Annotated in this window: 46 protein-coding genes (1 of these 46 running past the window's edge); 17 read left to right on the top strand and 29 right to left on the bottom strand. The window is 53.3% G+C overall.

The window, feature by feature from the left end:
• The 7 genes from AC52PS_RS02755 to AC52PS_RS02725 form a co-directional block, all read right to left on the bottom strand.
• Window positions 1-1569: the 5' portion of a S1C family serine protease gene (locus AC52PS_RS02755; protein WP_495561503.1), read on the bottom strand. The gene continues 174 nt to the left of window position 1, outside the view; the window shows 1569 of its 1743 coding nt (coding positions 1-1569); it begins with the start codon at window positions 1567-1569; the stop codon falls past the left edge of the window.
• A 256-nt stretch (window positions 1570-1825) separates the two neighbouring features.
• A complete protein-coding gene (locus AC52PS_RS02750) occupies window positions 1826-2533 on the bottom strand; it encodes a SagB/ThcOx family dehydrogenase (protein WP_495561502.1) in 708 nt (235 codons plus the stop codon).
• A gap of 6 nt (window positions 2534-2539) precedes the next feature.
• On the bottom strand, window positions 2540-3946 hold the full coding sequence (locus AC52PS_RS02745) for an MFS transporter (protein ID WP_495561501.1): 1407 nt from the start codon (window positions 3944-3946) through the stop codon (window positions 2540-2542).
• A gap of 116 nt (window positions 3947-4062) precedes the next feature.
• On the bottom strand, window positions 4063-4437 hold the full coding sequence (locus AC52PS_RS02740) for a metal-dependent transcriptional regulator (protein ID WP_495561500.1): 375 nt from the start codon (window positions 4435-4437) through the stop codon (window positions 4063-4065).
• 91 nt (window positions 4438-4528) lie between these two features.
• The gene (locus AC52PS_RS02735; protein ID WP_495561499.1) at window positions 4529-4837 is read right to left on the bottom strand and encodes a hypothetical protein; all 309 of its coding nucleotides are present in this window, start codon (window positions 4835-4837) and stop codon (window positions 4529-4531) included.
• Complete coding sequence (feoB, locus tag AC52PS_RS02730) at window positions 4834-6858, bottom strand: ferrous iron transporter B (RefSeq protein ID WP_495561498.1); 2025 nt, start codon at window positions 6856-6858, stop codon at window positions 4834-4836. Before feoB ends, AC52PS_RS02735 begins: the two co-directional genes overlap by 4 nt.
• A gap of 179 nt (window positions 6859-7037) precedes the next feature.
• Entirely contained in the window at window positions 7038-7295 is a 258-nt protein-coding gene (locus AC52PS_RS02725) for a FeoA family protein (protein WP_495561497.1), read from the bottom strand.
• A 265-nt stretch (window positions 7296-7560) separates the two neighbouring features.
• On the opposite strand from AC52PS_RS02725, the gene AC52PS_RS02720 reads away from it, so the two are divergent.
• Entirely contained in the window at window positions 7561-8496 is a 936-nt protein-coding gene (locus AC52PS_RS02720; RefSeq protein ID WP_495561496.1) for a J domain-containing protein, read from the top strand.
• 4 nt (window positions 8497-8500) lie between these two features.
• On the opposite strand, the gene AC52PS_RS02715 is transcribed toward AC52PS_RS02720, so the two are convergent.
• Window positions 8501-9664, bottom strand: a complete 1164-nt coding sequence (locus AC52PS_RS02715) for an MFS transporter (protein ID WP_495561495.1) — start codon at window positions 9662-9664, stop codon at window positions 8501-8503.
• 99 nt (window positions 9665-9763) lie between these two features.
• Between AC52PS_RS02715 and AC52PS_RS02710 the strand changes: the two genes are divergently transcribed.
• Window positions 9764-11089 (top strand): MFS transporter, encoded by a 1326-nt coding sequence (locus tag AC52PS_RS02710; RefSeq protein ID WP_495561494.1) that lies wholly within the window; start codon window positions 9764-9766, stop codon window positions 11087-11089.
• A 159-nt stretch (window positions 11090-11248) separates the two neighbouring features.
• Here AC52PS_RS02710 and AC52PS_RS02705 read toward each other — a convergent pair whose 3' ends face one another.
• Both AC52PS_RS02705 and AC52PS_RS02700 read right to left on the bottom strand, forming a co-directional pair.
• Window positions 11249-12307 (bottom strand): NAD-dependent epimerase/dehydratase family protein, encoded by a 1059-nt coding sequence (locus AC52PS_RS02705; RefSeq protein ID WP_495561493.1) that lies wholly within the window; start codon window positions 12305-12307, stop codon window positions 11249-11251.
• Window positions 12308-12413: 106 nt separating this feature from the next.
• Entirely contained in the window at window positions 12414-13832 is a 1419-nt protein-coding gene (locus tag AC52PS_RS02700) for a sodium/glutamate symporter family protein (protein WP_495561492.1), read from the bottom strand.
• A 349-nt stretch (window positions 13833-14181) separates the two neighbouring features.
• On the opposite strand from AC52PS_RS02700, the gene AC52PS_RS02695 reads away from it, so the two are divergent.
• Entirely contained in the window at window positions 14182-15066 is an 885-nt protein-coding gene (locus AC52PS_RS02695) for a glycine betaine ABC transporter substrate-binding protein (RefSeq protein ID WP_495561491.1), read from the top strand.
• Between the two features lie 42 nt (window positions 15067-15108).
• Here AC52PS_RS02695 and AC52PS_RS02690 read toward each other — a convergent pair whose 3' ends face one another.
• Entirely contained in the window at window positions 15109-15306 is a 198-nt protein-coding gene (locus tag AC52PS_RS02690) for a hypothetical protein (protein WP_495561490.1), read from the bottom strand.
• Between AC52PS_RS02690 and AC52PS_RS02685 the strand changes: the two genes are divergently transcribed.
• The 3 genes from AC52PS_RS02685 (at window position 15305) to AC52PS_RS02675 (ending at window position 24174) form a co-directional block, all read left to right on the top strand.
• The gene (locus AC52PS_RS02685; RefSeq protein ID WP_495561489.1) at window positions 15305-15544 is read left to right on the top strand and encodes a hypothetical protein; all 240 of its coding nucleotides are present in this window, start codon (window positions 15305-15307) and stop codon (window positions 15542-15544) included. The genes AC52PS_RS02690 and AC52PS_RS02685 overlap by 2 nt on opposite strands.
• A gap of 129 nt (window positions 15545-15673) precedes the next feature.
• Window positions 15674-21754 (top strand): alpha-2-macroglobulin family protein, encoded by a 6081-nt coding sequence (locus AC52PS_RS02680; protein ID WP_495561488.1) that lies wholly within the window; start codon window positions 15674-15676, stop codon window positions 21752-21754.
• A gap of 5 nt (window positions 21755-21759) precedes the next feature.
• On the top strand, window positions 21760-24174 hold the full coding sequence (locus AC52PS_RS02675) for a transglycosylase domain-containing protein (protein ID WP_495561487.1): 2415 nt from the start codon (window positions 21760-21762) through the stop codon (window positions 24172-24174).
• A gap of 95 nt (window positions 24175-24269) precedes the next feature.
• On the opposite strand, the gene AC52PS_RS02670 is transcribed toward AC52PS_RS02675, so the two are convergent.
• From AC52PS_RS02670 to ortA, 5 genes are all read right to left on the bottom strand, one after another.
• On the bottom strand, window positions 24270-25301 hold the full coding sequence (locus tag AC52PS_RS02670; RefSeq protein WP_495561486.1) for a Gfo/Idh/MocA family protein: 1032 nt from the start codon (window positions 25299-25301) through the stop codon (window positions 24270-24272).
• Window positions 25302-25446: 145 nt separating this feature from the next.
• Window positions 25447-25890 carry an Lrp/AsnC family transcriptional regulator gene (locus AC52PS_RS02665; RefSeq protein WP_495561485.1) on the bottom strand — a complete coding sequence of 148 codons (444 nt, stop codon included), beginning with the start codon at window positions 25888-25890 and terminating at the stop codon, window positions 25447-25449.
• Window positions 25887-26999, bottom strand: a complete 1113-nt coding sequence (gene ald / locus AC52PS_RS02660; RefSeq protein WP_495561484.1) for an alanine dehydrogenase — start codon at window positions 26997-26999, stop codon at window positions 25887-25889. The genes AC52PS_RS02665 and ald overlap by 4 nt, the downstream gene beginning before the upstream one ends.
• 74 nt (window positions 27000-27073) lie before the next feature.
• A complete protein-coding gene (gene ortB / locus AC52PS_RS02655) occupies window positions 27074-28492 on the bottom strand; it encodes a 2-amino-4-oxopentanoate thiolase subunit OrtB (RefSeq protein WP_495561483.1) in 1419 nt (472 codons plus the stop codon).
• The gene (gene ortA / locus AC52PS_RS02650) at window positions 28489-28800 is read right to left on the bottom strand and encodes a 2-amino-4-oxopentanoate thiolase subunit OrtA (RefSeq protein WP_495561482.1); all 312 of its coding nucleotides are present in this window, start codon (window positions 28798-28800) and stop codon (window positions 28489-28491) included. The genes ortB and ortA overlap by 4 nt, the downstream gene beginning before the upstream one ends.
• 135 nt (window positions 28801-28935) lie before the next feature.
• Here ortA and AC52PS_RS02645 point away from each other — a divergent pair, with 135 nt between their 5' ends.
• The 3 genes from AC52PS_RS02645 to AC52PS_RS02635 all read left to right on the top strand — a co-directional run bounded on the left by AC52PS_RS02645 (window position 28936) and on the right by AC52PS_RS02635 (window position 32381).
• A complete protein-coding gene (locus AC52PS_RS02645; protein WP_495561481.1) occupies window positions 28936-30171 on the top strand; it encodes an arginine deiminase in 1236 nt (411 codons plus the stop codon).
• A 194-nt stretch (window positions 30172-30365) separates the two neighbouring features.
• Entirely contained in the window at window positions 30366-31361 is a 996-nt protein-coding gene (gene argF, locus AC52PS_RS02640) for an ornithine carbamoyltransferase (protein ID WP_495561480.1), read from the top strand.
• Window positions 31362-31817: 456 nt separating this feature from the next.
• On the top strand, window positions 31818-32381 hold the full coding sequence (locus AC52PS_RS02635; RefSeq protein ID WP_495561479.1) for a hypothetical protein: 564 nt from the start codon (window positions 31818-31820) through the stop codon (window positions 32379-32381).
• Window positions 32382-32529: 148 nt separating this feature from the next.
• Here the strand turns inward: AC52PS_RS02635 and AC52PS_RS02630 are convergent, their stop codons facing one another.
• From AC52PS_RS02630 to ord, 5 genes are all read right to left on the bottom strand, one after another.
• Window positions 32530-34356, bottom strand: coding sequence for an alanine racemase (locus AC52PS_RS02630; RefSeq protein WP_495561478.1), 1827 nt, complete (start codon window positions 34354-34356; stop codon window positions 32530-32532).
• The gene (locus AC52PS_RS02625; protein ID WP_495561477.1) at window positions 34353-35948 is read right to left on the bottom strand and encodes a glutamate mutase L; all 1596 of its coding nucleotides are present in this window, start codon (window positions 35946-35948) and stop codon (window positions 34353-34355) included. Before AC52PS_RS02625 ends, AC52PS_RS02630 begins: the two co-directional genes overlap by 4 nt.
• Window positions 35948-38197, bottom strand: coding sequence for a D-ornithine 4,5-aminomutase subunit OraE (gene oraE / locus AC52PS_RS02620; protein ID WP_495561476.1), 2250 nt, complete (start codon window positions 38195-38197; stop codon window positions 35948-35950). The genes AC52PS_RS02625 and oraE overlap by 1 nt, the downstream gene beginning before the upstream one ends.
• Window positions 38188-38544, bottom strand: a complete 357-nt coding sequence (locus AC52PS_RS02615; RefSeq protein ID WP_495561475.1) for an ornithine aminomutase subunit alpha — start codon at window positions 38542-38544, stop codon at window positions 38188-38190. The genes oraE and AC52PS_RS02615 overlap by 10 nt, the downstream gene beginning before the upstream one ends.
• A 185-nt stretch (window positions 38545-38729) precedes the next feature.
• A complete protein-coding gene (gene ord / locus AC52PS_RS02610) occupies window positions 38730-39812 on the bottom strand; it encodes a 2,4-diaminopentanoate dehydrogenase (RefSeq protein WP_495561474.1) in 1083 nt (360 codons plus the stop codon).
• Between the two features lie 192 nt (window positions 39813-40004).
• On the opposite strand from ord, the gene arcC reads away from it, so the two are divergent.
• Window positions 40005-41006, top strand: a complete 1002-nt coding sequence (arcC, locus tag AC52PS_RS02605) for a carbamate kinase (RefSeq protein WP_495561473.1) — start codon at window positions 40005-40007, stop codon at window positions 41004-41006.
• Window positions 41007-41097: 91 nt separating this feature from the next.
• Here the strand turns inward: arcC and AC52PS_RS02600 are convergent, their stop codons facing one another.
• Window positions 41098-41910, bottom strand: coding sequence for a TrmB family transcriptional regulator (locus AC52PS_RS02600; protein ID WP_495561472.1), 813 nt, complete (start codon window positions 41908-41910; stop codon window positions 41098-41100).
• A 115-nt stretch (window positions 41911-42025) separates the two neighbouring features.
• Here AC52PS_RS02600 and AC52PS_RS02595 point away from each other — a divergent pair, with 115 nt between their 5' ends.
• Window positions 42026-42754: a hypothetical protein gene (locus AC52PS_RS02595; RefSeq protein WP_495561471.1), complete on the top strand. Its 729-nt coding sequence runs from the start codon at window positions 42026-42028 to the stop codon at window positions 42752-42754.
• Window positions 42755-42849: 95 nt separating this feature from the next.
• Window positions 42850-43860: an arsenic resistance protein gene (locus AC52PS_RS02590; protein WP_495561470.1), complete on the top strand. Its 1011-nt coding sequence runs from the start codon at window positions 42850-42852 to the stop codon at window positions 43858-43860.
• Window positions 43861-43958: 98 nt separating this feature from the next.
• Here the strand turns inward: AC52PS_RS02590 and AC52PS_RS02585 are convergent, their stop codons facing one another.
• Window positions 43959-44606, bottom strand: a complete 648-nt coding sequence (locus AC52PS_RS02585) for a peroxiredoxin (RefSeq protein WP_495561469.1) — start codon at window positions 44604-44606, stop codon at window positions 43959-43961.
• A gap of 210 nt (window positions 44607-44816) precedes the next feature.
• Between AC52PS_RS02585 and AC52PS_RS02580 the strand changes: the two genes are divergently transcribed.
• Both AC52PS_RS02580 and AC52PS_RS02575 read left to right on the top strand, forming a co-directional pair.
• Window positions 44817-46310, top strand: coding sequence for a sigma-54-dependent Fis family transcriptional regulator (locus AC52PS_RS02580; RefSeq protein WP_495561468.1), 1494 nt, complete (start codon window positions 44817-44819; stop codon window positions 46308-46310).
• 297 nt (window positions 46311-46607) lie between these two features.
• Window positions 46608-46775: a hypothetical protein gene (locus AC52PS_RS02575; RefSeq protein WP_495561467.1), complete on the top strand. Its 168-nt coding sequence runs from the start codon at window positions 46608-46610 to the stop codon at window positions 46773-46775.
• 328 nt (window positions 46776-47103) lie between these two features.
• On the opposite strand, the gene AC52PS_RS02570 is transcribed toward AC52PS_RS02575, so the two are convergent.
• From AC52PS_RS02570 to AC52PS_RS02550, 5 genes are read right to left on the bottom strand one after another with little or no spacing between them, the layout of a single operon-like run.
• On the bottom strand, window positions 47104-48714 hold the full coding sequence (locus AC52PS_RS02570) for a DUF3604 domain-containing protein (RefSeq protein ID WP_495561466.1): 1611 nt from the start codon (window positions 48712-48714) through the stop codon (window positions 47104-47106).
• 32 nt (window positions 48715-48746) lie between these two features.
• Complete coding sequence (locus AC52PS_RS02565) at window positions 48747-49565, bottom strand: carbohydrate ABC transporter permease (protein ID WP_495561507.1); 819 nt, start codon at window positions 49563-49565, stop codon at window positions 48747-48749.
• Window positions 49566-49570: 5 nt separating this feature from the next.
• Window positions 49571-50443 carry a carbohydrate ABC transporter permease gene (locus tag AC52PS_RS02560; RefSeq protein ID WP_495561465.1) on the bottom strand — a complete coding sequence of 291 codons (873 nt, stop codon included), beginning with the start codon at window positions 50441-50443 and terminating at the stop codon, window positions 49571-49573.
• 53 nt (window positions 50444-50496) lie between these two features.
• On the bottom strand, window positions 50497-51759 hold the full coding sequence (locus tag AC52PS_RS02555; RefSeq protein ID WP_495561464.1) for an ABC transporter substrate-binding protein: 1263 nt from the start codon (window positions 51757-51759) through the stop codon (window positions 50497-50499).
• Between the two features lie 25 nt (window positions 51760-51784).
• Window positions 51785-53005: a Gfo/Idh/MocA family protein gene (locus AC52PS_RS02550; protein ID WP_495561463.1), complete on the bottom strand. Its 1221-nt coding sequence runs from the start codon at window positions 53003-53005 to the stop codon at window positions 51785-51787.
• 89 nt (window positions 53006-53094) lie between these two features.
• On the opposite strand from AC52PS_RS02550, the gene AC52PS_RS02545 reads away from it, so the two are divergent.
• Both AC52PS_RS02545 and AC52PS_RS02540 read left to right on the top strand, forming a co-directional pair.
• Window positions 53095-54021, top strand: a complete 927-nt coding sequence (locus AC52PS_RS02545; RefSeq protein ID WP_495561462.1) for a LysR family transcriptional regulator — start codon at window positions 53095-53097, stop codon at window positions 54019-54021.
• Window positions 54022-54129: 108 nt separating this feature from the next.
• On the top strand, window positions 54130-55932 hold the full coding sequence (locus AC52PS_RS02540) for an SLC13 family permease (RefSeq protein ID WP_495561461.1): 1803 nt from the start codon (window positions 54130-54132) through the stop codon (window positions 55930-55932).
• 697 nt (window positions 55933-56629) lie between these two features.
• Here the strand turns inward: AC52PS_RS02540 and AC52PS_RS02535 are convergent.
• Window positions 56630-57226 carry a TetR/AcrR family transcriptional regulator gene (locus AC52PS_RS02535; protein ID WP_495561460.1) on the bottom strand — a complete coding sequence of 199 codons (597 nt, stop codon included), beginning with the start codon at window positions 57224-57226 and terminating at the stop codon, window positions 56630-56632.
• Window positions 57227-57306: 80 nt separating this feature from the next.
• On the opposite strand from AC52PS_RS02535, the gene AC52PS_RS02530 reads away from it, so the two are divergent.
• Window positions 57307-57671 (top strand): hypothetical protein (locus AC52PS_RS02530; RefSeq protein ID WP_495561459.1); only part of this gene is annotated, 365 nt, incomplete at its 3' end.

Below are 57671 nucleotides of genomic sequence, written 5' to 3'. Positions count from 1 at the left end.
GTACGCCTGAGTTTCGCTGAGCACTTCCTTTACCTGGTACAACTTCATGCTGATGCTTTCGTTTCCCGCATCAAAATCCACGCTCCGTAATGAATCGCCGTGGACGGAGAATCCGAAGTTGGCCAGAAGGGTATCCACCTTATACTGGATAAAATTCGCCGTGTTCAGGGGAAAGTCCGGTCTGCGGTGAAGGCGTGTAAGCAGACGGCTGCTGCTGCCGTCGCTGTGGCGGATCTGAAGTTCCACCATCGAACCGATGCTCCGGGAGGCGATATAGTCCTGCATCTCTTCCGTCTCTCCGGCACTGATGTTATTCACCGCCATAATAATATCTTCCGATTTCACTCCGAACTCTTTCAAAGGAGATGAGGGGAATAGATAGTCGATCCGCAGCCCTTCTTCCACTTCACTTGATGTTAATCCCAACCATGAATTGCCGGTGTGTTCCCCATCCATGAGCTGCTGAATTCTACTGAGAATCGTACGGGTGGGTATGGCGAAGTTGATTTCCTCGCCGCTCAGCCCGCTGGTGACCAATCCATAGATGCGGAAATCATCTCCCAGCATCATGCCGCCGCTGTTTCCCGGAGCCGAATTGGCATCGAATTGAATGACATTTCCCACCTCCGCTGCAGGCCGCTGGACGGTGGATATAATGCCGCGGCTAAGACTGTCGGTGTATCCATAGGGATGCCCGTAGCTGTACATTGTTTGGCCCTGTTGCAGCCGGCTGCTGTCACCGAAAATGCTGCGCATATGGAGACTGAAGGGGAGGCTCGTATCAAGCTGAAGCACGGCCAGATCGTTGAGAGTATCCACACCCCTGACTTGGGCGGGAAAGCTGCCGCCGTCCCGGTCTCGCACCTGGATATCCACAGAGGTATTGTTCGGATTATCGAAGCCCTGGACCACATGATATGCGGTGAGTACATGCCGGGGACCGATGGCGATGCCGCTGCCGCTGTACTCCGCCCGCCGTTCAACAATATCCTGAACATTGTAACGGAATTCCACCGTTATTTCCGTGAGAAGCCGGGAAACCGTTTCAAGATCCAACGCTTCACTCTGGAAGAACTCTTCAATTAAAGGATGATCCAGTGCGAAGAGGATATCGAACGCGCCGGTATTGAATGATTCCTCCGCCAGCAGGTCCCTGCGTTCGGCGAGATCTTTTTCAGCATCCTCAATGGTGGGGATATTTAGGTTCATGAGCGTATCGAGATTATGATAATGAACGAGAGCCGCAGAGAAGCGCTTCTCATCCAGGGCCCGGGTGAACCCTTCCTGTTCCAGCCGGTACAATTCATTCAGCAGGGTTCCTGCTGCTTCAGGGTAGCTGTCATAATGCTCATTCAGAAGCTGGAGGGACTGAAAAGGATCCGGTCCCTGGAAGAAATATCTCACTTCCTGAATGAAGGCATCGGCATTGTAGCTTTCCTGCACGTCGGTGCTCTGGCAGGAAACGGCAAGCAGGAGTATTGCCAATACTGCCGCAAAGGAGCGGCTGCGTTTCCAGATTCGGTTCGGAACCTGTTGAAGTTGTGGTGTTTCCAATGATGTTGAATCCATCGGTCCTCCGGATGGTGATATTTTTACTGTCTGTAGAATCTGAAGCTACAGAATGAATCTGAAGCTACATAATATAGAAGGGGTAATAATCAGTCCAGCACATGCGCAAGCCCAGCACAGCGGTCGACACAAGGACCGGCACAGCACAGCAGCCGGTAGAGGGGCCAGCCCAGCACATGCGCAAGCCCAGCACATGCACCAGCCCAGCATGGAGGCCGGTACAGGGACCGGCACAGAGAATCTAAAGGCCCTGCAGTTAAATTTTTCCCACAGGAGCAGCATAGACCATCAGCTCATTTTCCCCGTCAATCTTCAAAAGAGCGTCGCACTTGTCCTGATCGTAGGCGCCTATGGCACAGGTCCCCCCGTCAATGGCCGCGCAGGCCAGGTAGAGATTCTGGCACAGGTGCCCGGCGTCCAGAGCCACAAGTTTGGGCATTCTACCGGGATAGCGCCAGTGGGTCCGGTAGGGAACTGCGGTCCAGAGAAATATTACCGGTGCACCCCAGCCCTGTCCGTTCAGCGCTTCCCGGCAGAGTTCCCGGAGATTCCCGGGCTGGGAATAGAGCAGAAGATCGTGATCATAGGGCCGGTATAAATAGATGCCCTCCTGGAGACCTTCTACGTTGAACACTGCAATATAGGTTTCAAAGGGGTGACGGGCTCCGGCGGAGGGGGAGGGCCGTCTGCTTCCTCTGGCGGTTGCTTCGTGAACACCCTGGGTTGCAAACAGCAGCCACCCCAGTTCTTCAACAGACAGGCCCGTATCCAGAAATTTGCGTTCGCTGCGCCGGGTGAGAATGGCGTTTACCAGATCGATGCCGGTAAAACTGTCAAACTCAGGTTCAGGAAGGGGAACTGTTTTTCCGTCATATTCCTTCTGGAATGCCGGTGTTTCCCTGCCCTTTTGCTGATCCGACTCTATTTTCAGATTCCAGTTCGATTTCAAATTTGATACATCCATGGATAGTCATCTTCTCCTTTGTACAGGTTCCTCCTTGAGAATGATTCCGCACAGAAGCAACAGTACGGCCGCACCGGCCAGAACCGCGGCCGCCGGGCCGTAACTTCCGGCGATGCTCAAACTGGCAGACAGCATAATCGGCCCTAATGCGGAGCCTGCAACAAGGATTCCCATAATAAAACCGGAAATGGCCCCCAGATGGGTTGTACCGAAAAATCTCGGCCAGGTAAGGGCTGTGAGACTGCTGAAACTCCCCCCGGCAAGACCGTTTCCCAAAATGATTATAGCAGTAAAAATGAATCCGGGCTGTAAAAAATTAATACCGATCATGGAAATCAGAAGACCGGAGAGCAGGGTGCTAAGAACCCATTTCAGTCGGATGTAATCCGAGGCGAAGCTCACCAGGAAGTTCACGATAACCGAGATAATTCTTACCGGAATAAACACCGAAACGGCAATGCTCCTGCCAATCCCCGCTTCGGCAAATATGCTTACCACATGGAAGGTGAAGCCGGTAATAAAGAGTGAGCTGAGCCCCACCGAGAGCCCGTACACCCAGAAGCGGGCGGTTTTGACCGCTTCGGGAAGGGACATGTCGGGTTGCTCTGGAGCGTCCACCGATTCATCCTGTCTGCCCCCGTGCTCCCGTTCGCCGTTCTCCCCGAGCTCCTCTGGGGTATTCTGATGGATTTCCTCTGAGTTCCGTTTTGTTAGCTCCAAATCCTCAACGGCTCCATCGGGTTTCAGTCCCACAGATTCAGGATTGTCCCGGACCAGGATTGCGTACAAGCTGACCCCGAGGGTCAATACAATGACCCCGCTGATCCGCCATGCCCCCTGCCATCCTGCGGCTTGGATGAGAAGATCGAAGAATGCCGGTGCGGAATTAAAGCCGAAGCTCACAAATGTACCCACAATGGCACTGACCATTCCCCGCCGCTTCACGAACCAGCGCATGGGCAGATTGCGGCTCACCAGGGTGAGAGAGCCCTGGCCGAGAAAACGGAGAAGGAAGAAACCCGCACTCATAATTATCATTGCGGTCAGGACCGGTGGGAGCAGGCTAAGGCTCCGGGTTGCGGCGTCTACCATTCCCTCAATATAGCTGAGCAGAATGAGAGCAAGGCCCAACAATGCGGCTACAATGCTTCCGAAACGCCTGCTGCCCCAACGGTCCAGAAGTACTCCGCTGGCAGAGAGAATGGCTGCAGAGGAGAGGGTTCCGATCATATATGCCAGGCTGAGCTGATCCCGGCTCAGCCCTAAAGCTTCAATGAGGTAATCGGTGAACACCGACACCCCGATGGTCTGGCCGGGAATGCTTAATAGCATTCCGATGGTGCCCGCCCCCACCATTACCCAGCCATAGTAAAACGGCATTCGCCGATATATATTTATCTGTTTTGCTTCCATGCTGCGAATCCTTATTGGTTGTAGTATTTTTTACATTCGAAGAGAGGAAGTCTTAGCATATTTCACCGATCTTGGGAATGAACAAATCAGAGGGGTGGGAGGAATGGATGGGGGAATCAGGCCGTTTGCCGGCCCACAAGATTCCGGATAGCTGAGAGAGTCTCTGGAGATATAATGTGCTCCATTCGGCATGCGTCTTTTTCAGCAATCGGGAGGGGGACTCCCAGGGTCTGGACCAGGTATTTGGTAATGCACACATGGCGCATCTTTACATCTTCCGCCAGCGCAAGGCCTTTGGATGTGAAGCGGATGCTTCCGTATGGCTCGTGTTCTATGAGTCCGTCCTCTTTGAGAATTTTCAATGCCCGGTTCACACTGGGCTTGGATACATCCAGGGCCTTGGCAACATCAACCGAATGAACGGGGTGCTCCTTTCCTTCCAACTCAAGAATGGTTTCCAGATACATTTCCAGGGATTCGCTGTATGACATAAGAGTTCACCTCTTGCTATAAGTATAGTACGCAGAGAGCCCCGGCGCATCAGGCCGGGGCCTTCCAGGGAAAAATTCCCCGGTTCTATCATTATCCGCAGCTGCATCCAGGGTCCGAACGGTCGCCGCCGGAGGAATTATTCCTCAGGTCATTGCGGAGGGTATTGCCTCGGGCATTGCGGTGACCATTGTCGGGGGCATTATGAGAGCCATTAGGATAACCGGAGGAGCAGCTTTCCGCCGGAGCCGTGCACTGATCCAGCAGGGGGCAGGATGCACAGCCGGGGAAAACGTTGGCCGGAAGCTCTTTGCGCTTCTTTCGGTCGGCGTGGATTTTTAGAATGCCGGGGGTCAAAGCCAGAACGATGACCCCAAGAACCAGCAGGTTTGCAGCAATCATTTGGCCTTTCCTGTTTCAACCGGTGACAGGGAAATGGATGCGCCGGAGCTGCTTCGGCTTCCTTTCCACATGAAATACCCGATCACGGAGATGATCGCCGCCACAGCCAGCAGGCCGGGGAGAAAGCCGGCTCCAACTGTTCCGGCGGTAATCAGAGTACCGACTTGGTATACCAGAAAGGAAAGGACATAGCCCATACTAAGCTGAAAGCCTATGGCCCCCCACAGCCATTTAGGCGATTCCATTTCCGAGTTCATGGCACCGATGGCCGCGAAACAGGGCGGGGTAAAGAGGTTGAATACCAGGTAGGAGAGGGCCGCCACTGCGCCGATTCCGAAGACTGAGAGTACTTCTCCTGATCCGGATATCAGCGCCAGCTCTTCAATATCAATAAAATTGGTAATGGAAAAGGTAACCGCCAAGGTTCCCACCACGTTTTCCTTGGCTATGAAGCCGGTGATTGCCGCAGCGGCGAACTGCCAAATGCCGAAACCCAGAGGAATAAAGATAAATGCGAGAGGAGATGCAATGCTTGCCAGAATGCTGCTTCGGGGCATGCTTTCTCCCACCACCTGGAACTGCCAGTTAAACGTTTGGAGCACGTGGACTACCGCATTACACACCAGAATGATGGTTCCCGCTTTAATAATAAACGCCTTTGCCCGGCGGAACATGGACAGAGATGCCCGGCGGATATTGGGAAAGCGGTACTCCGGAAGCTCCATAATAAAGTAGGACCGGGATCTGTCACCGGTAATCCGGCGTACGATTAAGCCGCTGAGAATAATTACAAAGATGGCGAGAAAATACATGGATGTACCCACCCATGCCTGGTCTCCGAAAAACACCCCGGCGAACAATGCAATAATGGGCAGCTTGGCTCCGCAGGGCATAAATGGCGAAAGCATGGCGGTGGTTCGCCGCTGCCGATCATTTTTAATGGTGCGGGTGGCCATGATTCCGGGAATTGCGCATCCGGTACTGACGATCATAGGAATAATGGACTTCCCCGACAGACCGATTTTCTTGAAAAACCTGTCCATAATAACCGCAACCCGGGACATGTAGCCCGAATCCTCAAGAAGGGCAAGCATGAAAAACAGCACCATAATAAGCGGCAGGAATCCCACAACCGCACCCACACCGCCGATGATTCCGTCTAAAAGCAATGCGCTGAGTACGGGACTCACCTGATTTCCCAACAGGCCCTCAACCCAGCCGTACACTCCGTCGATTCCTGCAACCAGCAGATCCGCCAGCCAGGGCCCAACCCAGGTCTGGGACACGGAAAACACCAGCCAGATTACTCCCCCAAAGATGGGCAGTCCCAGCCACTTGTGGGCCACAATTCGGTCCACCGAATCCTGGAGGGTTTTCCGGGAAGAATCCACTTTTCTCCGCTCTGCCTGGTCTACCAGGCGGTTCACCCAGTCAAAGCGTTTAGGATCTTCCTTTGAGCTCCCATCGGCCGTAGCCGTGCTTCCGGGGGAAGAGTAGGCCGCCGCCTGGGGTTTCGTATCCCGGAAACGTGTACGCGCCGATTCCACCAGTTCGCCCAGTCCGTTGCGGCTCTGGGCGCTGGCCACGGTCTGAATTACCGGGCAGTTGAGTGCATCGCTGAGAATTTGGGTGTCCAGAATTATCCCTTTCTTAGACTGAAGATCGCTCTTATTCAGAGCCACAACCACAGGAATTCCGAGTTCTAAAAGCTGGGTGGTGAAATAGAGGCTCCGGTTCAGGTTGGTTGCATCCACAATATTCACAATTACATCCGGCCGTTCATGCTGAATGAAGTCCCGGGTAATGGACTCTTCTCCGGTGAATGGAGAAATGGAATACGCACCGGGCAGATCCACGATCCGGATATCTTCGGCACCCGGATTCAGGGAGTCCTTCACCGGACCTTCCTTTTTCGAGACGGTTACTCCGGGCCAGTTGCCCACATGTTCGGTACTGCCGGTAATGGCATTGTAGAGGGTGGTCTTCCCACAATTGGGGTTACCGGTAAGTGCAATCTTCATTGCTCACTCCTATTGGTATCACAGAGCCGGGGGCTCCGAGGGTTGGCTGCAGGTATGGATTCTTTCTGCCGGTGGATCAGGTTCTCTCTAACGGATTGCAGCTGACATGCATTCTCATGGCTAAAAGTTAGACTGGACTAACTTGTTGTCCAAAAAAACACGCGCCCGGAGCGCCTTCTTCAGGCGATCCGTTCCTGCCGGGAGGCTGCCTTTACCGCCGCCGGAGCGATGCCGATGGCCGAGGCCAGATCCGAGTCTATACTGTAGCGGGCGTTTTTCACATTAATAATCATGTTGTCAGCAAGGCGTGAAATAACGGTAACCTTTTCTCCAGGATAACAGCCCAGGGTGAACAGAAATTCTTTCATTCCCTCTTCGGCTGCTGATATATGTGAAATGGTATATTCGCTATCGGTATGTGTATTTAGTAGTGTCATGTCTGACCTCCCCAAATATGTTAGCTTGACTTAACTTTATGACAAGTTTATCCGTGCTAACAGAATCTGTCAACCAGAAATATGAAGGAAGCGCTGAAATCAATAAAAAAATATCTAAATCAATTGTGGAGCAACTTACGCCGGTACCGGGCCTGCCCGCCGCCCCGTTTTCCAAAAACGCGGAGCAATTTTAGAAAACGATGGTATATCAGAAGTCCGTGAGAGGCTTTAAATATCATGCCAGTATGGATATCTTGTACGGTAGATGGAAACCGCAGGAAACAGAAACACAGATTCAGCATCTACCGGACTATCCTCAGGGTCTCTACATCCCTTGGCATCCTTCATTCAACAGTCAATTGATGTCAGGGGGAGGTGGATCATCCACCGGGACCAAATAATGGAAATCCTGGGAATGGAGCTTGAGGATTTTTACACTCGCATTGAACAAAGCCGTTCACCCCTGGTGAATTTCGCCACCCACGAATACGGCCATACAAACATCGGCAGCCTGATTACATTGCTGGAAGATATCGGCTATGACGATGCGCCCCGGATATTTTGGGAGGCAGGTCTTTTTATTCCCTATGATATTCAGATAGAGCTACAGGAAACGGTAATTGAGCTGGTTTCCCGGGAAAAGAGCCTGCACAGCATCGATTTTATGAGCTTCGAATCCATGTTCAACACATTCGGCAACTTTCCCTCCGCCCTGGACGTGTATCTGGATGAGTTCTTCCCCTGGGAACATCTGCGGGATGAAGCCGCAGAACTGGTGATCGAATCCCACCCGGAAACCACCGGTGAACTTCTGCGTCCCTATATGGTGGGACTGGCGGAACAGTTGTTTCGCAAAGGCTATGTGCCCTACCGGGACCTGTTCTCTGACATCTTTCTGGAACTGCGGCAGTATCTTATCATTCACGGTCTCATTTCCGATCCCGATTTCGATGAAACCCGATCCCGGGGGGGCAGCGAAAGCGGCCGGAGCAGGACATCCGAAGACGCTTTTTCAGACCGCCGGATTGAGAAACGCCGGGCTCTGGCATTGTTCGGGCTCAGCGAAGTGCAGGCAGCAAATCCCGCCCAGGTGAAACGCCGCTACAAGCAGCTGATGAAAACCTACCACCCGGATATCAACCCCATGGGCCTGGAAAAGGCCAAAGAAATAAACACCGCATATCTGCTACTCATCGGCTGAGTATTCACCGGCTGGGGGACTGCTTACGGCTGCGGTATACGCTGTAGAGCATCCAGGAAGGAATGAGCAGTACCACCTGAAGCAGCAGATATGCGTTGATAATCCCGAGCATATCTCCCATCCAGCCCAGAAGCAGACTTGCAAGAGCGAACACGGCGCTTCCCGCCAGGGATACAATGGAACCCATGGTTGCCCGCTGCCGGTGGCTGAACTCATCCTGCTGCAGGCTGTTTTCCCCCACAGACTGAACTCCGAACATCAGGCTGGTGGAGGCGATAAGCAGGGGCGAAACCGGACCGGCCAGCAGTAAAGCCGCGGCATGCAGTCCCCGGCCCGCAAGACGGGTGAAAATTACCGATGTAAGTCTGCCGAATCGTCGGGTGATCCTGCCGCTGTAGTGGAAACTCAGGGCAGCCATGAGATTTCCCAGTGTTTTGGCTATACCGATGGCCCAGACAGGCCACAGCATCGCAAAAAATGCCGCTTGAAACTGATATCCCGCTTCGCCGAATGAGTGTCCAAGCACCGAAGCGCTGCTGATTTTTCTGAGAACGGGATTACGACGGAATTCCCGGAAGGCGGCACGAAGTTGGTGCAGCGGATTCTTTCTCCGGGTATCAACCGGGGTATCTTTAAAAAAGAATGCAATAATGAAGCATCCCAGCTGGGGAATGACCGACAGCCACATCACCAGAGAGTAGGAAATAGAGGCCAGTATTCCCCCCGCCACTGCGGATACGGCAAGTGCCAGCTGGAACATGCTGGAGGTCCTTCCCAGATAATGGGCATAGTCCTTTTCTTCACCCCGTGACTTGAGAAAATCATAGAGAAATGCATCGTTGTTGCCGCTGTAGAGGGCGGCCGAAAGGCCGAAAAACGCTGCTCCGATGAGTAAACTCAGATATCCGTTATCCAAAGCAAAGAACAGGCTCCCGATAAGTGCAGCGGCAGCTCCGAAAATAATGCCCGCTTTTCTCCCCAGATGATCGGATATGAGCCCGGTGGGAATCTCGAAGAGGGCTGAGCTGAGAGTCATGACGGAAAAAACCGCCATTCCGCCCACGTACGACCCGCTTTCATGGGAAAACACCAGTATTGCCACTGCGGCCCACAGTTTGAAGTCAGTGAGAAAATTAAAAACATACAGCAGCCTGATATTTCTGTGCACACTTAAGTGTAGAAAGTATTCCGGTTCCGGTCCAGGCAAATAGAATGAATTTTTCAGCGGGCTATTGATTCGGGAGCAAAAAAGAAGTACAGCTGATGTATGGAACAACAGCCCCTGATTATCCAACAGGAAGAAGAGAATAGACCCATAACCACCATCAGTGCAATTCTGGCTTCCGTGCTGCTCATGGGAGTAGGGTCGGCACTTCAGGGAACCGCCCTTTCTATTCGAGCCGGCCTGGAGGGATTTTCCGCTTCATCAATTGGTATAATCATGTCCATGTATTACGTGGGGCTGGCTTTGGGGATATTTGTTGCCGGGCCGGTGATTCGCCAGGTGGGATACGTGCGCTCATTCGCAGCCTTCGCCTCCTTTGCCTCGGCCACATCCATAATCCATATACTTGCGGTGGAACCGATTACCTGGATCTTCCTGAGATTGATTCACGGTATCTGTCTGTCGGTGATGACGGTTGTAGTGGAGAGTTGGCTGAATATCTCTTCCACCGAAGTGAACCGGGGAAAGATCCTCAGTCTCTATTCGGTGGTGCTGTTGGCGGCCATGGGGCTGGGGCAGCCGCTGATCGGGCTGTTCTCCCCCGCCACCTTTGAAATTTTCGGGGTAACCACGGTGCTTATTTCCCTCTGTCTCATTCCCCTGGCATTGTCACCGGTGACCGGCAGCCCGAAAATCAGCAATGAAAAGCCGGATTTGATCAAGACCTTCAAGAAATCGCCCCTGGCAGGATCGGGAGTGTTTGTCAGCGGTATGATAACCGGTGCCAGCTGGAGTCTTATTCCCCGTTACGGGCAGCAGGTGGGAATTCCTGAAGGAAATATCGGGTTACTCATGCTCCTTATCTCTCTGGGAACCCTGGCATTTCAGTGGCCTCTGGGGTGGCTGTCAGATAAAAAAGACCGGCGCAGAGCAATACTGCTCAGTGCTCTGGTGGGGATGATCGCATCCCTGATTATCGGAATTACCGCAGCGGAAGGCCCCGCATTACACGTGTTAATGCTGATATTCGGCGGCTTTGCAATGCCTCTCTACTCGCTGAATGTTGCCCTCATGAACGACCAGCTTACACGAGATGAAATGGTGCATGCCGCGGCGGCAATCGTGGTGTTTTACGGGATTGGATCGGCCGCCGGGCCCATTGTGGGAAGTTTGTTCATGGAGAGAATGGGGCCTGTGGGGCTGTTTTTCTCCATGGCAGTGCCGATGGGGTTATTCGTCTTCCTTGCGATGCTGCGCCTTCGGATAGTTCCAAGAATTCCCGTTTCAAGACGGGGCGCGTTCAGGGTGTACCCCCGTACATCGTTTGCCGCCTACCGTCTGCTGAGAAAAACCCGCAAATCCGGGGTGCCGGAAGCGGAAAAACCCGAGGGACCGGAGACCGAAGGTCCTTCCCTTCCTTTGGGGTAACAGCTTCTTTGGGCATAGCAGGTCCTTAAGGTATAGCAAGTCCTTTGGGCATAGCAGGTTCTTTGGGCATAACAGTCGATCCCGCCGGAAAATACATGCTAGATCGTTCTTGCTCAGACCTGTCGCCTGGCGCATTTCAGACAGAGATCCGGCGGTCGTTCAGACTGAGACCAGACCGTCTTTAAGGAGCTGTTCCGCATGATCCACCAGGGAATCGGCAATCGTCCGATATTTGAGCCTTAGAATATCCCGGGATCTTGCGGCATCCAGCTTCACCGGCACGCCGTAGTTATTTCGGGTGTAACGCCAGCTGAAACCCAGAAAGGGCCCCATGACATAAAACATGGCTTTGGGCAGCACCCGGGGATTGACCGGCAGGCGTCCCCCCTGCATGTTCTGCAATACTTTACCCGCCTCCGGCAGGCTCTTTTCTTCGCTCATGAGTATAAAACGGCCCTTCGCCTCCGGATGTTCAAGGGCAAGAATGTGAGCCTCTGCAACATCTCTCACATCCACCATTCCGAAATGAAGATCGGGAATGCCCTGCTTGAACTGGCCGGTGAAAAAACCTGCAACCGTAGACGATGAAGTTCCGTCAAGCCGCTTGGAAAGGGATGGGCCCACCACAAATGACGGGTTAATTACCGCCAGATCCCAGTGGTCCTGTTGCTGGGCGTACTCCCAGGCGGCCTTTTCCGCAAGAGTCTTGGAATATGAATAGGGCTGATATTTGGCAGATGCGGTGGAATTCCAGTGGTTCTCATTCAGAATGCCCTCACTGGTATTTTTCCATTCATTGTTGTCCGTATGAATTGCCGCTACGCTTGAGGTGAGTACCACCTTGCGCACAGTCTGGGCCCGGTCGGCGCTGCGCAGAACATTCTCCGTGCCCACCTTGGCGGGGCGAATTAACTCCAGCTCCGGATCTTTTATATTGCTGATAACAAATGGACTGGCTGAGTGAATCAGGGCTTCGCAGTTCGCCACAGCAGCATCGAAAGACCCTTCGGTATTCAGATCGGCTTCGAAAAGGCTGAGCTGTCCGGGGAAATTTTTCTGCATGCTTTTCAGATGCCCCACTTTCTTCTCATCCGAGAGATTGCGAACTGTGGCGTGAACCTCCATTCCCCGTTCAAGAAGCTTGAGCACAATCCAGCTGGCAATGTAGCCGCTTCCTCCGGTGACCGCCACCGGACTGAAATTCTCCGCATGTTCCATGTTTTCCCCCTGGTAAATGCCGTTCCTATCCTCTTTTAAACATACGGTTTCTCAGCTGTCCTGTCCAATTGTACCGAATCCGGCCCTTGCCCCGGTCGCGCCCCGCCTACTCCCCGTTTTTCAGCCATATACTGCCGGGATTTTGAAATGCCCGCTCCTTTCCCAGCGCCCGGTACCACAGCAGGCTGCCCAGCATATACGCTCCCAGTACCCCGAAGGCGGCGGCCAGCCAGCGCATGTCTCCGGTCTGAAAGGCCTTTGCGGGAAAATTGATGGCCAGAATAAAGGGAATGGCCACCGCAAAGGTTACCGCCGAGGCATACGTGTAGTCCGAGGCCACAGGCGTTTCAAATTCAGGATCCAGAACCCGCAGCAGGGCGAGACCGGTGGTTAGGGTTCCGGTGGACACTCCAAATATTATGAGGCTCCGGAGAAAACGGTGGTCGGTGAAAAGCCGGGATCCCATCCAGGGAACCACGGTAATAATAATGAGGGTACCCAGGCCGGTGATAATCAGTATTGGCACAATATACTTCATGGCCACCACCAGACTGATTGCGGCGATTGAACTGGTCACCATAATATCAACAGAAATTCCGGAAACCCGGCTCAAGGTCCGGGCATCCAGAATATGATCGGCTTTGAAACGCCCAAGTAACGCACGTACCAGCATGGCCAGCATGGCTGCGAAAATGAAGCTGATTCCCCAGAGATTAGTGGCCAGCTCCTCTCCCATGGGACCGAGGAATGCCAGCAGATAGCTGATACCATGAAGAAACAGATAAGTTGCAAGATAGGTGAAAAGCACGAAGATCACATTGGCGGTAAGAGAGTCGATGGCCTCGGTTTGTGTGGTCTGATAAGAGCCCGCCTGCAGCCTGCTTCCCCGGGGGAATACGCCGGTTCGCACATCTTCCCCCCGAATGCTTTTCATATAGTCGGGACTGATCCAATGCTTTTTCACTCCGTGATGTATAAGGAAAATACCGCCGAAACTGGCCATGATAAATCCGATTGCGGCGAAGGTGAGCCCCACATTTCCCGCATCCTGGATACCGAATACCCGCCAGCCTTCACCGATGGCGTATGCCTGCCCGGGACCCAGGGCGAAACCAAGGGGAAAGAGGAAACCGAAGCTGTGAAACAACCCGGGCATGATGGTCCCCATAAACAGCAGGGTGAAAACCAGACCGAACATGGCCTGAAACCCGTATTGACCGATGATCATCATGGAGAGTCCCAGACGGTTCCGGGTGCGGCCGGGACTCTTGATGGTGGGCCGCATGGCCAGAGAAATAAATGAAATACTTAACAGATGATAGGCAATTTCTCCCAGGTATTCCTGTCCAATTCCCACCAATGGAAGGAGATAATTATAGAGGGGCAGCAGGAGGAAGCCGGAAATAATCGGGACGGGAATTAAAAAACGCTGAAAAAACCGGACCTTTGCCCGTATGAGGGTACCGAGAATCAGAGCCGTAGCAATAATACCCGCATGTATATAAAACTGCCAGGAAAAAAGCATGGCATCTCCTTTGATTCGGCAATCCGAATCTCCCTTGATCCGCTGATCCGCAAAAATGATCTGGGAAAACGACCGGATAAGCATTCTGAATGAGATTCAATTATAATCGCCGCTGATTGGAGGCACAAGGAAAATGTGATGCTGGAAAGCCGGGTAAAAATATGATAAAATAACTAATATATACGCATCTTCTTGAATATGGTTCTTCAGCCTTTCATCCTCCGATCTTCTTCCCCGATGCAGCGAATCCAACACACATCAGTCGCTTGCCGGTCCGAAATTGTCAGGTGTCAACCTGCAGTTCCCCATTTTCAGTCTGCATTCGGCGATGAAATTATCTGGAGGCAGTATGAAACGTCGTATCCCCATTTCCGGTTTTTTTGCGGTCATTCTGATGCTTTTCGTATCTTGTGAGCCCACCCTCATATATGAAGGGGTCGAGGCCAGCATTATATCTCCCGACTGGGAGGAAGGCAGGGCATTCAGCTATTTTGCCGAAGCGGTTCTGGAAGAAGAGTTCGGCTTTGCGGTTGAAGTGGAAGTCCGTGAAGACTCAAATATGGACCAAATTATGTCCCTTGTGGCCGACGAAACCCACGATGCGGTTCTTGATGTGTGGACCGATTTTCACAGCCAGGCAATCACGGAATACGAGTCCCAGCTGGAACTGATCGGAACAATATATACCGATGCCAAAACCGGTCTGGTGGTTCCCCGCTACACCTACGACGGCGGCGTCACCAAAATCTCGGACCTGGCAGGCAATGACGTGGCGGGAAAGGTGATCACCGGTATCGATCCCGGGGCAGGATTGATGGGTGTTGTGGAGAATAGTATAATTCCGGATTACGGATTGGACGGCGCAGGCTACACCCTTCAGGCCGGTAGCGGAGACTCAATGAAAGCCGCCCTGGCCGACGCCGTTAGCGCCGGGGAAGACATTATTGTGACCCTCTGGCAGCCCAACGGACAGTTCGGGATTCATGAGCTGGAGATGCTGGAAGAGGATCAAACCTCCCATTTTGCACCAAACGATATCAGAATGTACGGCCGCAGCGGTCTCAGCACCGACTATCCTGAACTGGTGACCTTCATGGAAAACATGCAGTTCAGCAACGATGAGGTGGGTTCCCTGTTGGCCCATATTGCGGAATCGGAGCTTAGTGAAAAAGAAGCCGCCGCCCAGTGGAAGGCTCAAAATGAAGAGGTCTGGATGGGCTGGATGGCCCAGTAGGGTAGATAATCAATCTCACCCGGGGACACCGGGAATATGGTCTCACCTTCCCTCATCCAGGCGCTGGGCCAGAAAATCCGGCAGTCCTGCCGCCTGTATACGCTTTTGGGCCCGGGCAATATTGTAGCTGCATCTTCTGAACTGGATGCGCCGATTCTCAGGATCAAACATGGCATAGCTTGCCCGGGGATCTCCGTCCCTGGGCTTTTCCCGGGCCGTGCTGTTGGACTCTCCATCCATGGTTCATATTGTAACAGGTCAGGCGAATCATATCGAGCTGAAGCTGCAACTGGAGCGGGAACTGCAGCGTCTTGGGAGCCGTCAGGATGGTCCTGTTCACTCCATTTGGTACCGCTGGGAAAACAGGCTTCTGCGGATTTCGGGGGCGGACAGCGAAACCAGGGAGGATTTTCTTCGTCTTCAGGCCCGGGTAAAGCGGGAACCCATGCGCTACATTTCGGCATTCAGAAACTATTGAGACGTCTCCAATATTCCTACTCCCGATATTTTCCGTGAATCTTGTCACTTCAGGGCAGGGAGGATACTATGGAACAAGCGGCTATTTGTTGCCGACTCATCTTCCAGTGTCTGATCTCCCGGAGGTCCCATGAAACGTCTTCTTTCCCGCCCAGAGCGGAGTATGTCGTCTTTTTCGGGCATTCATTTTGCCCTGATAGTGGCTGCGGCCGTACTGTCTGTCTTCAGCGCCTGCGGCGGAGGAGAATCGGCGGATCTGAGCATGAAAGAAAGGTTTCTTGTCGCGGAGAATCCCGAAGCCAGAACCGAGATTACCGGTCAAATTCAGGCCGGGCTGATCAACGAGGAGAGCAGGGAGGCTGCAGGTCAGTTTCTGCAGATGGTAGAGAGGGAACGCTATGAAGCGACGGGGATAATCCGTGAGTCCGTTGATCTCTCAGCTTCCACCATCAACTATTATTCGGTGAATCCCATGGAAGCCATGGCCCAACTGGGAACCATTGGCCAGACCGGAGACGGCGGCGAACTGAAAATTACAGACCGGGGACCCGAAGGACTGCTCCCGAGTGAAAACCGGAGTCCCAGAATCTATGTGATGTTCAATCAGCCCATGGTCCCCCTGGCCAAACTTGGCGCAGTTATAACCGAAACGGACATTCTGAATATTGAGCCTCAGATCCCGGGAGTCTACCGCTGGTACGGAACCCGGACCATCGGGTTCCAGCCCGACGCTCCCATGATCGAGGAAGAGGTTTACCGGGTTTCGGTACCCGCCGGTGTCACATCCCTTACAGGAGCCAGGCTGGAAGAAGGGATTGAGTTCAATATCTACCCCGAACGCTTGGAGCTGGTGAACTTCTACCCCGGAACTCCGGAAGATTTTTATCCGCGAAATTACAATGTACCGCCCTCCTACGCGACCAGTCTGGTTCTTGAGTTCAATCAGGAGGTTGATCCCCTGGTACTGGGTGAGTACATCGAACTGAAACTGGATGATACGTCGAGCAATTTCAGCATCCGGCGTCCCCAATACTTGGGAGCTCTTGAATCCAGGACTCCCCGTGCCCTGCTGCTTGAGCTGAGCGAAGTGCCGCCTCCGAGCACCCGGGTAAGCGTAACCCTGAAAGAAGGGGCCATTCCCCGGGAAGGCTTTCCCCCCATTGAGCGGGAAAGCGTCCAGAGCATCCGCACCATCTCCCGGTTTCGGGTCTACGATATCCGCTCATCGGCGTACTCCTTCCCCCGGGATAACCGGGAGTTCAGTTATCCCCTCTACCTGCGCTTCAGCCATCCCATCTCCGAGAATCAGAGCGATAGAATTACATCTCCCGATACCTGGCATATTAGGGTGAACGGGGATGTTGTGCAGGCAGATTCTGTGGAGCTTTCCGGTTCGTATGTGAGGTTTACCGTGCCCTCCGCGGCCCCTGGGGATGTGGTGCGGATCTCGGTTCCTCCGATTATTCAGGATGTGTTTGAACGAAAGCTGAGCAACCCCGGTGAGGCCGGCCCCCACAGCATTCCCAGACCCCGTCCCTTTGTGAATTTTCCCGGACGGAGCAGCCGGAACCTGGTTCTCCGCCATCTGGAATCGGCGTTTGATCCCCTCATTCTTTTCAGTTTCCGGAATCAGCAGGAGTTTCTGCTGGGGAGCAGGGAATATGAACCGGGAGAAAGCATATCCTCCCAGCTTTCGGGTGTTTCCATGAGGCAATTGGATCTTTCCCGGATCCCGGAAGATACGGTGCGCTTCGAGACCGTTGATCTTTCCCCCTATCTGAATGAGCAGGGGCGGGGAACCGCCCTTATTAGCTGGCTGGCCCGGGATGACCGGGAGTTTAATGCCGCCAATGAGGTGAGCAACAGTGACGATCTCATGGTTACCGTCACCGATATCGGCATCACCTCCAGGGTGGCCTACAATAGGGTGCTTGTCTGGCTGAACAGCCTCAGCGACGGGACTCCCCTGGCTGAGGCCGGGGTTCGGCTGGTGCAGGACGGTGTTGTACTGGCCGAAGGCAAAAGCGACCATCAGGGCCTGGCGGTGCTCAGCGGGGAAGACGGTTACGGCTACAGGGACCGGGAAGGACTGTCCATTCAGGTGGTGCACGAAAACGATCGTGCGGAGCTTCCGTTCCGAAACACCCATAATCTCTGGCGTTTCGGGGTCAACGGCGTATACGATCCCAAGTTCATACTGGAGGACCGTTCCCGGGTGCATCTGTTTACCGACCGGGGACTCTACAAGGGAGGGGAGGAACTCGCCCTCCGGGGAATTCACTGGATACAGGATGAAAACGGCTACCGCAGCGCCGACAGCTTCTACCGCATCCGAATTATTTCGGTAAACGGCGGGGAAGAGATATGGTCCACCGGAGGAAGAACCTCAGTCAGCGGCGGATTTCATCACCGCTTCACCCTGCCGGAAAACCTGGATTCGGGAGATTACCGCATACAGTATGAACTGGATCAGCGCAGTATTGCATCGGCGGATTTTTACGTAAGCGATTTTCAGCGGGCGTCGTTTCAGGTTACAAGCAGCATTTCCCAGGAGGCAGATATTTTGGCCGGCGAATCCATGAATGCCAGAGTCACGGCCTCCTATCTTGCCGGAGGCTCTCTGGCTTCCGGGGAGTACAACTATGTATGGACTCGGAAACCGGTGACCTTCCGGCCCGATTCACCCCGATGGGAGCATTGGAGCTTCGGCACCAGCCAGTGGGGGGCGGAAAAAATCGTCAGCAGGGGAAGCGGATCCCTGGCATCCGACGGATCGGCAAGAATAACCGTGCAAACCGCCGATGCGGAAATTCCCTGGAAGCCCTATCTGTACAATCTGGAAGTACGGGTGAGCGATCTTGACCGCCGGGAGATCAGTTCCCGGACCCAGCGTATCGTCCACCCCGACCAGGTGTATATAGCGGCCCGCTTCGGTTCCTCCTCCGCCCGGGGCTGGTGGTCCCGCTTCATTCCCACCGGAGAGTCCTCCGACGCCCAATTCCGACTGGTGGATATTGAAGGTGATACGCTGGATGCTCCGGGAGAACTGGAGTACGGAATTATCAGAAAAGTGTGGAAGTCGGTGCAGCAGCAGGGTATGTACGGTAGACTCAATACCCGCTGGGAGCTGGTGGATGAACCGGTGGAGGAAGGGCGTCTTACCCTTGCGGAGGGAGGAGCAAGCCTTCAGTTTTCTGTTCCCGAATCCGGACGTCACGTTCTCTTTGTGCAGCGTGGAGGTGAAAACGGAAGGCAGACCCGAACCGAAATTCCTTTTTACGCCAGCGGCAGCGGCTGGGTGCAAACCGCATCCCAAACCCCGTCGGATATTGAGCTGGTTGTGGATAAAAATCGCTACAGCCCCGGGGAGACCGCCAGAATTCTTGTTCAAAGCCCGGTTCCAGAAGGCCGCTATCTTCTCACCCTGGAGCGGGAAGGAATCTTTGAACAGCGGGTGCTGGATCTGGACAGCGGTACTGAAGTGATTGAAGTGGAGATATCCGAAGAACACCTGCCGGTGGTATACGCTGCGATTACCGGGTTCACCCCCCGGGAAGAGATTCCCCAGGAGTACGGTGAACCGGACCTGGGAAAACCCAGAAGCCTCTTCGGGGTCACGGAAATTCGGGTAAGCAGGGATGCGGTCCGTCTGGATGTGGAAATTGAGGAGGCCACGGGTGTGTTTGCCCCTGGCAGTCAGGCAGATATTGCTCTGCGGGTAACCAAGGACGACGAGCCGGTTCCCAACGCCGAAGTAACCCTGTTGGCCGTAGACCGGGGTGTGCTGGATCTCATCGATTACCGCATTCCCGATCCTCTGGAATATTTCTATAACCCCGCCAAATTCCCCCTGGCGGTAATGGGAGATGACAGCCGGCGTCTGCTTTTGGACCCGGTAACCTACGATATCTCCACCCTTCAGGGAGGCGACGGTAGCAAGATCGAAGAGCGGGAAGATTTTAATCCCCTGGCTCTGTTTGAGCCTGCGGTGATCACCGACGAGGAGGGCTATGCCCGGGTGAGTTTCCAACTCCCGGATACCCTTACCACATACCGGATCACTGCTCTGGCCATGGAGGGCACTCGCCTGGGGATGGACGAGTCGGAAATGATGGTGCAGAACCCCATTAATATGCGCAGTGTCCTTCCCAGCCAATTGCGAACCCGGGATACCGCTGCCGCAGGGGTAATTCTGAACAATCTCAGCGGTGACGAGGTGGAAGTCTCAGTTACCGCCCAATCGGACATTCTTTCAGTTTCCGGTGAACAGACCCGGAACGTGACCATCCCGGCGGAAACGGTGGTGGAACTGCCCTTTGTCTTCCAGGCCCTCAAGGAGGGACGGGGATCGGTACGTTTCACCCTGGAAAGTCCGCTGTTGAATGAGCGGCTCACCGAAGAAATCCGGGTGGAACGACCCTTACTCAAAGAAGCGTTCACCACAATGGCAAGCGTATCCGGCGAATCCTCCGGCGAGGGAAGCGGGGAGGAATCTGTGGCCCTGGAGGGGCTGGTAATCCCCTCGGCCATCGCCGAAGGTTACGGAAGTCTTCAGGTGAACCTCTCCTCCTCGCTCCGTACAATGGTGATGCCTGCGGCGCATGAGCTGCTCATACCCCTGTGGCATGGGGAAAATCGGCACTCGGTATTTGCCAGACTCTATGATCTGAATGTCCGCATGCTGGGCTACGGCGGCATAGACGAAGAAGGAAGCGGCAGCCCGGAAGGGGATGCCGGCATGGGCAGCTTGGAAATGCCCCGCATTAATATTCTCTCCCGGCTGGATGAGTATCAGTTTGATCAGGGAGGCATTGGTCTTCGTTCTCCCCGGGATCCTTGGACACGCCCCAATGTGTTTCTGTCAATCCTCAGCGCACACAGTCTTCAGCTGGCGGATGAACGGGGAATATCAATTGAACATGATATTGACCGAAGGACTCTGATGCGGTATCTGAGCATGCAGATCCGCAGCGAGAAGTTTCTCGGCAATTCACCGGTCCTTGCGTCCTGGCTTGCACAGATTCTGGCCCGGGAGGGACTATTGGACGAAGAACGGCTGGAACCGCTGGCAGCCCTGGAAGATGAATTGGGGATTGCCGGGTACAACATGCTAGCCGAAGCCTATGCTATTCTGGGCAATGAAGAGCAGGCTGGGCGGCTCCATCGGCGAAGCAGAAATTTTGTGAATATGGGAACCCAATCCCTCGATGTGAAGCAAAGCTATGAACGGCGCAGCTACTTTTCATCCATGGAGATGGAAACGGCGGCCTTGTTGCGTACCGGAACCATTCTGGAGAATGATCCCGACTATCTGCTCAGGCTGGCCAATACTCTCTCCCGGACCCGGAATTCCCGGAGATTCCACTCTGCAATGGACAGTTATTGGCTGCTGTACGGTTTCCAGCCTCTGTTGGAGCGAGAAAGCCCCGGGCGCAGCATGAGCGCCGAGCTTTTGGTGAACGATCAGGCACTGTTTGCCGGCTCTCTCACAGATCAAGGACCCACAGATGAACCCCGGGCCGCCCTGAATCTGGATCTGGATCTGTTCGAGCCGCCTCTGGGAGAACTGGAACGGGATGTGCTGCATGAATTGAGCATACGCAAGGACGGACCGGGACCTCTGTATTATACCGGAATCCTCCGCTATGCCCTTCCCGGGGAGACGGCCCTCCCCAGAGATGAGGGAATTGAAATCCGAACCCAAATTGAGACCCTGGAGGGGGAAGTGCTCAACGACGATGTGCTCTCACCGGGAACCACTTACAGAATGCGGGTATTTCTCAGCACCCTCCGTCGCCTCAGTTATCTGAATCTGGATGTTCCCATTCCCTCCGGTGCACAGGTTCTGGACCCCAATCTGGAGATTACCGGTTCCTACGTGGATGCCGGAGGCTTGCAGAGCGAAGAATATGTGCGGGAAACCCAGTACGGCGATACCGCCGGATTCCTGGGAGATGGATTTGTAAACACCGCAACCTGGAATTTCTGGTTCTACCGGCCCGTGCAGCGCTACTATGCAGGAATGATCAGCTATAGCTGGGAAGACTTTTATGCCGGGGAACGGGAGGTCAGTTTCCTGTTTCGGGCAACCACTCCGGGGATTTATCCCACCCCCGGGGCCCAGGCCTCCCTGGAATTTGAGCCTGAAATATTCGGACGCTCAGCGGGCCGGCTGGTGGTAATCCCTTCAGATGGAGCCGAATCCAGGTGAGACCGGTGAAATTGTCCCGTCCGCTCAAGGCCGGGCTCATGCTCATCCTTCTGCTATTGATCGGGTGGGGCGGGCTGCGTGTGATTCTCAGGATCGCTCCCTATGCCGGTGACCAGTCTCTGGTCAGACTGCGCTTTTCCCGGGTGTACCTGGACAGACGGGGCGGTGAATTGGCCATTCTCCCGGTGGATGATCAGGGGCTCAGGCGGATATTCCTCCCCTATGATCAATTACCTCCTGAGCTGGTGAATCTGGTGTTGGCGGCGGAAGACTCCCGATTTCGATGGCATGGCGGAGTGGACATACCCGCATTGACCCGTGCGGCGTATGGCTATCTCCGGGGCGGTGACGGGGTTCGGGGAGCAAGTACCATCAGCATGCAGCTTGCAAGCATTCTCCATCCCCGTCCGGCGACCGTCCCGGGGAAGATCCGGGAAATGATTGACGCCATGCAGTTGGAAACCCGTCTCAGCAAAAAGAAAATTCTTGAATTATACATCAATCTGGTTCCCATGGGCTTCAACGTGGAAGGCTATCCGGCAGCCTCCCGTCGTTTTTACCGGAAGAAGCTTGAAGAACTATCGCCGGAAGAGTTGGCGGTTCTTGCGGCGGTCCCCCGGAGCCCGGTCTCATTCAATCCGGTAAATTCCCTGCCTTCCGCCGTCTCCTCCGCCCGGATTATCCTGGATGCTGCGGGAATGGAACAGGCCGGCTTCGATGAGATACGGGGCCATACCCGGGCGAGCTGGCCGGACCGGGCACCCCATTTTATCCGCTATGTGGACGGGCTCATGGACTCACAGCCCGTCGGCGGCCCCGTTTCTGTGAACCGAAGACCCGCCGGCAGCAGCCCCGGCTACCAGGTGCCAGGCGACGGAAGGAGCGACGGAAAGAGCGGCGGCCCCGTTTCAGGGAGCAGAATACCCCCCGGCCGAATAGCGGAAGTCCGGAGCCCCGGCCTGGAAGCTGCGATTCTTGGGTATCGCCCGGTGAAAACCAGCCTCGATCCCCTCCTGCAGGTAGCCCTGGAAGGGGTTCTGCGCTCCTCGGTTGAGGATGCTGCAGAATTCCGCATCGGAAATGCAGCCGGTCTGGTAGTCCACCCGGAGACGGGAGAAATTCTCGCATACGCCGGATCCTCGGATTATTATGACCTTCGGCGTCAGGGACAGGTGGATGGAGTTCAGATGCTCCGCCAACCGGGATCTACATTGAAACCCTTTCTCTATGCCCTGGCTCTGGAGTCGGGGTTCACTCTCTCCACTGTTGTACCGGATATTCCCATGAGTTTCGGCGGCCGGGAGGTCTATGTTCCCGGGAACTACAATAATCAGTACAACGGTCCGGTGAGGATTCGCCAGGCTCTTTCAGCAAGTCTGAACGTGCCGGCGGTGTATCTTCTGGAACGACTGTCAGTGGGAAGCTTTACCGACAGCCTGATCGGGCTGGGGTTTCAAAGCATAGAAGAGCAGGAGGGCAGTTTGGGCGTCAGCCTGGCTCTGGGGGGCGTCAATGTGTCCCTTTATGAACTGCTTCAGGGCTACCTGACCTTTCATGGCTCGGGTGAACATCGTCAGCTTGTTCCGTTCCCTGTCTCCGAGACCGCATTCCAGGATCGTGACCAGGACCAGGCGGCAGAACTGTCTCGGGCCTGGGAGCCGTCCACAGCCGCCATGATACGGGACGTGCTCAGCGATAACGATGAGCGGATCATGACCTTCGGCAGAAATTCTCCCCTGAAATATGACGTTCCTGTAATGGTGAAAACCGGCACATCCAACCAGTTCAACAATATCTGGGCGGTGGGGGTGTCTTCCGATCTGGCCGCAGCAGTTTGGATGGGCAATTTCAGCGGAGAAACGGTGATTTCTGCTCCCGGATCCAGCCTTCCCGCAGCGGCGGTGCATAATATTATCTCCCGCCATTCAGCCGGGCTGCCCTTTGATCCGCCGGAAGGGCTGGTGATGCGGGAAATTTGCACCCTCAGCGGTGAAACTGCCGGCCCCTATTGCAGCAGCACCATTCATGAGCTGTACCGTTTCAATGAGGTGCCGGGAGAATGCAGCTGGCATTCCATGGGGTCCGGCGGGGGAGTTGAGACCAGGTATCCCCAGCTCTACGGTTCCTGGGCCGATGATTACGGCTATGATATTCTGCTTCAAAAGGATGCAGAAACGGCCATTCACGGTGCGGTTAATCATGCCCTCTATTTTCTTGAATCGGGGAGACCCGAAGGGGATCAGCAGCTCCGGCTGTTTTTGACCGGCAGCGGGGAAGGACGGCTTTTTCTGAACGGCCAGCCGGTGTTCACCGCTGCACTCCCGTCGGAATTTTTGCTTCCCCTCAGCTCCGGGGAACACCGCCTTGAACTCCAAAGCAGCTCCGGGTCTGCGGAACTTCATTTTTCGGTGCTGAGGTAACGATTTCCTCTTCGATGCCGGGCTAAGAGCTGCCGGAGGAGAGAAATCCGGGAGCCCCGTTCAGTCCTTTTTCGGGAACTGTATGCTCAGTTGGTTCAACCGGCCAGCTCAATTGCCCCCAGGATGGTTTCCAGATCCTTGTACCCCTGGGTGATGCTGGAAACCGGACGGGCGGTTCCCGAGATTGCACTCAGAAAGTCTTCGTACTCACCCCGGTAGCCCTTATCATCGGGGAAATGGTGGTGTTCGCTCTTTGAGTCGTCGGGCATGGAATCGTCGTTTCTCAGAATACTGATGTCCACATCGTCGATAATCATGCTGCCCTCGGTACCCATGATCACCGCCCGCATCCCATTCAATCCGTTTACCGAGTAGTTAATATGCAGCGTTCCTCTGGCCGGAGATATTCCGGAACGACCGGAGCTGGTGAATTGTGCCAGAAGGGCATCCATTTTTCCGATATCAGGATTGGTTGACCAGGTTTCCGCAGCTGTAATGCTGAGTTCCCCGAAAAGATCTCGCATGGCGGAAATTACATGAACTCCTCCGTCGGTGACAAATCCGCCGGCAAAGCTATGGCCGGTTCTCCATGAGGTGCGGGCATATTTATTGGTCTCGGGAAGCATCTGCATAATAAAATCCCAGCGGATGTGCTGGATATCGCCGATAGCACCCGATGTGAGCAGTTTTTCCCCTTCCCGGTATACCCTGCGGTAGCGGAAATTTTCTGCGACCATCATCACCAGTTGAGGATGATCTTCTTCCAGCGTGAGCATCTTCCTGCCTTCCTTAAGGTTTGCGGCAAGGGGTTTTTCCACCAAAACATGCTTGCCTGCCTCCACCGCCAGGCGGGTTACCTCGTAATTCAAATCCACCGGCAGGAGTATGGCAACGGCATCCACATCATCCCGGGCCAGAAGCTCCGTGTAGTCGGTGAACCATGGTGTCTGCTCTCCGTAAAGCCGGTCGGCCCGGGCTGCCAGACGTTCGGCTTTCTCCGGGCTTCGGTTGCATACTGCACTGATTCTGATTCTGTCCTGAAGTTTTTCAATGGCAGGGAAATGCAGGTCATTGGCGGCGATTCCCGCTCCGATTATTCCCAGCTGCAATTTGTCTGAATGTGACATGCGAAGCTCCTTTCAATATCAGCATAATACAGCCTGATCAATATCAGCATAATACAGCCTGAGATCCAGGGCAATTGCTGAGGTTTGCGCGGGATGTATGCGGGTGCGTATAGGGGGATGGGCCAGTGAGAAAGGATCAAGGATATTAGACGAAGCGGTGAAAGCTTTTCAGCATCAGAAACGTTTCGCTGGAAATCACGCCATCCACGGTAGACAACTGCCTGGTAAGAAAATCAACCAGCCCCTGATTGGAATCTACCAGTACCTCCGCCATCACATCGAACCTGCCCGAAACAATGGACGCGGATAGTACGTTCTGCAGATCCGCAATCTCTCCGGCCTTTTTCTCCAGGGTTTTGCTGTCGCCAAGGTTAATACCGATGATCGCCAGCTGCTGCTGGGGGAGAATATCCGGGTTGATCTGCCCCCGGACCCTGAGAATGTCGGCTTCTTTCAGACGCCGGATCCGCTGGCGCACCGTACCCTCGGAAATGTTTAGTTCCCGGGCGACGGCATTATTGCTCATCGCCGCGGATCGCAAAAGTTCAATGATGCTCCAGTCCACGTCATCGGGGTGGAAACTGCTCACAGAATGCCGTCCGGCTCAGTGTATTCCAGACCGAAGGCATCGGCCACACCCTTGTACGTGATTTTTCCCTTATAGAGATTCAGCCCAAGTTTCAGTGCATTGTCTTCCTTGCAGGCTTTTTCCACACCCTTCCCGGCAATTGCCAGACCGTAGGAGAGGGTGGTGCTTGTGAGGGCGAGGGTGGATGTGCGGGAAACCGCTCCGGGCATGTTCGCCACACAGTAATGCTGGATTTCGTCTACGGTGTACACAGGATCGTCATGGGTGGTGGGCTTGGATGTTTCGAAGCATCCGCCTTGATCGATGGCCACATCCACCAGCAGGGCTCCGGTCTTCATTTTTGAAAGATCTTCCCGGCGGATCAGGCGTGGGGCCTTTGCTCCGGGAATGAGAACGGCACCGATAATCAAATCGCTTTCTTCCAGGACCTTGTCAATATTGGCCTGGGTGGAGTAGAGGGTGCTCAGCTGACCGTGATACAGCTGATCCAGCTCCTCCAGTCTGCCGGCGTTGATATCCAGAATGGTCACTTCGGCTCCCATGCCCATGGCAATTTGGGCGGCGTTGGTTCCAACCACGCCTCCACCCAGGATGGCCACTTTGCCCCGTGCAACGCCGGGCACACCGCCTAAAAGGACTCCCCGGCCGCCGAAGGGCTTTTCCAGGTACTTGGCTCCTTCCTGGGCGCTGAGCCGTCCGGCAATTTCACTCATGGGTTTGAGACAGGGAAGCAGGCCTCTCTGAGGTTCAATGGTCTCGTAGGCAATGGCTTTTACCCCCTTTTTCATCAGACCCCGGGTCTGAGTTTCGTCGGCTGCAAGGTGCAAATAGGTATAGAGAATCTGATCCTCACGAAGCATATCAATTTCCGCCGGTTGAGGTTCTTTCACCTTCACAATCATATCTGCAGCGTCAAACACTTCTTTGGCACTGTCCATGAGTTTTGCTCCCGCTTCCAGATATTCTTCATTGGTAAACCCGGCTCCCAGACCTGCGTCCTTTTCGACCAGGACGTTATGCCCCCGCCCGATGTATGCCTGTACGCATTGGGGGGTGAGCCCGATCCGGTATTCATGCCGTTTAATTTCCCGCACTGTTCCTACAACCATCTGAACCTCCATTCCTTTTGTTTGAGAATATCACGAATCACGTAAAATATAAAATAATATATACGAAAATCGCACTAATCGTGGGATACTTTCTCCAGAGCATCTTTCAGACCGGCATGATCCAGCCCGGTTTCCGCCATAAGAAACTTTATATCCTGACTATCAAGTTCTGTTCCCGCTGTGTGAAGAGACGGTCCTTCCAGGGCGTGTTTCAGATAGCTGTGCTGGAGCCGGGACATGGGAATATCTTTCACCTGAATTTGCCGGGGATCGGCGGGGATAACAATACGCCGGCCGGGTACATTTTCTTCAGGATTCCCTCGGTACACGTCGATGCCCATGGATTTTGCCAGATTGAGCTGGGCCATGGGGTGTTTTCCCGCTCCCGTGTACTCGGTCTCTTGGACCACCAGAATCTCATCTTCGGGGATCTGCTGAGCCATGGCGAAGGCCGCCGCCAGGGATGTGTTTCCCGCAGGTCCCCGCTCCATTCCCTCCATCTCCGCCAGGGCCTGGGTCATGTAGAACACCTCCCCCTGACTTACGGTGACGAAACGATCCATGTAGCGTAGGGGGCGGGCTGCGCTTCGGGGAACATCGGAGCGGTCGGGCCAGGTGGTGAATGGGATGGAAAAACCCGTATGGCCCGTGGTGAACGATTTCCGGTTGAAATCTGTATCCGAGGCCATGTGCAGACCCTGGAGATCCACGCTTGCCCCCACGATTCTGCATTCCCCGGCACCGGCGGCTTTCAGTCCCCGGGCGGTTCCGGTGAGATTCCCCCCGCCGGCGTTGGTGGCGATCACCGTATGGGGCAGCTTCCCGGTAAGCTCCTTCACCTGCTCCACAATCTCCCAGCCCAGGCTTTCCACGCCCAGAATGGCCTGGGGGGTGTAGAGGGATGCGTTGTAGTAACCGCTTTCTTCCAGGGCCAGCAGGAATTGATAAAACAGCTCAGGACCCACAGAGAGCCGGAGCACCTCCGCTCCGTAGGACTCGCAGGCCCGGGTTTTTTCGGCGATTTCCGGCTGCTCAATTCCCCTTGAGTCGAAGCTTTCCTGTACGATGATGCTTCCCAGGCCGTACTTGCAGGCCTGGCTTGCCACCGCTGCTCCGTAATTGCCGCTGGATGCGGCTGCTATTCCCGGATATCCCAGACGGCGGGCCTCATAGGCTGATATGGACGCTCTGCGGTCCTTATATGATCCCGAAGGGTTGGCCGCTTCATCCTTCACAAAGATCCGTGCTCCCAGCCCCGGCTCGCTCAAGGAGCGGGCAATTGCGCTCAGATTCTTCATTTCAACCAGGGGAGTGTTTCCCACCGCCACCTGCCGCTGAATACTGCGGACTTCTTCAATGCCGTAACCGGTATCCGCCAGCATCTGCTCATAGTCAAAGGCCAGACGTCCCCGGGAGTACTTCCCGTAATCAATCCCCACCGAGTTGAGCACGATATCACGTTTCCGGGCCATCACATCATGGTAGCTGTTCATTTCCCCTCCTTTCTCAGTTCGTTGAGAAGTTCTTTCAGCTGGGGACCTATGTGACGAAGTTCTGGAATGGGAGCGCCGAAACCGTGACGGTACTCGGGGTTTACCGCCGTCAGGGTTCCCTCCATGATTCTCCCTGTTGCGCTGCGGATCTGGACAGTGGAGCCCGGTTCGCCATCCTGCAGAAGTTCACCCTTCACCTTCATTTCCAGGTCAACTGCAGCCGTATCATCCGGCACCCGTGGAGCTCTCTGCCCCCCGGGGAGAAGGACCATGTGGATATCGACCAGGGTTCCGGCCTTTACTGTCATGATATGTCTCCTTTTCCGCTTCTGCCTTTCCTGTATTCTATCATAACTACTTCAATAGTAATAAAACAAATTTGCAGATAAAGCGCTTTTCACTGTTACTATTTCAGTGGTAATATAATTCTATTGGAGAACGGTATGAGTAATAGATCAAATCCTCTGCTTCAAATCCGGTCGGAAATTGATCCCCTGAAGACGATTCTGCTTCACCGCCCCAGCAGGGAGCTGGAGCAGCTGATCCCCAAGTATCTGGACGAAATGCTTTTTGAGGATATTCCCTACCTGGCCCAGATGCAGGAGGAACACGATGAATTCGCCCTGCAGCTCACCGGCAGAGGCATCGAAGTGCTCTATTTCGAGAATCTGTTGAAAGAAACCCTGGCCCAGCAGGATGCCCGGGTGCAGATTGTCAACACGGTAATTGATGAGCTGTATGTGAACTCCGCATCTCTGAAAGAAGATATCCGCCAGCTTCTCCTTTCCCGCTCTTCCCAGGAACTTGCCCAAACCCTGCTGGCAGGTCTGAGTAAGAATGAAGTGCCCCATTCGGCAGATGAAAAGCGCCTTTCCTTCTATATTAAAGAAGGATTTCCTTTCTACCTCGATCCTCTTCCCAACCTTTATTTCTCCCGGGATTATGGGACGGTGATCGGAAACCGACTTTCAGTGAACACCATGAAGGCCCGAGCCCGGAAGCGGGAAAGCATGCTCCTTGAACAAATCGCCGGATACCATCCCCGCTTCACCTCCGCAGGGGTGGATCTCTGGCATCATTATAATGAAAAAGACAGCATTGAGGGCGGAGATATTCTCATTCTCAGCCCGGAAGTGATAGCCATAGGCTGCAGTGCCCGTACAAGTCCCGAGGGAATAGAAGAACTGGCAGAAAGAATCTTTGAAGGAGATGAGAGGTTCCGGGAAGTTCTGGTTCTTCAAATCCCCTTCGCCCGGGCATACATGCACCTGGACACGGTGTTCACCATGGTGGACCGGGATAAATTCAGCATATTTCCGGGAATTGCCGATCACATTAACGTATTTTCCATTAAGCCCGGTACCCGCAGCGGGCTGAGTATTACGCCCCGGGAAAACCTGAAAAAAACCCTGGGCGAAAGTCTGGGGCTCAGGGGAATTCAGCTTATAGAGACAGGGGGCGGGGACCTGCTCACCGCCGAGCGTGAACAGTGGAACGACGGAACCAACACTCTGGCAATATCCCCGGGTACTGTGGTCACCTACCGGCGGAACACCGTTTCCAACGATATTCTCAGAAAGCATAATATCGAGGTGATTGAAATCCCCGGATCGGAACTGGTGAGGGGGCGGGGCGGTCCCCGCTGCATGAGCATGCCCCTGTACCGGGAAACCGAGTAGACAGCGTGGAACATATCAAATTGCGTGGAACATATCAAAGAGGTCAAACATCCGGTGAAATTATGGCCGGACTGTGATGATTGAAACATCAAGTTCCGATAGAATATGGAACCGGGACCGGGAGTCCCCGATGTAATACCCGGATATCAGACCCAATACATAGATATTAGCTGAAACAGCCGGAAGGAGACAGCATGCCAATCAATGTAAAAGGAAGACACTTCCTCACACTCAAGGATTTCAGCCCAGCCGAGATAGAATATCTGCTCATGCTCAGCCGGGATCTGAAGAACAAAAAGCGCTCAGGTATCCGGGGGAATTTGCTGGATGGAAAGAACATTGTCCTCCTGTTTGAAAAATCATCCACCCGGACCAGGGCGGCCTTTGAAACCGCCGCCTTCGACGAAGGGGGAAGGGTAACATTTCTCAGCAATAGCCAGATGGGCAAAAAAGAATCCATTGAAGATACCGCAAAGGTTCTGGGCCGCTATTATGACGGTATAGAATTCCGGGGGTTCAAGCAGGAAACCGTGGACGAACTGGCCCGATACGCGGGAGTACCGGTGTGGAACGGTCTCACCGACATGTACCATCCAACGCAGGTGCTGGCGGATCTTCTCACCATCCAGGAACATTGCGAAAAGCCCCTGAACAAGGTGAAATTCGTGTTTGTGGGTGATGCCCGGAATAACATGGGCAACAGCCTGATGATCGGTGCGGTAAAAATGGGCATGCATTTCACCGCCGTGGCTCCGAAACAGCTCCACCCCCAGGAATCCCTGGTGGCACAGATGCGGGAACTTGCAAAGGAGACCGGCGCGGTCATAGAACTCACCGAGGACGTAACATCCGGGGTGAAGAATGCCGATGCAATCTATGCCGATGTATGGGTGTCCATGGGCGAAGAAGATCAATTCGAACAGCGCATTAAACTGCTCAAACCCTACCAGGTGAACATGGATATGATCAAAGGCACCGGAAACGATCAGGTGCTGTTCCTGCATTGTCTGCCCTCCTTCCACGACACCAAAACCCAAATCGGTCAGGAGATTTATGAGAAATTCGGGCTGAAAGAGATGGAAGTGACCGATGAGGTGTTCCGAAGCAGGCACTCGGTGGTGTTCGATGAGGCGGAAAACCGGCTTCATACCATTAAAGCGGTAATGGCGGCTACCATCGGGGACCTTTAAGGACACAGAAGTCGGCCTGACCCGGTTCGGGCATTCTGCGCTGTCAGCGGCGTATTCACCCGGTATTCTGCGCCGCCTGCCGGACGGATGCGGGCTGCGCTTTCCGCGGGTTGACTGCTTGCTTCGCAAATGCCGGCCCATGCGCCCGGGATCGGCGCCCCCTGCCGGGTTGGGGGCAGCACATATGAGGAAGTGGTTTGAAACCACATATGCCCACAGATTGTCACGTATAAAAATTGAAACGAGTTACGTAATAAATTTCTCCGGATGGTTCTGATTTTGAACCCCTGCAATCTGTTCGCCGGCTTCCGGTGGGGCGGGGGAGCATGGTATGTGTTATGACTATTTGTATATTAGTGTTATTAATTAAATATATACTTTTTATCTAAAAAATGATATTGTCATTGAGTAATGATCTGAATAGGTGGAATTAATCAATTATTGTAGAGAGGTAATGTGAAAATTCGAGCTTTTTTCAAAGCTGTTCCATTCCTTGTCATTTTGATTCTGAGCAGCTGCGTCAGTTTTCCGGTTAATGACGGAGCTTCAAAAAGCTTAGTGATCGTCCCTGTGGAATGGTCCGAGCATGCTTCAGATGCGCAGTTACATCAGTATCTGGTAATTTCTTCGTTAGAAAGTGGGCAGGAATATGGCAAAACAAGTTTGGCTACACATAAAGGGTATGCGTATATTAAAGATCTGCCTCCGGGCGGTTACTATGTCTCGCAAATTATCACCAAACTGAATGGTGAGTTGTTTGAACAGCAGAGTACAGATCATGGGTATTGTACCTTCTTTGTGTATGAGGGGAAAATAACCTTCACACCAATCATATTTAAGCCGTATTCCCGTAAACCCAGTCCCACCAGTGTGAGTTTCGGTATTAAAACGACGAGGGATTTTACAGGCGATGCCCAAAAAGCGCTCTACGAGGAGATTAAGGACCAGTTCCCCGAAGAAGTTGAAAGCTGGGAGGTGGCAAGCTTTAATGGTATGGATCTGGACATATTCAAAGATTAGAGGCTTTCTGATAATCGCCCATCAATAATCTTTGCAGCAAAAACTACGCCTCCGGTTGGAATAGCATTCCGCCCGGAGGCTTATGAATTTCCATGAACCGTACTGCTGATTGCAGCTGTACCATCAGCAGCAATCCCCGCTGCAGCGGTTAATCCTCCGGAATTACCGGAAGTATCCGTTTTCCCAGGGCTGAGAGCAGGAAGCGGGGCATGTTGGCGCTTGCTTCCCTGCTGGAGCGGATGTAGGCAGAGTCCAGTTCGGTCTCTGCCGGTTCGTCATCATCTATTTCCAGAACCCGCAGGGAATTGGATGCCGCCGTCATTTCCATGACCAGGTGGGTTTCCCTGTTGGTGAGCCCGTCGTTGCCGTTGTCCGCAACACGACCGCTGAACTTCAGGTAGAGTCCTTCGGTTCCCATGGAGGTTCGCTTCAGGGACTGGCGGATAATTTCACGCATGGGGATGAGGGATATCTCCTCCATGGTGTACACCTGGATGTTCAGAGACCTGATAATCTGGGCCGCATCTTCTTCAATCTCCCGTACTCCCAGCAGCACAATGTTGCTCAGATCCAGACTTCTGCTGATCTGCTCGTTATCCCTGCCCAGCACCCGGCTCAGTTCCTCGCTTCGGATGGTGGAGTCCACCCACAGCAGACCGAACTGATTCATGCTTGCTGCGGCCGCTTCCAGCCCCGTAACGCACAGCTCCCTTCCACCGAGAATGGGGATGGATCCCGGTTCGATTTCCCTGGAAAGCTCCTCAACCCCCAGCCCTGCTTCCGTTCTTTGGAACCGGTAATTGAGTTTTTCCAGTCGGGCATCCAATTCCCGGCCGTAGCGTTCATTCTGAAAGAGCCGTCCCACCAGAGTTACCGAGCGACGGCGGTTTTTTTTCAGATGATCAGGGAGAATTACCCGCTTGCCCACATAAGCACTGGTCATGCAGGCCAGCAGGGCCGAATAGTTGGGAATAAATTCCACACGTTCACCCAGCCCGGGTTCGGTTTCCAGGGAATTGATATCAATAAGAAGATGATCGGAGGAGGCTCCGAGGATTGATACTTGGGGATTTACCGGTGCAAGACCTTCAACATCCACATCCTCACGGCCAATATTCAGAATGCCTCTGAGAATGTTGCCCCTGTCCTGAAACACCGGGGTCGACCCGAATGCATCCTGTCCGGTGACCCCGATGGGGACGGAAGGCTTTCTCTTTTTCTCGATAATTTCAGCCCTCAAAAGGAAGGCCTTCTGGCTGGTGCCCGGCCATGCCCGGCGCTCAACGGTTTCCCGTCCCAGCAGGATGGCTTCGCCGATCCGCAGATTGTTGATTCGCTGGGGAATTTTCCCCTCTCCTAGCAGATTCAGGGAGCTGGAGTTTCCTCCCGATACAATGGGCATGGGGATGCCGAAGCGCTCTTCAATTTCATCTGCGTAGCCGGCCAGTCTGCCCAGGTTTTCCTCACTGGGAATTACTCCCCCGTAACATGTCAGATTGGTACCGATGCCCCGGATTCGCACCCCTTCCATCTCTATGACCCGGGCCGCGGTCTCCATGAGATCTTCGGGCCAGATCCCTTCCCGCAGATCTCCAAGATCCACCATGAGAATAATCTCGTGAACCGTACCCACAGAGAGGGCCACATCGCTGAGACGCTGGATCACCGAAAGTTCGGAGTTCAGGCTGAGGTCCACGCTGCGTACAATTTCCTCCGCCGCCGACAGGGGAGGGATGCGCAGCAGCATAATGGGGGCGGAAATACCTCCGGAGCGGAGACGGTGAATGTTCTCCAGCCGGCTTTCTCCGAGCATGCTAACCCCTCCTCTGAGCATGGCTTTGGCAACCTGGGGCATTCCGCAGCTTGCCTTGGTTACTCCGGTTACTTCTATGCCATGCTGTGTGCAGAGTTCGACTATGACCCGGGTGTTTTCTTCAATACGGGCGACATCGATCATCACTTCCGGTCCGCTCATGATCCTTCACCCCCTCCCTGTTCGGCTCTTGTTCCGGTTCTTGTGGTCCTTGTTCCGGTCCGCACCCTCCGGCCAGCTTTACTCTGCTCTCTGTTGTTCTGTTCTTCGGCGTTCTGCTCGATGTTGTTCTGTTCTTCGGCGTTCTGCGGCGTTTCACTCGGCGGCAGCTCTATGCCCAGGCTTTCTGCCAGCAGTGAAAGAACTGCCTCCGGATACTCGTCGGCCAGGACGCCCAGGCTGGACATAATATAGTCCGCATCAAGCAGAATGGCAGCCTCAGGCGGGGGAAACAGATCCCCTCCGCTTCCCGATTCCAGAACCCGGGAAAGTAACTTCCTGCCCCCGGGCAGCCGGGTCAGGGCTCCGCCTGTACCGATAACTGTCTGCACGGCGCTCAAGTCCTTTCCCTGGGCCAGCTGCTGTTTCCCGGATATGGTGTACAGGTTCCTCAGCTTCCCCGCATGGCGATGAAGAGCGGTCAGGGCTGCATGGTAGCAGAGCGTTTCCGCCATCTGCCGCTCTTCCTCGTTCCCGGGTACCGCCGGCAAGGCATCAACCACGGCTTCCACCTCATGAACTGATTTCCCCAAAGACTCGGCGATTATTTCTGGTCCTGCGGATGAAAGAATCTGATGCCGGTTCACAAAAAGCCCCAGATCCCCTTCCACCGTCCGTTTGGCCTGGGGTTCAGGAGCAATAAGGATTCGTTCAATCTCCGCTGAGGCGTCGCACGCCGAGTGAAGGTCGGTGGTGGCTCCACCCACATCGAACACCAGAAGATTGCCCATTCGCTCGTGGAGGGCCATGGCGCTGCGCATAACCGCCCCGGGCACGGGCATAATGTTACCGTCAATCAGTTCCCGAATATGCTCCATTCCCGGTGCATGCACGATGTGCTCTTCGAACACTTCCTGAATGATGTTCCGGGCGGGCTCAACTACCAGCTCGTCGATCCGGGGATACACGTTGTCGCAGATATGGAGGGGCAGGGGCGTATTCTCGAAAAGGCGTTGGATTTGACGGTGGTTCTCGCTGTTTCCCCCATAAATGACCGGGGTGGTTCGCCCTTCTGATATCAGGGCCGATACAATAGCTTCGGCGTTGTACAGGGCCGTATCCCGTTCACCGTAATCCACTCCCCCGGCGATCATGATAATATTGGGCCGGGAATCTAACATGCTTCGGATATCCTCACTACGCATTTTCCCTGCGGTTATAAGGGAGATGTTGGCGCCGGCCCCCAGGGCGGCTTCCCGTGCGGCCTTCACCGTCATATCGTAGGCCAGGCCGTGTACGCTCATTTTCAGGCCGCCTGCTGCTGATGACGAGGCAAAGAATCGTCCCCAGCTAAGCTTCCGTGCGCCCAGCTTGTTCTTGAGCTGTTCAAGGGCCTGCTCCAGACCGATGCGTACATCCCCCTGCTGAACGGTACTCGGAGCGGCTCCTTGACCCAAAAAGCGGGGCGGGGAGGCGACCGCTGTCCGGCCGCCCGGCCCAACCATGCCGTCTTTCATGCCAGAATTCATGCCGGAAAATGCGCTCACAACGGTGGTGGTGCTCCCGATCTCCGCAGAGAGAATATCCACCCGCATCAGCTCTTCCTGTTTTCCACCAGGAAGGTGGCCACGTGTATGCCCTTGGTTCCCCGGCCGAACCCCGCATCGACGCCCTGCTTCACCGCCAGGTCCGGGGTCACCTGAGTGCCCCCGGCGAGAATCAGCAGTTTATCCCGTACGCCTTTTTCAACCGCCAGATCATGTACCCGTTTCATGTTTTTGTAGTGAATTTCATCATGGCTGATAATCGTGGAGACCAGAATGGCCTGGGCGTTGATCTCTATGGCCGCATCCACCAGCTTCTCAACCGGGACGCTGGTTCCCAGATAGTGGCACTCAATTCCGTAGCCCTCAATTCCCCCGTGTTTAATATCGATGATTTCCCGCAGGCCCACCGAATGCTCGTCTTCGCCCACCGTACCCGCCACAATGGCCATGGGCCGGGCTTTGATCTCTGTTCGGATCTCTTGTTCGCTGAGCACTTTGGGTTCGGGGGGAATTTCCAGTTTGGAGGTGTCGATGGTGAATGAAACTTTTCCCTTCAGCTCAATCCGCGTCCCCTCCGCCGGATGCATTACTTCAACATGAATTACCTCGGCTTCGCTAAGATTCATGTTTTTTGCAGCCTCCAGGGCGGCAAAGCGGGCGGTCCGCTGGTCGGTGGGCAGAAACATGGTGAGAAGCACCGTGCCGTCACCCTGCCATTCCATTTCCGGTTTGATCAGGGAGGAGTTGCGCAAATGGGCGGTTTCGGCCATCCGGGCCGCCACGTTGTCGTTCGCATCCAGCTCATCGATGAACACAATTTTCTCCGGTTTTTCAAAGGTGCATCCGTCTATGAGACTGGAAGGATTATCCTCCGCCGCCTTCCCGTAGGGGGCGAGGTTGTTGTATCCGAAATGGGCGGTAACCGGGGCCATGTAATCATCATCCCGTGGGTACACGGTTCCCGCGCCCACACCGCCGTCACGTTTGCGTACGATGGGATCCCCGTTGCGCTCGGGGTACTTTCCCGAATCCACAAACATTCCCGCTTCCACCGCATCGAAATATCCGCCCAGCTCCAGCATCTCTTCCATGTAGAGAATGGCCCGTTCCTTCAGTTCCCGGACATTCTGAGCCAATTCCCCCTCATCCCGTCGGAGGGAGACCATTTCCATGAGTCCGTCCATGCCGTTGAACGCCTGTTTGGCCGTGTCCGTTCCTTCAACATTGTAGATATGCCAGGGAACGTTTCTCCCCTCGTCCGGGGTAATGGTGGACTGGATTTCCGCCCGGGTGAACTGGCTGATCAGGAGATTCAGGGTATGGGTAACCGTGGCTTCTCTGGCTGAAGAGGTCATGTACTTGGTGTTCTGCTGGGCCCGCATCTTGTAATCCCGGAACAGTTCCCGGAGAGCCACCGCGTAGGGCAGATCCAGCCGCATGGCCGGAGCCGGAGGCGCTGTGGGGGGGACTGTGGAGAGACAAATATCTTCCGGCTTCATTCCCGCCTTTACCGAAAACATGGAGTTCAGGGCATGCTGAACCATCAGCTCGGGCATCACCTTCCAGGCTTCCCGGGCGGTGGCGTTGGCATTGTGGGCGCCGTCAATCTGGGCGATCCCCGCCCAGGCCATAACCCGTTTTGCAACCGCCGCATCAACAAAAGACCGCAGCATATTCACGTTGCGGTAGAGAACGTTGTACTGGGGGTCCTGGTGGGCGCCGTTCACCCCTTCCTCGGCGAACAGCACCGCCATCTCCGGGCCCGCCACCCCGCTCACATAGGAGTGAAAGTTAATGGGGCGTCCCACCTCGTCTTCAATGAGATCCAGGGCTTTTCTCTGAGCCCTCAGCTGCTTCCTGGTAATTGCCACCCCGCCGATTCCCTGGGGGCTGCCTTCCAAAAGTCCGTCCATATGACTCTGCCCGGCGGTTCGAATAACCATCAAGTGGTCTGCCCCGTGCCAGGCGGCCATCCGCATCCGGCGAATATCATCCTCAAAACGGCCGGAGGCGATCTCGGTGGTGATGGTGCTCACAGGCTGGGGGTCGATATTACCGAAGTAGTGGGCGGCGGGGAGGGGAACCGAATTGCTGAGGTTTTCCGTGGTTTGGTAGTACTCGAAGGGGCCTATTCTCCGCTTTTGTCCTCCGCCCCTGCGCCAGAACCAGCCCCGCCTCCGGGGATGATAATGCTCGAGATCCTCCAGGATCCGTTCCACATCCAGTTTCTCATTGGGAGCAAGGCCGCTGGCGTCTTTGCCCGCTGTGGTTTGGTCATTCTTTCCGTTCATTTCCATATGGCCCGGGCCTCCTTCCAGAATTTTCCTCCGGCCAGAGCCGTTGCCGCATTGCCGATGGAGATGCCCTGATCCTTTGCGACCCGGTACACGATATGCCCCGCCCCCTTGCCCAGAAGGTCGTGATCCACCGCCTTTTCCACAATCGCCGCAGCCTCAATGCTGGAAATTCCCATCCGCAACAGCACCGAGCGCTCTATGGAGGGGCTGGTGTGGCGGTGGGCGGTATCTATTAACGGCTGGGTGAGGGCATCCGCCAGATGCCAGAACCGGTCCTCCAGCTGCTTTTCACTCAAATCTGCCAGATGTTTTCGCCTGATTTGAAAATCATCCTTTCGCTCCTGCATATGCACTCCTTATATATGTACCCTGGTTTTCGTTACCTCTTCACTGGTTCGCTGTCTCAGCCATTGCCGCCCTTGCTGCTGCCGCTGCTCGGTTGAATCTACTGTCGGCGCTCCGTCGCCATCGCTGTGGCCGCCCGTCGCCGCTGGAACTGTCTCTACAGCCGGTGCCGCTTTCAGAGTGATGTTTACGATGGGTGAATCATCTCCCGCATATCCCCCAGGATGGCCCGGGGTACCGGCAGATCCAGCATGGTTTTCAGTCCCGCCGATGCGTTGATCACATGGGGGATCATGTTGATACACATGGCGATAGTGCCGATGCCGCCGGGAACCTCGGGTTTGATCTGGAGGTTGATGTGGGGATTACCCCGGATTCTGATGTAGTCTCCGGTTTCGGTTCCTTCGGCCTCAGGCTCGATCTGTTGGGGGTGGAGCATTTCGATTTTGGTAATGCCGTCCACTTCCCCGTAGCCCTCCATGCGGCATCCGGCCACATCTCCGGGCTGAACAGATGCGTACTCGGTCTTGCGGGGAACCCCGGTGACTATGGCTTCCATGCTCTGGCGGACCGCTGCGCTGAGCTTCCATCCCAGGGCGTGGGAGATCATGCCGATACTCTCTTTGAACCCCACATGCCCGGCCAGACTGCCGTCCTCTGCGCCCCGGCGGAACTCTTCAGGGCTCAGGCCCACTCCCTGCTCCTCCATAACCGCCCGTCCGAAGGGGGAGAGACTGTTCACCCGTTCCGCCTGAATGTGGTCGATATCCAGGCAGGCTCCGGTCATCATCACCACCAGCAGGTCCATGATCAGCCCCGGGTTAATGCCGGTGCCCAGCACCGTAACCCCCGCCTTCGCCGCAGCCTCATGAATTTTCCCCGCCAGTTCCGGTTCTCCGGCGCGGGGGTACGCCATCTCTTCGGCGGTGGAGATTACATTGTAGCCCGCCTCAATAAGAGTGATGATCTTTGCATATGCCTTCCGTGTGAAGGAGTCGGTTGCCAGCAGGGCAATGGGGGCATCCCGGGCATCTTCCATGGCTTCCTCTATGGATTCTCTGATCACCACATCCCGACTGGCGGCCGGTTCAGTCCAGCCGTCAGCGCCCGAGTTCGTCTTCAGAACCTCCAGCATGCTTTTTCCCCGCCGTTGGGGATGCATGTCGCAGATCCCGGAAATTTCAACGCCGGTTTTTCCCAGCAATGCCTTCGCCATGCCGCTTCCCATGGCTCCGAATCCCCAAATCAGCACTTTCACCCTATCGCTCATATTCCCGTCCCTGATCCGATCTTTCCGGTTGTATTTACTATTATAGTAGTAAGTATACTCCGTCCCATTCTGCTGTCAAGGAAAGAATCCTCGCTCTGATTTTCCTTGACGGGGGACTGAGCTAGGTCTAAGATCAATTTCCGGCATTTTACTATTATAGTAGTAATTCGATACTGGTGATTATCAGGTCTGATGACAGACGGTACACCGGTATCCAGCGAGGAGTCGATGATGGATGAGAAAAAACTGGCGGTAGTTGCCCTGGGGGGAAACGCAATTCTGGATAAAAAGCGGGGAACGGATATCCACGCCCAGTTTCAGGCCACTCGGCTGTCCATGGAGGGGGTGGTTGAGCTGTTGAAACAGGAGTATAAGCTGCTCATAACCCACGGCAACGGCCCCCAGGTGGGAAATATCATGCTGATGGTGGAATGTTCAAAGACCAGCCTTCCCGAAACGCCCCTGGGGGTTGCCGACGCCATGACCTGCGGCTCCATTGGTTACATGATTGAACAGAGCCTTCAAAACACCATGATCCGGCACGGCATATGGAGGAATGTGGTCACCATTCCCGCCCAGGTGGTGGTGGACCGTTACGATCCGGCCCTGGATGAGCCTACCAAACCCATTGGCCCGTTTTACAGCGCTGAAGAAGCGAAGAAGCTGGAAGCAGAACAGGGCTGGGTGGTTCGGGATGACGCGGGCAGGGGGTACCGCCGCTATGTGGCATCCCCCTATCCCCTGGACATTGTGGAAAAAGAATCAATCCGTCATCTGATCGATGAAAACTATCTGGTGATAACCGGCGGAGGCGGGGGGATCCCGGTGTATTATCAGGAAGACGGCACCATAGAAGGGATGGACTGCGTAATCGATAAGGACCTGGCAAGCATGAAATTGGCCTTGTCGGTGGGTGCCCATGAATTGATTATCATTACCGGTGTGCCCCAGGTGAGTATCAATTTTGGAACCCCGCAACAGCAGGACCTCAGCAGAATTACTCTGGCCCAGGCTCGTCATTATCAGAAGCAGGGACATTTCCCGGCGGGATCCATGGGCCCGAAAATTGCGGCGGCCATTGAGTTCGTGCAGGCGGATCCGGAGAATCGGGTGATTATTACCGATGTTGAGAGTCTTCCAGAGGCAGTTCGGGGGGAGGCGGGAACAATCATCCAGTCCCATTTCACAGCTTGACAGAGGGCAGGGAGAACTTTCCGGCCATTAGACGGCCTGTGCGATTAATCAGGACCGGGGCAAGGCGCAAAGTTGTTCACCCCGGGGCGGCTCAATGGCGCCTGTTGAACTTGTCCCGAAGCTTGGAAAGGTTTTTTCCGAAATGCTCAACCATCACCCGGTTTCCCATTACTTCAACCAGCTCGGCAAGATAAAAGTCGTGGATAATGTAGCCCTCTATGGAGTGAACCAGGCCGATGTTCCGGGTCCACACCATCTCAGTTTTTCCCGGCTCACCCAGAATGCCCGAAAGACAGATTTCCCGGTCCGCAGCCAGGTCAATGCTGCGCCCCTGGTCGAAAATATCCTCAAGATGATCCCGGTCGTGGAAATAGGCCTCGCCGAAGTCCACGTCAACATTTCCGTATATCAGCATGAACACATCCACACCTCGCTGATCGGCCTTCCGCAGCTCCTCCCCCAGTAATTCGAACTCCTCGCTCCAAAGACCGATATATATTGATGCTTTCGCCTGGGAGATAATTTCCCCGGTCTTGGACAAGCCTTCCTCCCGGCTCTGGATATTCCATACCGGGTCAAAGTCGGAGGAAAACGAGATGGAGTGAAGACTGTCGTTCAGTTTCCTGGTAAGAGAGTCGTTGTCCCGCTGAATTTTATCTATCAGTTCATCCGGCGAAAGGGGGGAAAAGGTCTCCGGATTGGTGCCGGTGGAAACCGCATAGCCCTTCTTTTTCAGACGCCGGCAGATATCGTACACCCGGGAGTGGGGGACGCCGGAATTTTGGGAGATGGTGTATGCGCTGGCCGGGTGGGTCTGGAGAAGGGAGAGGTACACTTTAGCTTCGTATTCTATAAACCCCGCATCCATGAGATCGCGGATTATGGAATCAACATCCTGTTTCATGGAAATCAATATATCATAACTGCAGTAGTAACACTATACGTTTCTCACCGAGTCATTGTGCTCATGAGTTCCAATGCTTCTTGCTGAGCCGGGTGGATTCACCTATCATATGTCCATGGCAGAAGAAAAATATTCCAACAAAGAACTTGAGCGAATCCTGAAAAAGGCAATAGAAATCCAGGCACGGGAATCGTCCTCCGGGAATACGGAAACCGGGGAAACCGGTGTAGATCTGGAAGAGATTATCAATGTGGGCGACGAACTGGGAATATCCAGGAAGGCAATCAACCGGGCCATGATGGAGCTGGACAGCGGGAGCAACACTTCAAGCCGCATTCTCGGGGGCGATATTGAGTGGCGCCGGCGGGGTGATCTTCCGGTTTCAGCCGATGAGGAAACCCTGGAACGTCTCGGGGTGATCATCTCCAGGGAAATTGGCATTCCCGGCAACCTCTCCATAACCCGAAAACAGCTGTTCTGGAAAAGCAGTCAGATGATGAACGGAGACAATTCCTGGAACCTGCAAATATCCGTTCACAGCGGGAAGAAATCAATCTCAGTTGATATCCAGAACCGTCAGGGACTTCTGGCCGGTGGACTCTTCGGAGGTTTGGTGGGAGGCCTTGGAATGGGACTGGGTTTCGGTGTGGGATTCGGCGTAGGGCTGGGAGCCCTTCAATCCGGACTTTTCACCGCCATCTTCGTTCCCGCGGCACTGGCCGGCAGTTTTCTCCTTGCCAGAAGCATATTTTCCGCGGTCAGCTCACGGCGGCGGAAGAAGCTTGAAAATCTTTACAGCCAAATCACCGAGACTCTCCAACAGGAAGCATCAACACAATCCTGATAAAGAAGCAGCGGTATTAATGCTTCCATATGGTGGACAGTATTTTATATATAGTATAAAAACTATATAAAAAGTACTATACGGAGAGCATCATAATGTGGCAACTTCTTAGAACAGTAAAAAAACATCTCAGTGCGGCTATCGCAGTCTCTATGGCGGCGGGATTCCTGTTTGGACTTTTCAGCGGGGACGTGACCTACCTCAAAAACTGGATTATGCCGGTTACCATCATCATGATTTTACCCATGATGGTGACATTTCCAATCAGCAGTCTTTTTCGGCAACCTCCCACACTGGGCCTGGTTTCCGGCAATCTCCTTATCAATTTTCTTCTCATACCGGCCATTAGTCTGGCTCTCGGGCGGATGTTATTCCCTGCCGAGCCGGGATTTTTTCTGGGGATGCTGATGATCGGTCTCATACCAACCAGCGGTATGACGATCTCCTGGACGGGATTTGCAGGAGGAAACGTAAAAGCCTCTGTCAGTCTGATGGTGATCGGACTTCTTGCAGGAGCCGTGCTGGCCCCTCTGTATCTTATGATTTTTATGGGAAGCAGGGTGGAGATCAATCTCCTATCGATACTGAATCAAATTCTACTGGTGGTATTTATCCCCATGATTGCAGGGGCGCTAATTCGTCGCATCCTAATTGCGCGGGGATCTGAAGACCGATTTCATGGGTATTGGAAACCCCGGATCCCTTCAATATCCACACTGGGTGTGTTAGGTATTGTATTTTTGGTTGCTGCACTGAAAGCGGAGCAGCTTTTCGGTTCGCCGCAACAACTGATTTATCTGCTGGTTCCGGTTTTGCTCTTTTATGGGCTGCTGTATGTGACCGTGACAATGATCGGACGCCGATTTTTTTCAAAGGAAGATGGAATTGCATTAGTGTTTTCAACGGTAATGCGTAATCTTTCCCTATCGCTTGCCATTGCGGTAACTGCCTTTCCGTCTATCGGTTCCCAGGCGGCTCTGCTCCTGGCTCTGGCTTATGTGGTACAGGTTCAAAGCGCTTCTTTCTATGCCCGATTTGCCGGGCGGACTCAGGAAAAACACCAGGCAATGGGAGTGGCAACTTCTGCCCTGCCTGAGGCGGAATAACAAACGGCCGGCTGAAATCACCTTCAGCCGGCCGTTTTTTAATGGCGTACTTCATAGAAAATCCTTCCAGGAACCCATGAAGCAAGAGGGGGATATGTTTACAGCGACTTGTAGCAGAACCACCAGTCGTATCCGTCATAGCTATCCAGACGGGTTTTGGAATCCTTCTGGCTCTGGGGAGGTGGAATGATCACCTTGTCGCCGATAAGATCGTTGTTCGGCCAGTCTGCGGGTACCGCCACCTTGTTTTCATCCGAAAGTTTAAGGGCTTTTACTGCCCTTACAACCTCATCCATGTTGCGGCCGATTTCCTGGGGATAGTAAAGAGTAAGGCGTACCTTTCCGTTGGGGTCTATAATAAACACCGCACGTACAGTATTGGTTCCTTTTCCCGGATGCAGCATTCCCAGTTTGTTGGCAATGGTATCGTTGGCGGCGATTACCGGAAAACTGATGTCCACATCCAGTTTTTCTTCAATCCATTCAATCCATTTGATATGACTGAAAATCTGGTCCACAGACATTCCGATGAGCTTTACCCCTAAATCGTTGAATTGCTCGATCCGTTTTTGAAAGCTCACAAACTCGGTTGTGCACACCGGGGTGAAATCCGCAGGATGGCTGAAAACAACCGCCCAGTTACCGGCAAGATCTCCCGGCAGATTCATGGGGCCGTGAGTGGTTGATACTGACATCTCTGGAAAATCATCACCCAGCAAGGGCATGTTTACATTATGTTCTTCCATATTCTGACTCCTTATATGTGTTTATCTGTATTTAGCAAGAGTCGTGCCAATCATCGTGCTATTTGATCGTATTGTGTAAATGTTTGTATACGCGTGAGTTACGAAGATCCCTGGGTTCTGTTTTTTAGCTGGAATTCCATTAAACCGATATTTCGGTGTTGAAATCCACCGATATTTCGGTAATACTGATATTTCGGTGAAGGGGGCGGGATGGAAACCCATATTCTCAAGTACAACGGAGATCAACTGCTGGAAATTATTTTGGAAGCGGTCAGGGATGTTATCGATTTCGAGCTGGCTGTCATCCTCAGGCTCCACAGACAGGACCAACTTGTCGTCAGTAAGGCAAGCGGTCCCCTGGCGGGGAAAGAAATCGATAAATTTCACATTGATCTTCGCAAGAGAGGAGATATCGCACGGCTGATGAACAGCAATCAACCCTATCTTTTTGATGAGGAAGAGGAGCACATCGACACCTATGAAGGAGTCATTGATCTTCCCGATGGGCACAGCTGTCTGGTTGCCCCGCTGTATGTGAAGGATGACCCGGTGGGACTTATGACCTTTGATCATCGGGCCTGCGGTAAGTTCACCCCTTCGGTGGTGAAATTTATCGGAACAGTTTCCGGCCTCATTGCCATTATCCTGGCTCAATACGATTCAGGGAAATATCTGGACGGCATCCGCAAACACCTGATCCGGGAAAGAAACATTCTGCTGGGGGAACGCAGCCAAACCTTCGACACCCTTATCGGGGAGAGCACCCTGTGGCGGGGAGTGATCGAACAGGTGAAAACTGTCTCTCCCTCGGATTTACCCGTGCTGATTAACGGAGAAACGGGAACAGGAAAAGAGCGGGTGGCACAGGCAATTCATGAATTAAGCGACCGGAAAGATGGACCTTTCATCCCCCTCAACTGTTCCGCCCTCAATGCCGGTCTGGTGGAAAGCGAACTGTTCGGTCATGAGAAAGGAGCATTTACCTCGGCGGAGGGCCTCAGAAGAGGCCGCTTTGAGATGGCCCACCGGGGCACCCTTTTTTTGGATGAGATCGCCGATCTGCCTGCAGAAATTCAGCCCAAACTGCTTCGCACCCTCCAGGAAGGTACATTCGAGAGGGTGGGAGGCGAGAAAACCTTATCCAGTGATGTGCGGATCGTTGCCGCAAGCAACAAGGATCTTCGTGAGCAGGTTCGTTCAGGCCGCTTCCGGGAAGATCTTTTCTACCGTCTCAGCGTGGTTCCGGTGAATCTTCCCCCTCTTCGGGAACGGGAGCACGACGTTCTGCTTCTCGCAGAATACTTTCTTTCCCAACTCAGAAACAGCCGGGGGTATGGCGATCTGTATCTCAGTGAAGAAGCAGTGGAAGGAATGCTGGAATATCCCTGGCGGGGAAATGTGCGGGAACTTGAAAATATTATTAAGCGGGCCGCACTCTTCGTTCGCGATGGAAGAATCGCCTGCCGCCACCTGGGGCTGAAAAGCTTTGCGGATCTGGTCCCCCGCAGCTTAAATGAACCGAACACCCCGCCGGCACCGGACTCAGCCTTTCCCACCCTCCAGCAAATGGAAGCATCTCACATTGCCGCCGGCCTGGAACGCTGCCGGGGTAAAATTTACGGAGAAGACGGAGCTGCAGCTCTCCTGGGCTTGAAACCAAGCACCCTGCAAAGCCGGATGAAGAAGCTTGGAATATTCCGCTAATCCATTGTCTATTCTGAACCCTGCCAGCTCCTTGTCACATTTTTCGGAATCGCCACAATTGTCTGGTCGATCGGTTTCTTGCACCGCAGGCACGGTGCCACGGTGTTCCTGCTGATATGTATCGCGTCATTTCTTTTCGGCGGAGGCACAGGCCAAATAGTCTTTGTTATTCCAGCCTGGGCCTTCGGGACCAGGATGAATAGGTCCCTCCCGTGGTGGGACCGGGATTTAGGAAATGACTTTCGCAGGGAGCTTGCGCGCATTTGGCCGTACACTCCGGCTTTAGGGTGTGTCTGGATGATATTGGCGCTCTTCGTAAGCAATGTTGGATTTATTCCCGGGGTAGGAGATCCCGATACGGTTTTGAACATTACCCTGATTACCGTACTTATCAGCGCGGTTCTTTTTCCGCTATCGTTCATCAGCGCAATTTCCAGTCGGTTGGTGAACACATCCCATGCATAAAGAAATTCGCTATTAGGCTGAAGAAGCATGCCTATAGCACTGTACACTGGGATCAGCGGCATGCCGGCCGGAGCTTCTTCCGGAACCTGAATGCTATTCGTCGCAACTCAGTGGCACTGGATTTACAACAACAAAAGACCTCATGAAGCTTGTGGAGGGAAAACACCTAAGGCTGCTTGAGGTAAATACGCCTACTATTTGATACCCTGCAAAATGGGGTGACTACAAATATACCCCGTAGATCTGGCCTCCACGCAGCCTGCCACTATTTGTACAAGGCGGTATTGTACACCGGGATTCTGGGCTCAGGGAAAAATCTACTGGTGGTTCACTCAATCCAGATGGGGCTGGACCACGCCATCTGGCCGTTTTTCTGGCGTACCCGGACCCGGTAGCAATGGGGCTCTCGGTCGTATTTCCGATCGCGGAATTCCACTTGGCTGTGAAAGAGCTTTGAGGGAATTGCCTGATGAATCTTTGCCTTGTAGGCCATTCCAAACAAAACGTCTTTGCGATATAGATTTTCCGCATCCACGGAAAAGTGTTTCTGAATAAGTGTATTCGATTCCCGCCTGTCCCAGAGTACCGCGTTTTCCCGGCGGAGTTCAGAGAGAGTCGCTGTTCTCCGTTGACCATTAATTTCTATCTCAAAGCGGGTTCTCGGTCCGCCTTTGAGTTTGAGAACATAGCCGTTTTGCACCGGTCGATTCACCGTGTCCTGACCGCTGGTGCCTGAAAAAGTGAATTCACCTTTTTCTATGCTGTACTGCTGCCCGGCGCTGATGAAGCAGGAATAAGCCGCCATCACGGCTCCAGATCCGGTGGTACTTCCGCTATCGATGCAACGAACCCGGCCGTTCCAGCTTCGGGGCTCGAGCTCGATAACATTGGATGTGGGCCCCCATCCGTACTCTATGCGAACCATGTATTCATCATCTTCCGTGTCTTCATCTTTGCTGTTTTCATGGGTCTGACCAGAAAGTGGATCAGAGCCGAGGATGCTGAACCGATCCACAACAACTTCATCCCTGATGAAGTCGATGTAGTCGATGGCGTCCAGCGCTTCTACATTCACCGTGAATCTTGGAGAATCAGCCGGGGCAGGAAGTATTGAACCCATATCTGCGCCGTCAGCCTGGAACTGCAGACCGATGCGGTCACCGGTGACCCCATAAACCCGTCGGGCGGCGAACGCTTCCCACAGGGCATCGCGGGTCAGCTCGGCGGCCCACACTCCGGCGAGTCCTTGGCCGTATATCCCCGGTAAGGGTCCCCAGTTATCGGTGGAGCCTACGATTCCAATTCGGCGCCCACTTGCGATGGCGGCGCTGATGCTCCCGTTGGCCTGATCAGGTCCGAGGAAGGGGTTGCTGCGCAGACCGCCGCCGAAGGATTCACCCTCGGAGCTTCCATGGATAGAGTAGACCTCCGCAAACGGCGACAGATAATCATCCTGCATATCCCAATTCTTGCCCCTGAATCCGGCGATGTACGCAGTATGGTGGGGAATAGCGAATGCCCGATGATCCCGTAAACGGGCATACAGCTGTTCGAGGGTATCTTCCCGGTACAGCGGCGGATCATCCTCATTGTAGAAAACATTGTGATCGCCCCAGGTTCCGTCACCTTGCCATTCATATCCCGGAAAGGCGACGAAACTACCGTCCCGATGGATCGCCGCGATGGCCGTTTTAAGCTGATTCCATTCCACCTCGATCTGCCCGGGAGATTTCCACTCTTCCACATTTAGCGGCTGGCGGCCCTTGTCCTGGGAGGGATGCCCCCCCTTTTTAAAGGCCGGCGACGTATAGGGATAATAGGCGGCACTGTAAAAATCAAGATGAGATGCGGCAGCAGCAAGATGCCGATCCAGTGAAAAGTCCGGGTCCGGTGCCTGAAATGTATTATCATGGGTCTCACCCCAGTAGAGTTTATTCATATCGAGATCCTTTTTTATGCTGTTTCGCGGTCCTATCCCTTCAACCCCGATGAAGCGATGGATTGGACGATGTATTTCTGTGCGCTTAAAAAGAACGCAATCAGCGGGATCATACCCAGTACGAGGATGGGAAGTGCCATATCCCATTGGGCTTTGTACACGCCGAAGAAGCTGTTGATTCCCAGGGGAATCGTATAGAAATCCCGATCATGCTGCAGAATAAGCAGGGGTAGCAGAAAATCGTTCCAAACCCACAGGCTCTGGAGAATCATAACGGTGGTAGTCATGGTCTTTAGCTGGGGAAAGAGAATCCGCCAAAACAGCTGAAAATCATTGCACCCATCAAGCATGGCGCTTTCATCGAACTCCACCGGCACGTAATTGAAGTATCCCCTGTACAGAAATACTGTCAACGGCATGCCGAAGGCCCAGTAGAGCACTGATAGCCCAATGGGGTTGAGCATGTTAAAACGGTTGGCAACCACCACCAAAGGGATCATTATTGCCTGGAACGGAATCACCATGGCGATAATATAGCTTCCATACATAATTCCGCTCAATCTGGTTTTTACCCGGGCAAGTTTCCATGCCGCCATGGCACCGAGTATCGCCATACCGCCGATTCCCAGTATGGTTACCACCAGGGAATTGAAAAACACCTGGCCGAAGCGTACCCGCTGCATCCCCTCCAGATAATTGGAAAAATTTACTGTCTCGGGCATTGCTGAGGCATCGAGAATTATTTCACTGTAGGATTTCACCGAATTGGTCAGAACGAAGTAAAAGGGCGACAGGATAATCAGCGCCACAACAACGGTAATAATATAAAATAGGATTCGAGTAGGATACATTGATTTCACAGGGTAACCTCCCGCTTTTGAGTGAAACGCACCTGCAGGAAAGAGAGAATCGCCACGAAGGTGAAGAAAATCACGGCTTTTGCCGAACCGACACCGTAATTTCCGTACACAAAGGCTTCATTATATATATTGATCGCCAGCGATTCGGTAGAGCCGAAGGGGCCACCTCCGGTGAGGGAGTACACCAGACCGAATATCTTGAAAGAATTCGCTAAAATAATAAAAATACTTACGGTAAAGGCCGGAACGATAAGCGGAAGAGTAATTTTGGTGAACTGCTGCCATCCGTTGGCCCCGTCGATGGTCGCTGCTTCGTATAAATGCTCATTCACACTGTTCATAGATGCGATATATATCAGCATGACATAGCCCGCCTGCTGCCATACGAATACGATCACAATGGCCCAGAACGCGGTGTTTGGTTGACCGAACCAGGAGATGTTTTCGAGCACCCCGCCGATGGAAGGCAACGCCTGGGCAAAGATAAAACGCCACACAAAACCAAGAATTATTCCGCCGATCACATTGGGCAGAACAAGGATCACCCGAATGAGCGAATTCCAGCGGGTACTCTTGTGGAATGTGACGGCATACATCAGTCCGAGGAAATTCACCAGGATACAGGACACGAGAGTGAACTGAAATGTAAAAACAGTGGATGTAATAAAGCCCTCATCTTCGGAAATGACCCGGATGAAATTACTCAGACCGACGAATTCGAGATCCCGTGATATACCATTCCATTCGGTAAGAGAGTAGTACCCCCCAAAAAGAAACGGGACTATCATAAATAGCAGGAAAATCGCAAAGGGAAATGCCGTGTAGAACCCGAAGCTGTTCAACAGGCGGTTTTTCATCGTCGAAAACAAAAGAACCTCCAAAAAACCCGACAGCGAAGAACGCCGTCGGGTATAAGCCGTTATTAATCTGCCAGGGATTGCCATTCCTCGTCGAGTCTAACCAATGTTTCTTCAAACGATCTGCGACCGGCGACGAATTCCTGAAAAAATTCCGCTGCTGATTGGGTGTAGCCCTGGGGAAAGCGACCGAATACCCATGGAATGGTTTTTCCTTCCAGCGAATAGGCCAGAATATCATTGCTGATTCCACCTGCGAATTCTGCGTCGAAGTGATCGTAGGCAGGAATAGAATTCAATGTTGTAGCCAATTCATTTTGGCCTGCAGTCTCATTAAGGAGCCAGTTAAGGAAGATCCGTGCTTCGGCATTCACCTCGGAATCTTCACTGACGACAAAGTACCAGGGAATACCTACAGGGATGCCGCCGGTTCGGCTGGCATCATCGGTAATAGCCAGCGGCACCAGCCCCATATCCATATCGGGGTTCGCATCGAGTATCGCGGCTTCCTTCCAGTTTCCCTGCTGAATCATTGCGCCTTGACCGGCGGCAAACAGTGATACCTGCATATTGTGGTCCTGGGCAAGGGGATCTCCGTCGGTGTTTTCAACGACGAGATTGATTAACTGTTCCAGGTCCTGGAAATATTCGTTATCGGCGATACTGGCGCTACCGCTGTTCAAGCCTTCAATAAAGGCCATGGGATCATCCTGGACGGCGAAGGGTACATTTAGCTGATGCATACCGATCACCCACCAGGTTCCATATCCGGAAACGAAGGGGGTTATGCCGGCGCTATTCAGTTTATCCACAGCGTCGCTGAGTTCGGAGAAAGTATCCGGTACTTCATCGATACCCGCCTGGGCAAACAGATCCCTGTTATAGATGTAGCCGTACCCTTCGATTGATACGGGTAAGCCCATCAATTTGCCGTCTACATACGCGCTGTCATCCGCAATGGGAAGGAAGTGATCAACTACATCCATATCAGACAAGTCATCAAGGAACTCGCCGTAGAGTGCAAAGTCACTGGGACCATCAATCATAAAAATGTCCGGGAGCGAGTTAGTCTGTGCCCGGCTGGCGAGAATCGGCCGGTGATCGGTCCCGCCGCCGACGACTTCATAGTCTATGGTGATATTCGGGTAGTCTTCATTAAACTTGGCAACCACCGATTCCATCGACTCGCCCCACACCGACTTACCGGCGATAAAGAAATTGACCGTCTTCTGCTCCTCCATACTTTCGGCGGATTCACCTCCACCCGCCGCAAAGAGGGTGCCTGCGATTACGAAAAACAGTATGAAACAGATACTCGCTTTTCTCATTTCCTAACTCCTCCTGTGGAATAGGTTATTCAATCCCGCATTTCACGGGTTGACCGCTGTTTTGTATGGAGTCCTGAGCCGCCAGCACCATATCCAGGGATACATATCCGTCCCGGGCACTAGCCACCGGCGCTACTCCTTCGTAAAAATGCCGAAGCGCTCGAATCAAGTCCCTGTCAGCTCCGAAGTGGCTGGTCTCGAATTCGTCACCCCGGCAATCGATTACTTCTGTTTTATTACCAAAGTCAGAATGGACTGTGACTTCGCCGCTATGTCGGTTTACTGTGATTTTTCCTTTTTCACCCAGGAGCAATAATCGCTCCTGATCTTTTGTATCCGGACCGAAAATGCTGAAGAACAGAGAGGCTTTGATTCCCGACGGATATACCACTGAAACCAAGGCATGATCGACGATATCAGAACCCGGGGCGTAGACACAGGTATCAATTTGGTGCAGTTCCTCTGTGGCGTTTTTCCATGAATCCAATTCGAGAACATGGGCGCCATCAGAGACTTTTTTTGGATCTCTGCGGTATGGACAAACCCGGCGGCATACCCTGCAAGAAGCCGGAGCGTTTTGTTCAACGGGGAAAACTGTGCTGCGCCCGCCTACCGCGGTGATTAATGCAGGATACTCACCGGCCATCCAGTTAAAAGCATCGAAATGATGGGAGCTTTTATCGTTGAGGGCACCGCCGGACCAGCGACGGCGCCGGTGCCAGGTTTGCAGGTAGCGGCTGTAAGGGATGACAGAAGTGATTTCCATCATCTGTAATTTCCCAATGACCCCGCTTTCCAGCAGTTCCTTTGCCTTTATCCAGCTCTTTTCATATCGCCTTGTAAAGCCCATTATCAGGGGGTTATCCCGAGCTGATGCGACGATGGCTTCGGCGTCTTCCCGGGTTACCGAGATAGGTTTATCGAGGTAGACTTTTTTTCCCGCATTCAGGGCCTTTATTGCATAGTTTCGATGTTGATTAGTGAAGTTTGTTATAAGGATGATTTCGCACTCACCGTCATCCAGCATCTCGTCGTAACCTGCGTATGCCCGTACCCGGCGTGCTGATCCCCGCTTGGCGTACAGTTCTTCGAGATGCTTCTTTGCCTCCGCCGAGCGCTTTTGTATGAGATCATAGACGCCCGAAACCACAAGGCCGGTTTCTTCGGTCAATGCCACTGCGGCTTCTGCAAGACAGTACACTCCGCGTACCCCGGCTCCAACGATGCCGATTCCGATTTCCCTCATGAAAATAAGTATAGCACCGCTCACTCAGGGAGATGGTATATTAATTTCCTATACAGGGTATAAGAAAATGTTATATCCTGTATGATGTAATGATAGACAATCTTCTGCGATTCAAGCGGGTGGTTGAAGCCGGCAGTATAAACAAGGCGAGCCGCTTGCTCTACGTTAGCCAACCTGCGCTCTCCCAGTCGATTAAAATGCTGGAACAGCATTTCGGGGTGAATATCCTTGAGCGGCATTACTCAGGAACCAAGCCCACCATATTCGGTGAGATCGTCTATCAAAGCGCCTGTGAAATTGAGCGGAATTTCCTCGAACTTAACCAAAAGCTTCTGGCCGAAAAACGGAACAGAGCCCGGGGTTCTATGGATAATGAAATTGCCATCGGATGCAGCACCATCTGGAACGATTTTCTACTGCCCGACGCCATGCGCTCATTGGACTTATTGAAATCCTGCACCCTCAACGTTACCGTAGATACTTCAGAGAATCTCCTGTCCGATTTGATTAGTGGAGTGGAATATGATTTTGTCCTCTGCAGGATCCTTGAAAATAAAAAAAATCATCAACTGGAATCCATTCCGCTGTTTAAAACACAGGCGGCGGTATTCACCAGCAAGCGCCATCCGCTTTTTTCCCGGGAGATCGACAAGGAACAGCTTCAGGAATTGAAATGGATAAAGATTAAGAGCATGCCGGTGCTCCCCCACCAGGAACTGACTCCCGCAGGTGCGGAACTTTTTCCCGAAAGTTTTTTTCCGCCAAAAATCGCCTATGAAGTTGAGGATCTGATGGCCGCTATTCAGCTCATCACCGAGAATTACGCGGTGTTACTTCCCTTGGCAATTGAAAAGCTGATGGCTAAATACGATGTAGTTCCACTGCCGTTTCCCAAGGCCCTGACTAAAAGCTATTGGCAGGGAATAATTTTCCCCCGGGAAACCGAGCTTCCTCTGAATATTCTTGAAGTAATGAACAAAATTCAACTGTTGTATAGCGGAAATCAGAAATTCTAAGCTGACGGTTTTTTGCCTGGAGGGAACAACTGTAGTATAGTTCTCTTAGACCGTCGATGATTCCCCCGGTCAATTACCCCATCGACGTGTTTCAAGGAGGATATTCCCTTGGCACTTACATCGATGCAGACCCAGCTTTCCTTCGTGATCCTGGGCATGCTGGTTTTGATCACTGCCACAAATATTAAAACCGAAATCATCGCCCTATTGGTTCTGGTCGTCCTCGCCCTTAGCGGAATGGTTTCCAGCAGGGATGCCATTTCCGGATTCGGCAGTCCAGTTGTAATCACTCTGATGGGCTTATTTATCATTGTCAGTGCTTTGGAAAAGTCGGGTATCGTCAACTGGATCGCCCGGCGGCTCAACACCCTGGGGCGAGGTTCAGAAGGAAGCTTGATCATTGTGTTCATGTCAGCGGCGGCACTCCTGTCGCTGATCATGAACAATGTTGCCGCCGGAGCTGTGCTTCTGCCGGCGGCGGTACGGGTGGCGAAAGTTTCCGGGGTCTCCGCCGGGAAACTGCTCATGCCCATGTCATTCGGTACCCTTGTGGGAGGAATGGCCACATATTTCACCACAGCAAACATTCTGATGAGCGAGCTGCTGGAATCCCGGGGATTTCGGGGGTTAAATATGGGTGATTTTTTTCCCGTCGGAGGCCTGATAGTCATCGCCGGAGTCATGTATATGCTGATTTTCGGCAGGAGGCTGCTTCCTGATGCATCAGAGGATAATTCTCAATCTGGCAGTTCCCTGTCGGATCTCAATCGAACATACGAGATTCCCCAACATCAATGGCTCGTGGAGGTATCACCGAATTCACAGCTTGTTGGGAAGACGATAGCCGCCTCAAAAATCCACTCAGCCATGGGACTAACCATCACCGCGATTCAGCGCAGACCGAGGATCGTTTCGATTCCCGGACCGGATGAAGTAATCCGCAAAAATGATAGACTGCTGCTCGTCGGAAAAGCAGAGGCGATCCGCGAGTTAGGTGAATGGGGCACCACTATTTTAGATCGCCAGTCCGTGAGACCTCGAAGAAAGCAACTCCTGGTGGAGCCAATCGAAATCGCCGTCGCCCCCCGGTCCGAAGCCATTGGCAAAACCCTCAAGCAGATCCGTTTAAACAGAAATTTCGGTATTCTGGCCATAGGTATCTGGAGGGACGGTGTAAGCTACACCGATTCCGTTCGCGACATCCCCCTGCAAATCGGAGATGCGATCCTTGTTGCTGCCAACTCCGACAGCATTGAAAAACTCGCCATGAATCCAGACTTTATTCTTCCCGCCGGCATGTATTCCGAACGTCCGGTCGACCGCAGAAGAGCACCTCAGACCTTGATTATCTCCGCAGCTGCCTTGCTCGCGGGCATATTCGAGCTTACCGACCTCCCCATAGCCATGCTCCTCGGTGTCGTGGCTCTGGTACTCAGCGGCTGCATCAGCGTCAGGGAGATGTACGATGCCGTGTCGTGGAAGGTGATTTTCCTGGTTGCGGGAATGCTGCCGCTGAGCTATGCGATTTCCGATTCCGGGCTTGCCCAAATAATGGGCGCGAGCATTGTTGAAGCTCTATCAGGCGCAGACCCGTTGGTACTTATTGGCGCAATGATTCTGTTCACCATGGTAGTCGGCCAGATTATCGGTGGCCAGGTGACCGCCCTTCTGGTGGGGCCGGTAGCCATAACCGCTGCCGTCCAGTCGGGTATTGATCCCCGGGCCATCTCCGTGGCGGTTGCCATGGCTTGTTCCATGGCCTTTCTCACTCCCATCGCCCATCCCGTAAATGTCCTGGTACTCGGTCCGGGGAATTACCGCTTTTTGGATTTTCCCAAAGTGGGCATTGGTATTACCATCACTACGATGGCCGTCATGCTATTGGGATTGAGATTTATTTGGGGTGTATAGGTGGGACAGGAGACCATGAAAATGAAGGAACTGCTGATATACCTCAATGAGATGAGACAGTACAAGATCTGCACGCGAAAGCTATGGGCATTAAAGGCATCCGGGGATCTTCCCTTTATTCAGAGAAAGCCTAGGAAAGAATGCTTTTCGAAAGAAGACTTCGTTGATTTTTATTGAAGTATTATGAAGATATATGCTTATTATAAATGGAATTATGATGCTTTTCGATGAAGTTTACTGAACTTGGTTGAAAGCCCCAGAAGTCTACTGAAGTACCTTCCTTGGTGACATTAAAATACACCCGGTCCTCTCTGTAAAATGCTGAATAGAAGGAGATGAACCGAAATGGGGACTGTCCAAGAAGTTAGAGCAGCCTCTACTGTTTTACATTAACCCGCTCGCAATCATGTGCTAGAATTTCCCATGCCCAAGGGAATAAGCGATACATCAACCTTCAAACACTGACTACCGGATTACTGAAAATGCTAGGGCGAGTTTCGAGGCCTATGTCGCCCAGATAAGAAGCGCGTTGGGGTAATCATGCAAAAAGGTGTCGGCGAAGATGCTATTGTTTCTTAATCTCAATCTCAATCTGAAAAACCCAAAGCGTTTTTTTCCCGACGATTGCAATAGCTGAAGTGTATTGGTCGGTATAGCGAGGTAGACCGAGCAAAGGTAATCTCACGAACTGTATATCTTAATCATGGTCACTCAAAAAAAATCCAGCCATCATTCCGCTCAACAGTTGGCGGCTCTCAGAATCGTCGAGTAATTCACGGGGAATTAATTGATTGTGGGCCAAATCCGATAGGCCATGGATGTAGGCCCATGCCGATATTGCATAGAGTTGTGTTTTTTGCTGACGATATTTCACCGGCAGTTTCTGCGAAATTGAATTCTCTAGCAAACCGAAGCTTTTCGAGGCTTCGGTTTGCAGTTTGGGATACTTATGAAGTTCATTGGCCGGAATGTAAAACATTGCTTTATATAAAGCGGGATGGTCCAAAGCGAAATTCAAGTACGAAAGGCCTATATCCTCGAGAGTAGGTGTTCCTGAAGAGGAATCCATCATTGATGTCGTCAGCAATTGAAAGCCCCTACATGCAACTTCCGAGAGCAACTCAAGATTATCTTTTATATGCCGGTAGGGTGCTCCGGGAGATATTCCGATTTCCTTCGCCAAAAGTCGAATACTGAGATTCTCCGGTAATGTGCCCTGGTTGATGGTATCGAATGCCATAGATATTAAGGTCTCTTTTAAGCTGCCGTGATGGTACGGCTTTTGTTTGTTCATACATAAGTTTTATAGCATCTTGACATTAAAGTAAATACTGTTTACATTAAATGTAATCACTGATAACATAGGAGGTAATTATGAAAGTGACTTTATTAATCACGGGTATTCTTCTGATCGGAGCCTTGGTGAGTTGTGGCACGGTGGATCCGAGTATCCTCCAGGAGCATTCGGGAGAATATGTTGAGCGAATAATTTGGGTGGGTTTTGGCGAAAGCTATCTATATATCGATGAAGAATGGCAGAGGTCACCGAGCTTTGACTATTCATTCATAGTGAAACAGAATCGCTTGGAAAATCGATGGGAGAGCCATAAAATTCAAAACCGTACGGCATCGGACTATGATGGCTTAGCCGGTCCGGCTGATCAGCAACACTCATTTATCATCCAATATCACGCGGAAGAAGAAGGTCGTATTCCTTTTGATTTGACTTCTACCTATGG

This window comes from Salinispira sp. (assembly GCF_059431795.1).
The sequence above is the reverse complement of the archived record's forward strand: the minus strand, read 5'-3'. Positions and strand labels throughout refer to the sequence as shown.

Coding starts and splice junctions, on each gene's coding strand:
- AC52PS_RS02740 (WP_495561500.1), bottom strand. CDS start 4,437: ATGTCATACAGCGAATCCCTGGAAATGTATCTGGAAACCATTCTTGAG.
- AC52PS_RS02595 (WP_495561471.1), top strand. CDS start 42,026: ATGGCAGAAGAAAAATATTCCAACAAAGAACTTGAGCGAATCCTGAAA.
- AC52PS_RS02720 (WP_495561496.1), top strand. CDS start 7,561: ATGGAAACCGCAGGAAACAGAAACACAGATTCAGCATCTACCGGACTA.
- AC52PS_RS02690 (WP_495561490.1), bottom strand. CDS start 15,306: ATGGATGGAGAGTCCAACAGCACGGCCCGGGAAAAGCCCAGGGACGGA.
- AC52PS_RS02685 (WP_495561489.1), top strand. CDS start 15,305: ATGGTTCATATTGTAACAGGTCAGGCGAATCATATCGAGCTGAAGCTG.
- arcC (WP_495561473.1), top strand. CDS start 40,005: ATGACAGACGGTACACCGGTATCCAGCGAGGAGTCGATGATGGATGAG.
- AC52PS_RS02725 (WP_495561497.1), bottom strand. CDS start 7,295: ATGACACTACTAAATACACATACCGATAGCGAATATACCATTTCACAT.
- feoB (WP_495561498.1), bottom strand. CDS start 6,858: ATGAAGATTGCACTTACCGGTAACCCCAATTGTGGGAAGACCACCCTC.
- AC52PS_RS02710 (WP_495561494.1), top strand. CDS start 9,764: ATGGAACAACAGCCCCTGATTATCCAACAGGAAGAAGAGAATAGACCC.
- AC52PS_RS02590 (WP_495561470.1), top strand. CDS start 42,850: ATGTGGCAACTTCTTAGAACAGTAAAAAAACATCTCAGTGCGGCTATC.
- AC52PS_RS02570 (WP_495561466.1), bottom strand. CDS start 48,714: ATGAATAAACTCTACTGGGGTGAGACCCATGATAATACATTTCAGGCA.
- AC52PS_RS02535 (WP_495561460.1), bottom strand. CDS start 57,226: ATGAACAAACAAAAGCCGTACCATCACGGCAGCTTAAAAGAGACCTTA.
- AC52PS_RS02565 (WP_495561507.1), bottom strand. CDS start 49,565: ATGTATCCTACTCGAATCCTATTTTATATTATTACCGTTGTTGTGGCG.
- AC52PS_RS02615 (WP_495561475.1), bottom strand. CDS start 38,544: ATGCAGGAGCGAAAGGATGATTTTCAAATCAGGCGAAAACATCTGGCA.
- AC52PS_RS02645 (WP_495561481.1), top strand. CDS start 28,936: ATGAGTAATAGATCAAATCCTCTGCTTCAAATCCGGTCGGAAATTGAT.
- ortA (WP_495561482.1), bottom strand. CDS start 28,800: ATGACAGTAAAGGCCGGAACCCTGGTCGATATCCACATGGTCCTTCTC.
- AC52PS_RS02555 (WP_495561464.1), bottom strand. CDS start 51,759: ATGAGAAAAGCGAGTATCTGTTTCATACTGTTTTTCGTAATCGCAGGC.
- AC52PS_RS02600 (WP_495561472.1), bottom strand. CDS start 41,910: ATGAAACAGGATGTTGATTCCATAATCCGCGATCTCATGGATGCGGGG.
- AC52PS_RS02695 (WP_495561491.1), top strand. CDS start 14,182: ATGAAACGTCGTATCCCCATTTCCGGTTTTTTTGCGGTCATTCTGATG.
- AC52PS_RS02625 (WP_495561477.1), bottom strand. CDS start 35,948: ATGCGGGTGGATATTCTCTCTGCGGAGATCGGGAGCACCACCACCGTT.
- argF (WP_495561480.1), top strand. CDS start 30,366: ATGCCAATCAATGTAAAAGGAAGACACTTCCTCACACTCAAGGATTTC.
- AC52PS_RS02670 (WP_495561486.1), bottom strand. CDS start 25,301: ATGTCACATTCAGACAAATTGCAGCTGGGAATAATCGGAGCGGGAATC.
- AC52PS_RS02680 (WP_495561488.1), top strand. CDS start 15,674: ATGAAACGTCTTCTTTCCCGCCCAGAGCGGAGTATGTCGTCTTTTTCG.
- AC52PS_RS02705 (WP_495561493.1), bottom strand. CDS start 12,307: ATGGAACATGCGGAGAATTTCAGTCCGGTGGCGGTCACCGGAGGAAGC.
- AC52PS_RS02585 (WP_495561469.1), bottom strand. CDS start 44,606: ATGGAAGAACATAATGTAAACATGCCCTTGCTGGGTGATGATTTTCCA.
- AC52PS_RS02575 (WP_495561467.1), top strand. CDS start 46,608: ATGATATTGGCGCTCTTCGTAAGCAATGTTGGATTTATTCCCGGGGTA.
- AC52PS_RS02630 (WP_495561478.1), bottom strand. CDS start 34,356: ATGAGCGGACCGGAAGTGATGATCGATGTCGCCCGTATTGAAGAAAAC.
- AC52PS_RS02580 (WP_495561468.1), top strand. CDS start 44,817: ATGGAAACCCATATTCTCAAGTACAACGGAGATCAACTGCTGGAAATT.
- AC52PS_RS02745 (WP_495561501.1), bottom strand. CDS start 3,946: ATGGAAGCAAAACAGATAAATATATATCGGCGAATGCCGTTTTACTAT.
- ald (WP_495561484.1), bottom strand. CDS start 26,999: ATGGTTGTAGGAACAGTGCGGGAAATTAAACGGCATGAATACCGGATC.
- AC52PS_RS02550 (WP_495561463.1), bottom strand. CDS start 53,005: ATGAGGGAAATCGGAATCGGCATCGTTGGAGCCGGGGTACGCGGAGTG.
- ord (WP_495561474.1), bottom strand. CDS start 39,812: ATGAGCGATAGGGTGAAAGTGCTGATTTGGGGATTCGGAGCCATGGGA.
- AC52PS_RS02545 (WP_495561462.1), top strand. CDS start 53,095: ATGATAGACAATCTTCTGCGATTCAAGCGGGTGGTTGAAGCCGGCAGT.
- oraE (WP_495561476.1), bottom strand. CDS start 38,197: ATGGAAATGAACGGAAAGAATGACCAAACCACAGCGGGCAAAGACGCC.
- AC52PS_RS02750 (WP_495561502.1), bottom strand. CDS start 2,533: ATGGATGTATCAAATTTGAAATCGAACTGGAATCTGAAAATAGAGTCG.
- AC52PS_RS02700 (WP_495561492.1), bottom strand. CDS start 13,832: ATGCTTTTTTCCTGGCAGTTTTATATACATGCGGGTATTATTGCTACG.
- ortB (WP_495561483.1), bottom strand. CDS start 28,492: ATGAACAGCTACCATGATGTGATGGCCCGGAAACGTGATATCGTGCTC.
- AC52PS_RS02735 (WP_495561499.1), bottom strand. CDS start 4,837: ATGATTGCTGCAAACCTGCTGGTTCTTGGGGTCATCGTTCTGGCTTTG.